Origin of the sequence: Microcoleus sp. T3_D1 (assembly GCF_036700405.1) — a bacterium.
Classification (GTDB): domain Bacteria; phylum Cyanobacteriota; class Cyanobacteriia; order Cyanobacteriales; family Microcoleaceae; genus Microcoleus.
This window is the reverse complement of sequence record NZ_JAUBOV010000056.1, coordinates 1-49,938: the sequence shown is the minus strand read 5'-3', so window position 1 is coordinate 49,938 and position 49,938 is coordinate 1. Positions and strand designations below refer to the sequence as shown.

The 49,938-nt window shown below is 45.9% G+C and carries 48 protein-coding genes, 1 rRNA gene and 3 pseudogenes; 23 read left to right on the top strand and 29 right to left on the bottom strand.

All coding sequences use genetic code 11. The features are described from left to right. Both QT992_RS22805 and QT992_RS22800 read right to left on the bottom strand, forming a co-directional pair. Positions 1-309: ribosomal RNA gene (locus QT992_RS22805) — 16S ribosomal RNA — on the bottom strand; the annotation flags it as partial. A gap of 785 nt (positions 310-1,094) precedes the next feature. After that, entirely contained in the window at positions 1,095-3,032 is a 1,938-nt protein-coding gene (locus QT992_RS22800; protein ID WP_333338438.1) for a serine/threonine-protein kinase, read from the bottom strand. A gap of 502 nt (positions 3,033-3,534) precedes the next feature. Between QT992_RS22800 and QT992_RS22795 the strand changes: the two genes are divergently transcribed. Then, positions 3,535-4,017: a 2Fe-2S iron-sulfur cluster-binding protein gene (locus QT992_RS22795; RefSeq protein WP_333057691.1), complete on the top strand. Its 483-nt coding sequence runs from the start codon at positions 3,535-3,537 to the stop codon at positions 4,015-4,017. Positions 4,018-4,055: 38 nt separating this feature from the next. Then, the gene (locus QT992_RS22790; protein ID WP_333319939.1) at positions 4,056-4,526 is read left to right on the top strand and encodes a phycobilisome protein; all 471 of its coding nucleotides are present in this window, start codon (positions 4,056-4,058) and stop codon (positions 4,524-4,526) included. A 17-nt stretch (positions 4,527-4,543) separates the two neighbouring features. Here QT992_RS22790 and QT992_RS22785 read toward each other — a convergent pair whose 3' ends face one another. The 5 genes from QT992_RS22785 to QT992_RS22765 all read right to left on the bottom strand — a co-directional run bounded on the left by QT992_RS22785 (position 4,544) and on the right by QT992_RS22765 (position 8,369). After that, the gene (locus QT992_RS22785; protein WP_333319937.1) at positions 4,544-5,710 is read right to left on the bottom strand and encodes a pentapeptide repeat-containing protein; all 1,167 of its coding nucleotides are present in this window, start codon (positions 5,708-5,710) and stop codon (positions 4,544-4,546) included. 245 nt (positions 5,711-5,955) lie between these two features. Beyond that, positions 5,956-6,618 carry a V4R domain-containing protein gene (locus tag QT992_RS22780; RefSeq protein WP_333319935.1) on the bottom strand — a complete coding sequence of 221 codons (663 nt, stop codon included), beginning with the start codon at positions 6,616-6,618 and terminating at the stop codon, positions 5,956-5,958. 50 nt (positions 6,619-6,668) lie between these two features. Continuing rightward, the gene (locus QT992_RS22775) at positions 6,669-7,136 is read right to left on the bottom strand and encodes a phycobilisome protein (RefSeq protein WP_333338442.1); all 468 of its coding nucleotides are present in this window, start codon (positions 7,134-7,136) and stop codon (positions 6,669-6,671) included. Positions 7,137-7,306: 170 nt separating this feature from the next. Continuing rightward, on the bottom strand, positions 7,307-7,573 hold the full coding sequence (locus QT992_RS22770) for a hypothetical protein (RefSeq protein ID WP_333319931.1): 267 nt from the start codon (positions 7,571-7,573) through the stop codon (positions 7,307-7,309). A 94-nt stretch (positions 7,574-7,667) separates the two neighbouring features. Beyond that, positions 7,668-8,369: a V4R domain-containing protein gene (locus QT992_RS22765; protein ID WP_333128737.1), complete on the bottom strand. Its 702-nt coding sequence runs from the start codon at positions 8,367-8,369 to the stop codon at positions 7,668-7,670. A gap of 284 nt (positions 8,370-8,653) precedes the next feature. Here QT992_RS22765 and QT992_RS22760 point away from each other — a divergent pair, with 284 nt between their 5' ends. The 4 genes from QT992_RS22760 to QT992_RS22745 all read left to right on the top strand — a co-directional run bounded on the left by QT992_RS22760 (position 8,654) and on the right by QT992_RS22745 (position 14,572). After that, on the top strand, positions 8,654-10,489 hold the full coding sequence (locus QT992_RS22760) for a caspase family protein (RefSeq protein WP_333338444.1): 1,836 nt from the start codon (positions 8,654-8,656) through the stop codon (positions 10,487-10,489). A 1,496-nt stretch (positions 10,490-11,985) separates the two neighbouring features. Continuing rightward, positions 11,986-12,210 (top strand): hypothetical protein, encoded by a 225-nt coding sequence (locus QT992_RS22755; protein WP_006635912.1) that lies wholly within the window; start codon positions 11,986-11,988, stop codon positions 12,208-12,210. 695 nt (positions 12,211-12,905) lie between these two features. Beyond that, entirely contained in the window at positions 12,906-14,039 is a 1,134-nt protein-coding gene (locus QT992_RS22750; RefSeq protein WP_333338447.1) for an RNA-guided endonuclease TnpB family protein, read from the top strand. 281 nt (positions 14,040-14,320) lie between these two features. Next, positions 14,321-14,572, top strand: a complete 252-nt coding sequence (locus QT992_RS22745) for a TIGR02450 family Trp-rich protein (protein ID WP_333322500.1) — start codon at positions 14,321-14,323, stop codon at positions 14,570-14,572. A 361-nt stretch (positions 14,573-14,933) separates the two neighbouring features. Here QT992_RS22745 and QT992_RS22740 read toward each other — a convergent pair whose 3' ends face one another. The 5 genes and pseudogenes from QT992_RS22740 to QT992_RS22720 form a co-directional block, all read right to left on the bottom strand. Next, positions 14,934-16,046 (bottom strand): M24 family metallopeptidase, encoded by a 1,113-nt coding sequence (locus QT992_RS22740; RefSeq protein ID WP_333338451.1) that lies wholly within the window; start codon positions 16,044-16,046, stop codon positions 14,934-14,936. 159 nt (positions 16,047-16,205) lie between these two features. Beyond that, a complete protein-coding gene (gene galT, locus QT992_RS22735; protein WP_333338454.1) occupies positions 16,206-17,294 on the bottom strand; it encodes a galactose-1-phosphate uridylyltransferase in 1,089 nt (362 codons plus the stop codon). Between the two features lie 536 nt (positions 17,295-17,830). Beyond that, positions 17,831-18,880, bottom strand: a complete 1,050-nt coding sequence (locus QT992_RS22730; protein ID WP_333338458.1) for a hypothetical protein — start codon at positions 18,878-18,880, stop codon at positions 17,831-17,833. A 141-nt stretch (positions 18,881-19,021) separates the two neighbouring features. Continuing rightward, positions 19,022-19,618: pseudogene (locus tag QT992_RS22725) on the bottom strand (C39 family peptidase). A 190-nt stretch (positions 19,619-19,808) separates the two neighbouring features. Beyond that, entirely contained in the window at positions 19,809-20,408 is a 600-nt protein-coding gene (locus QT992_RS22720; RefSeq protein ID WP_333338461.1) for an N-acetylmuramoyl-L-alanine amidase, read from the bottom strand. 200 nt (positions 20,409-20,608) lie between these two features. Between QT992_RS22720 and QT992_RS22715 the strand changes: the two genes are divergently transcribed. The 4 genes from QT992_RS22715 (at position 20,609) to QT992_RS22700 (ending at position 22,371) form a co-directional block, all read left to right on the top strand. After that, the gene (locus QT992_RS22715) at positions 20,609-21,124 is read left to right on the top strand and encodes a hypothetical protein (RefSeq protein WP_333338463.1); all 516 of its coding nucleotides are present in this window, start codon (positions 20,609-20,611) and stop codon (positions 21,122-21,124) included. Between the two features lie 273 nt (positions 21,125-21,397). Next, positions 21,398-21,685, top strand: coding sequence for a DUF433 domain-containing protein (locus QT992_RS22710; RefSeq protein ID WP_333338466.1), 288 nt, complete (start codon positions 21,398-21,400; stop codon positions 21,683-21,685). A 2-nt stretch (positions 21,686-21,687) separates the two neighbouring features. Continuing rightward, a complete protein-coding gene (locus tag QT992_RS22705) occupies positions 21,688-22,050 on the top strand; it encodes a DUF5615 family PIN-like protein (RefSeq protein ID WP_333338469.1) in 363 nt (120 codons plus the stop codon). Between the two features lie 21 nt (positions 22,051-22,071). Further along, complete coding sequence (locus QT992_RS22700; protein ID WP_333338471.1) at positions 22,072-22,371, top strand: DUF433 domain-containing protein; 300 nt, start codon at positions 22,072-22,074, stop codon at positions 22,369-22,371. Positions 22,372-22,443: 72 nt separating this feature from the next. Here the strand turns inward: QT992_RS22700 and QT992_RS22695 are convergent, their stop codons facing one another. The 4 genes from QT992_RS22695 to QT992_RS22680 all read right to left on the bottom strand — a co-directional run bounded on the left by QT992_RS22695 (position 22,444) and on the right by QT992_RS22680 (position 28,487). Further along, the gene (locus tag QT992_RS22695; protein WP_333338475.1) at positions 22,444-24,123 is read right to left on the bottom strand and encodes an AarF/ABC1/UbiB kinase family protein; all 1,680 of its coding nucleotides are present in this window, start codon (positions 24,121-24,123) and stop codon (positions 22,444-22,446) included. A 442-nt stretch (positions 24,124-24,565) separates the two neighbouring features. Next, positions 24,566-26,791: a GAF domain-containing sensor histidine kinase gene (locus tag QT992_RS22690; RefSeq protein ID WP_333338522.1), complete on the bottom strand. Its 2,226-nt coding sequence runs from the start codon at positions 26,789-26,791 to the stop codon at positions 24,566-24,568. Between the two features lie 18 nt (positions 26,792-26,809). Next, on the bottom strand, positions 26,810-27,004 hold the full coding sequence (locus QT992_RS22685) for a hypothetical protein (RefSeq protein ID WP_333320190.1): 195 nt from the start codon (positions 27,002-27,004) through the stop codon (positions 26,810-26,812). Between the two features lie 604 nt (positions 27,005-27,608). Continuing rightward, positions 27,609-28,487: a hypothetical protein gene (locus QT992_RS22680; protein WP_333338478.1), complete on the bottom strand. Its 879-nt coding sequence runs from the start codon at positions 28,485-28,487 to the stop codon at positions 27,609-27,611. Between the two features lie 178 nt (positions 28,488-28,665). Between QT992_RS22680 and QT992_RS22675 the strand changes: the two genes are divergently transcribed. Next, on the top strand, positions 28,666-29,214 hold the full coding sequence (locus tag QT992_RS22675; RefSeq protein ID WP_333320194.1) for a LeuD/DmdB family oxidoreductase small subunit: 549 nt from the start codon (positions 28,666-28,668) through the stop codon (positions 29,212-29,214). Positions 29,215-29,917: 703 nt separating this feature from the next. Here QT992_RS22675 and QT992_RS22670 read toward each other — a convergent pair. Beyond that, positions 29,918-30,340, bottom strand: a complete 423-nt coding sequence (locus QT992_RS22670) for an NUDIX hydrolase (protein WP_333338481.1) — start codon at positions 30,338-30,340, stop codon at positions 29,918-29,920. A gap of 192 nt (positions 30,341-30,532) precedes the next feature. After that, entirely contained in the window at positions 30,533-30,964 is a 432-nt protein-coding gene (locus QT992_RS22665; protein ID WP_333338484.1) for a DNA-binding protein, read from the bottom strand. Between the two features lie 144 nt (positions 30,965-31,108). Here QT992_RS22665 and folD point away from each other — a divergent pair, with 144 nt between their 5' ends. The 4 genes and pseudogenes from folD (at position 31,109) to QT992_RS22645 (ending at position 34,148) form a co-directional block, all read left to right on the top strand. Then, positions 31,109-31,987 carry a bifunctional methylenetetrahydrofolate dehydrogenase/methenyltetrahydrofolate cyclohydrolase FolD gene (folD, locus tag QT992_RS22660; protein WP_333338487.1) on the top strand — a complete coding sequence of 293 codons (879 nt, stop codon included), beginning with the start codon at positions 31,109-31,111 and terminating at the stop codon, positions 31,985-31,987. Between the two features lie 73 nt (positions 31,988-32,060). Next, positions 32,061-32,813, top strand: coding sequence for a calcium-binding protein (locus QT992_RS22655; protein ID WP_333338489.1), 753 nt, complete (start codon positions 32,061-32,063; stop codon positions 32,811-32,813). Between the two features lie 320 nt (positions 32,814-33,133). After that, positions 33,134-33,277 (top strand): annotated as a pseudogene (locus QT992_RS22650) (bifunctional 5,10-methylene-tetrahydrofolate dehydrogenase/5,10-methylene-tetrahydrofolate cyclohydrolase); the annotation flags it as partial. A gap of 73 nt (positions 33,278-33,350) precedes the next feature. Beyond that, positions 33,351-34,148: a calcium-binding protein gene (locus QT992_RS22645; protein WP_333338493.1), complete on the top strand. Its 798-nt coding sequence runs from the start codon at positions 33,351-33,353 to the stop codon at positions 34,146-34,148. A 333-nt stretch (positions 34,149-34,481) separates the two neighbouring features. Here QT992_RS22645 and QT992_RS22640 read toward each other — a convergent pair whose 3' ends face one another. From QT992_RS22640 to QT992_RS22625, 4 genes are all read right to left on the bottom strand, one after another. Next, positions 34,482-35,363 carry a TauD/TfdA family dioxygenase gene (locus QT992_RS22640; RefSeq protein ID WP_333320208.1) on the bottom strand — a complete coding sequence of 294 codons (882 nt, stop codon included), beginning with the start codon at positions 35,361-35,363 and terminating at the stop codon, positions 34,482-34,484. Between the two features lie 109 nt (positions 35,364-35,472). Beyond that, positions 35,473-36,246, bottom strand: coding sequence for a class II aldolase/adducin family protein (locus QT992_RS22635; protein WP_333320210.1), 774 nt, complete (start codon positions 36,244-36,246; stop codon positions 35,473-35,475). A 69-nt stretch (positions 36,247-36,315) separates the two neighbouring features. Next, a complete protein-coding gene (locus tag QT992_RS22630; protein ID WP_333377787.1) occupies positions 36,316-37,113 on the bottom strand; it encodes a methyltransferase domain-containing protein in 798 nt (265 codons plus the stop codon). A gap of 62 nt (positions 37,114-37,175) precedes the next feature. Continuing rightward, a complete protein-coding gene (locus QT992_RS22625; protein ID WP_333377784.1) occupies positions 37,176-37,664 on the bottom strand; it encodes a GNAT family N-acetyltransferase in 489 nt (162 codons plus the stop codon). Between the two features lie 110 nt (positions 37,665-37,774). Between QT992_RS22625 and QT992_RS33705 the strand changes: the two are divergent. The 4 genes and pseudogenes from QT992_RS33705 to QT992_RS22610 all read left to right on the top strand — a co-directional run. Beyond that, a pseudogene (locus QT992_RS33705) lies at positions 37,775-37,828 on the top strand (hypothetical protein); the annotation flags it as partial. A 25-nt stretch (positions 37,829-37,853) separates the two neighbouring features. Continuing rightward, positions 37,854-38,663, top strand: coding sequence for a LysR substrate-binding domain-containing protein (locus QT992_RS22620; protein ID WP_333377782.1), 810 nt, complete (start codon positions 37,854-37,856; stop codon positions 38,661-38,663). Positions 38,664-38,853: 190 nt separating this feature from the next. After that, the gene (crtE, locus tag QT992_RS22615) at positions 38,854-39,780 is read left to right on the top strand and encodes a geranylgeranyl diphosphate synthase CrtE (RefSeq protein WP_333179856.1); all 927 of its coding nucleotides are present in this window, start codon (positions 38,854-38,856) and stop codon (positions 39,778-39,780) included. Positions 39,781-39,794: 14 nt separating this feature from the next. After that, on the top strand, positions 39,795-40,253 hold the full coding sequence (locus QT992_RS22610) for a divergent PAP2 family protein (protein ID WP_242722198.1): 459 nt from the start codon (positions 39,795-39,797) through the stop codon (positions 40,251-40,253). A gap of 53 nt (positions 40,254-40,306) precedes the next feature. On the opposite strand, the gene QT992_RS22605 is transcribed toward QT992_RS22610, so the two are convergent. The 5 genes from QT992_RS22605 to QT992_RS22585 form a co-directional block, all read right to left on the bottom strand. Continuing rightward, positions 40,307-40,810 (bottom strand): YbjN domain-containing protein, encoded by a 504-nt coding sequence (locus tag QT992_RS22605; RefSeq protein ID WP_333206429.1) that lies wholly within the window; start codon positions 40,808-40,810, stop codon positions 40,307-40,309. Between the two features lie 176 nt (positions 40,811-40,986). Continuing rightward, entirely contained in the window at positions 40,987-41,892 is a 906-nt protein-coding gene (locus QT992_RS22600) for a ferritin-like domain-containing protein (RefSeq protein WP_333338505.1), read from the bottom strand. Positions 41,893-42,202: 310 nt separating this feature from the next. Continuing rightward, positions 42,203-42,334: a hypothetical protein gene (locus QT992_RS22595; RefSeq protein WP_333320225.1), complete on the bottom strand. Its 132-nt coding sequence runs from the start codon at positions 42,332-42,334 to the stop codon at positions 42,203-42,205. Between the two features lie 168 nt (positions 42,335-42,502). After that, positions 42,503-43,777: an RNA-guided endonuclease IscB gene (iscB, locus tag QT992_RS22590; protein ID WP_333320227.1), complete on the bottom strand. Its 1,275-nt coding sequence runs from the start codon at positions 43,775-43,777 to the stop codon at positions 42,503-42,505. A gap of 262 nt (positions 43,778-44,039) precedes the next feature. Continuing rightward, positions 44,040-44,369 carry a hypothetical protein gene (locus QT992_RS22585; protein WP_333140756.1) on the bottom strand — a complete coding sequence of 110 codons (330 nt, stop codon included), beginning with the start codon at positions 44,367-44,369 and terminating at the stop codon, positions 44,040-44,042. A 73-nt stretch (positions 44,370-44,442) separates the two neighbouring features. Between QT992_RS22585 and QT992_RS22580 the strand changes: the two genes are divergently transcribed. Continuing rightward, a complete protein-coding gene (locus QT992_RS22580; RefSeq protein WP_333338513.1) occupies positions 44,443-44,883 on the top strand; it encodes a hypothetical protein in 441 nt (146 codons plus the stop codon). A 108-nt stretch (positions 44,884-44,991) separates the two neighbouring features. Here the strand turns inward: QT992_RS22580 and glnA are convergent, their stop codons facing one another. After that, positions 44,992-46,413 carry a type I glutamate--ammonia ligase gene (gene glnA, locus QT992_RS22575; RefSeq protein WP_333057654.1) on the bottom strand — a complete coding sequence of 474 codons (1,422 nt, stop codon included), beginning with the start codon at positions 46,411-46,413 and terminating at the stop codon, positions 44,992-44,994. Positions 46,414-46,753: 340 nt separating this feature from the next. Here glnA and apcB point away from each other — a divergent pair, with 340 nt between their 5' ends. After that, entirely contained in the window at positions 46,754-47,263 is a 510-nt protein-coding gene (gene apcB / locus QT992_RS22570) for an allophycocyanin subunit beta (protein WP_333036060.1), read from the top strand. 253 nt (positions 47,264-47,516) lie between these two features. On the opposite strand, the gene QT992_RS22565 is transcribed toward apcB, so the two are convergent. Then, positions 47,517-47,714 carry a hypothetical protein gene (locus QT992_RS22565; protein ID WP_333338516.1) on the bottom strand — a complete coding sequence of 66 codons (198 nt, stop codon included), beginning with the start codon at positions 47,712-47,714 and terminating at the stop codon, positions 47,517-47,519. 264 nt (positions 47,715-47,978) lie between these two features. On the opposite strand from QT992_RS22565, the gene QT992_RS22560 reads away from it, so the two are divergent. Both QT992_RS22560 and QT992_RS22555 read left to right on the top strand, forming a co-directional pair. Then, a complete protein-coding gene (locus QT992_RS22560) occupies positions 47,979-48,842 on the top strand; it encodes a TlyA family RNA methyltransferase (protein WP_333338519.1) in 864 nt (287 codons plus the stop codon). A gap of 135 nt (positions 48,843-48,977) precedes the next feature. Beyond that, positions 48,978-49,667, top strand: a complete 690-nt coding sequence (locus tag QT992_RS22555; RefSeq protein ID WP_333320234.1) for a hypothetical protein — start codon at positions 48,978-48,980, stop codon at positions 49,665-49,667. Positions 49,668-49,938: the final 271 nt, after the last annotated feature.

The following is a 49,938-nucleotide window of genomic DNA, read 5'->3' as shown; positions in this document are numbered from 1 at the left end:
GGAGTCTGGGCCGTGTCTCAGTCCCAGTGTGGCTGATCGTCCTCTCAGACCAGCTACCGATCGTCGCCTTGGTGGGCTTTTACCCCCCCAACTAGCTAATCGGACGCGAGCTCATCTTCAGGCTATAAATATTTTCCCTTTCGGTACATCGGGGCTTAGCAGTCGTTTCCAACTGTTGTCTCCGTCCTGAAGGCAGATTCTCACGCGTTACTCACCCGTCCGCCACTAAGTATTTCTACTCCGTTCGACTTGCATGTGTTAAGCAGACCGCCAGCGTTCATCCTGAGCCAGGATCAAACTCTCCGTGTTGGATTGTTTTTTTGGCTTGAGTCAAGTTCTTTCCACTCAGCACAAAGGCTGGTTTTTTTCCCTTGACTTTTTTCTCGTTGTTTGCGATATTGAGTATTAGCTTTCGCCTTGACTCTCTATCTTGATTTTTTTGACGAGGTTAATAGTGCTTTAAGCTTTCAAACTATTCTTTTTTCTAGGTTCAGTTTTTTACCTTTCTTTTGACCTTTAGTTCGCGGTTGTTTGAACCGCTTCCCTTCTGGCGCTTTATTAATGTATCAACTCTCCCCAGAGTTGTCAAGCGTTTTGTGAAAATATTTTTGATTTTTTTTTGAACCTATACACAGTAAGGGTTTCGGCATTTATGACCTGCTCCGGTATCCCCTGGCTGACTCCTCTTTTAACTATGGGGTCTTTTTTTTGGGGCAAAATACGGCTTTGGGGCGGACTATTTCCCGCGCATGGGTAGAAGGACTCAGTGGTTCAACATGATGATGGGGCTTACTTGGAGTATAGGTAAGGCAAAGTTAGAGTGTAAGGTGTGAGCCTGCATCATGGGGTGAGGATGACGGAAGCAGGCTGGTGCATGAGTCTATATATATTAAGTGGTGTCTGCATTTCTTGGACTTTACTGATGGACGTTTGGGTCTCAGAGTGAGCCGATCGCCCTTAACAATTCCTGTGACTCAGAATGCAGAAGCTGACACGACACGGTACTCTAGCCCCGATCGAACTCCCAGGAATCGATAGCGCGCAAATACACTATCCTGAATTACACCCCCAAACTCCTTCAGTTACCCCAGTTATCAGCCTTTGATGAGCGAGCGCGAGTTGGTCTCCTCAACATCTACATCTAAAAAATGCAAGTGACTCTCTTCCTCAGTATTGACAGCAATCACCAAACCCCTATTCCCCCAAGGAGCGATCGCCCGGGGTGAGGCGGGGCTGCTAAAATTCCCTACTTGAATCCCTTGACTGTTTAACACTTCTATCTGCCCCCCAACATCTGCCAATACCCATCCCCAATTAGCCACACAAGCAGACACGGGCAAACTTTCCAGGGGAATTCGCGCTACCTTGAGCGGCCACAATTTCATCAACAGCACCGCCGCTTTACCACCTTGGGGAATTCCCAGCAAAGTATAAGGCTCAGGTGTTAATAGGATCTGTCCGACACTGGCAGACAACCGCACAGAACCCACGGGCGTGCCGCGGCGAGTGTAAACTCTAAAAATAGTTTGGGGATTTTTTGGTTCGTTGTCCGGCCAAACTGCTAAGACGTGTCGCCGATCCAAAAAAATTAATTCTGGTAAATAGTGTTCTGGTAACGGCACAGTAGCGATCGGCTTCAGGGCTTTTTCCCGATCGCCCGCAGTGCTGTTTCCCGCTAAAGAATAAAAACGCAGTTCGCCAGGAACCGCTACTGTCAACCAGTTGCCGTGAGAGTCAATAGCAGCTTTTAAAGCATCTGGGCCTTGCCTCAAACCCATATCCAGCAAACACTGAGGCTCCCAAGAGCGCTCATTGAGCCAGTAAAGTTTTTGCGGAGTGAGAACGCAGCAGCCGTGGGAAGTCGGTAAAATGCTACGCACGATTTCGGCCATGAATGAAATAGAAGTAGACATTTCTCCTGTAACTAGCTGTTTTTCCGGCTGACACCACACCTTCACCTCTGTACCTACAGCAGCATAGAGATACGTTTCAGTGGCAATTAAAGCGGTCAACGGTGCAGGAAGTATCAGTGGCTTTGCCTGCGAAAGCGAATAGCGCACAGTCCGAAGTAAATTAATAGCCGACTGTGAAGCTTTTTCCTCTTCAACTTCTAGCAAAGACTCAGTTTCCGACTTCAGACCTTTATCACCACTGGTTGTGGGATTTTCCCAGGGAATAATGCAGTCGCCCAATTGTCTGACTGCGGGGTCGTACATGATCAGCCGCAGAGCTTGAGCCATTTGGGAAGCACTGGCAAAACGGCGGGCTGGCAGCTTTTCTAAAGATTTTTTGACTATTGCTTGCAAAGGTTCGGGGATGGCGTCGGGAAATTGCAAGCGTTGATTCAGGTGCGCCCACCTCAAGTCTCCGGGGGTTCCCCCGAAAGGGCGGTAGCCCATTAGCAATTCAAACAGCAAAATTCCTACTGCATATATATCTGACATCGGGGAAAAAAGACCGTAAAACCGCTCTGGGGCCATGTAAGCGGGGGAACCTACGGTAGCGTCGGGAGAAATTTCTTGGTGGAGGCGAGTGGTACCAATTTCTGGCAGCCGACGCGCGATGCCAAAGTCAGACAGCCGGGGCGACCAGCCTTTGGCACCTAAAGTTAGGAGGATATTTTCGGGTTTGATGTCGCAGTGAACTACGCCTCGGCGGTGGGCGTAGTCTAAGCCTGCTAAAACTTCCATGACTAGCTGCAAACCTTCGAGTAGACGCAAGGGGCGCTCTTGTTTGAGCAGGTTGCGGAGGGTTCCTCCCTCGCAGTAGTCCATAACCAAGTACCTGCCTGTAGCTGTGTGTTCTAGAGCTCGGCAGGTAACAATGTTCGGGTGCTGCAAGGTGATCAGAAACCACAGCTCTCGCAAGAATTCGCTAGTTGGGGCTTTTTGATGACTCAGTTCTTTGAGAGCAACCAGTTGGCTGGTGAGGCGGGAGTCCTGGGCGGGAGCTTCTCGAACGCTGGCACAAAAGACTCGACCAAATTGTCCTTGTCCGACTAGCCCTAAAATGCGGTACTTAGAATGTTGCATCGGTCTAATTATAGAAAAAGCTTGAGCTAGTATTAAAATATGTAAATAATTCTGACAAAAATTCAAATTTTTGAATCGCTCGCCAGGTACAGCCTATGTTATCTCAGGTTCATTCTCAGCCTCCTTGAGAGCGCTCGCACAGTCGCACCTACTAAAATCCTTGAGCTTCGGAATCACTATCAATCTTGCCGGATTCGGGTACCCGATCTGGAACTACCTGTGGCTGCTATTTTAGTCGATCGCGACTATTACAGTTTTTTCAATGCCATCCAGAAAGTATCTAAGGTTTTAGCTTTTCAAGGCTAAGCTGGGGAATCGGGGCGAGGGAACAGCGATATGACCAAAACAGAAGTGCGGTTATGCCATAGGGGTTAGAGATCCAGAAGCCGATGCTCTCGTCAAGGCATCTTAACCTTTTGGAGTGTTAGCCAAATTTTTTTGCGCTTTGAATAAGTCGATCGTAACTTGCTAAATACTGAACTTGACAGGAGCAAACATCAATATGGTTAAAATTATTAAACTAGATCCAATTGCGGAGGAAATAGCAGTCGAAACCCGATCGAATATCCTGTCTGCCTTACTTTCCAAAGACTTAGACGTTCTCAAGGAATGCGGGGGGCGGGGAATGTGCGCTACCTGCCATGTTTACATTAAAGAAGGCATGGAAGGCTTGTCGGACATGAACCGCCGCGAGAAAAGGACGTTGGAAGTCATTACTACGGCTAAAGCCAATTCGCGACTTGCTTGTCAGGCTCAAATTATGGGCGAGGGTGTGGTTGTAGAGTTGCCTGCGGGGATGTACATTAATGCTATTGAAAATGTCGAAGCTCTGATCGGCCGCCGGGCCCAGCAAGATTTATTACACCCAATTACGGGTCAAGTAGTTGTAGAATCAGGAAAGTTAATTACTCGTTCTATCGTTACACAGCTTAATGAAACCCGCTTTCAAGTAGGACAGTATTTAGTTCGGACTAAAGAAGCTTAAAACTGATATGTTTGTATTTTAGTAGTAGAGAAAAATCTATGTTGAGCCAACTTGCGCGTTTGAGCATGGAAGCAGACGGACGCTACGCCAGTGCAGAAGAACTCCAATTTTTGAAAGACTACTTTCAGTCTTTGAATCACCGGATGAGTGCTTATAAAAAAATTCAAGCCTCTGAAACAGAAATTATGCGGCAAGTGGAAGCACAAATGCAGTCTCTAGACCCTAGTTTATTTCGGCGGGGGGGTAACGATGTCACTGAAAAGTGCCGTGGAGATATTGTGCGGGTGTTGAGGCATTCGGCGGCAGCACTGTTGATTAATGATACGGAACGATTGCGCGATCGGCTACTACTTTGGTTGCAAACTATTTTAGGCGCTGTTCAAGTTAGAAATAGTGCGACCGTGACCTATGATGTGATGAAAAAGGTTCTCAAACAATATCTCACAGTGGAAGAAAGGAACCTATTTTTTCCGATTCTGGACATCAACCGCACTTTACTAGGCAAATAATCAAGGGGGTTGACAAGTTAACGCCGATAAACTGTGCCGTTAGGAAGAGTGGCTCCAATCAACTTCGCTCCCGTCAAATCCGCCTCAGTGAGAATCGCTCCCCGGAGGTTGGCTCCTGTCAAGTCAGCTTTCTGCAAGTTGGCTTTACTCAGGTTAGCTTTGGTCAAGTTAATTTCATGCAGGCAAGAATTAGACAGGTCGGCATTGATCAGGTAGGCTAGACTCAGGTTGGCTTTGCTGAGGTTGGCTCCGCTCAAGTTAGCTTCCATCAGATAAGCACCGCTTAAGTTGGCTTCATTCAACAATGCCTCTGCCATATTAATTCCAGTTAAAAGTTTGCGGCTCAAGTCTACACCGCCCAGATCGGCCCCGCTGAGGTTAATACCGCTTAAGTGGCTACCATTCAAAGTAATGTTTCTCAGATAGGTTTTGCTGAGGTCTGCTTTGCACATATTGGCTCTATCCAAGCAAGCTTCGCTAAGGTCTGATCCGATCAAGCACGCGCCGTTTAAATAGGCTTGAGTGAGGTTAGCCCGCCTGAGATTAGCTTTCAACAGGTTGGCTTTACTGAGGTTAGCACGGGTTAAGTTGGCTCCGGCTAGGTTGGCTTTGGATAATTCGGCTCCGGTGAGCTGTGCTTCGGTCAAGTCTGCCTCTTTGAGACTCGCTAGACTTAAGTAAGCATCTTTGAAGTTGGCTCCGTTGAGATTGGATTTAATCAGATAGGCTTTACTGAGATTTGCCTGAGTCAGAACGGCTTTGGTGAGGTTAGCGGCGCTCATATCTGCACCTATGAGATTAGCATTGGGAAGAATTGCTCCGGTCAGGTTTGCCCAATTCAGATGAGATCCGGCTAGGTTGGCGCCGGTGAGATTGGCTCCGATGAGATTGGCTCCGCTCAGACTGGCTGCCATGAGGTTGGCGCCGGTGAGATTGGCTCCGCTGAGGTCAGCTTTGCTGAGATTGGCTCGGCTCAGATGGGCTTTGGTGAGGTCGGCCCCGCTGAGGTTAGCACCGATTAAGTAGGGCCGTTGCTGGTGTTGGTTGAGGTTAGCCAAAATTAGAGTTGGGGCATCGCTGGAACGGTATAAATCGATCGGACTCAACACAATGCCGCGCAGATTTGCCAGTCTAAAATCTCTTTCGCCGGCTGCATATCGATTTAGAAGTTCATTGGCGTCCATTAAGTTCTAGCAAAATGTTTTAGGTTTTGATTGGTTTTAAATTTTATGAATTTCTAGAGTAAGTTAGGAAGTTTCTAGCTGCTAGTTATGATCGGGTTTTATTTGAATTGCTAAAACCTGATTTTTAAAGTCAGGAGCTTTTTTATAATTTAACTCACAGTTTTGATGATGATACGGTTGATAATATGGATGCCCAAAAATCGATTTGACAGCTATTAGCAACAAAGTAATAGCTGTCAAATAAGTCAGTTTTTTTGGAAAAGTTGACTGAGAATAGCTTCATGGTCTTTTCCTTCTTCGACCATAGACTCGCCCGGTTGTAGGCGCTCGCGCAGCCCTAAAATAAAGCGGTTGCAGTCCGAACCCAATGATTCGCAGGATGTTTGCAGGCAGTGAAGTTCTCGACCCGTAAGCTGACTAAAGAACGAACTTAAAATACCTGCTTCTAAAAAACAGGCTGGTCGCTTAGACTTGGGGGCTGTTTTAGCAAAAAGAGAGTTAGCAATTTTTACTATTAAAAATCCATGTTCTGAATAGCTGGGGTCAAGCTCAAATGTTCCCCATCCATGAGTTTTCCAACACTGCTGCAAGGACTGAAGAAATTCTACCATTTCCATTTCAGAAACTGGCTGACCGTAGTATTCGCTGACTTCTTCGCAAAAACGCACGTAGAAGTTTTTACCCCACCAGCGACCGCAGTTGAAAAGCACGAGGCGGGAGGCTTGACCTGTTTCTTGTTCTAAGCCGATATAAATGGCTTGAATCAGTGTTTCTGGGAGTGCTAAGAGCCGATCGCCCCGGCGGTTTTCGAGGAGGCCGAGTTCGAGGTCGCCTCGGACGTAGGCATCGCTGGCAAAGTAGTTTCCAGGGAGTCGGGGCTGTTTGAGTAAGTCGGCAATATTAATCATCGGAAATTAGGAATTGGGAATCGGGAATTGGAAATTGGGAAGAAAGCTGATTATTTATTACCTTGGTCAATAATTGACTGCGCTTGGTCGAAAAATGGTTGCAATATAGCCCGGGCTTGCTCGGAAAGCAATTCTTTTAAACGAGTTTGCAGCAGATTGCAAACAGTTGCTTCGATCTTTTGAGTTTGGTGGGCTTCGACTATGCCGGAAAGCCAGTCTACAAGGCGCTGTTCTAAAAAATTTTGATCGTTTAGCAGCATAGCCATAGCGCAGTACCGCAAGACTAACACCCAATGTTTGAGCGATCGTTCTAAGGTTTCTTGTTTTTCGTCGGGGAACGTTTCTTGTAGCTTGTTGGCTACTGGTTGGAAGATGCTTGCTTCCTTCTCTCGCAAAAATTCGTAAATTTTTAAGCGCTGGACAAGGGTTACAGCTTGACGCTTAAAAGCTAGGAGTTCTTCGCCTTTTAAAAAGCGGTTTTCTGCCTGATCCAGCAGCGCCTCAATCTCAGGGTGCATGATTTTAATTAAGTGGTAATCGGTAATTGATAAAAGGAAGGAAGTTCGGCAACGAGCAATGTACGGGATTTAACGGATTTAACTAAGGGATTTTGAAGGATGAGGAAAGAGGGGTGAGGGAAGATGGATTAGGGATTGCCCTATTTTTCATTTTCCATTCCCTACATTGATTAAAACAGGTCGAATAGGTCATCAATGGTGACTTCTGCTTGTTCAGAAATAGAAATTACTGGCAAGGGTGGCGGTAGGGGTAGGGCACCTACTTCCGGAATTCCTTCCCAAGAAATAGCTTGAAAAAAGTCTGCTACTGGCTGGGTTAAACTCAGAAGTTGACCGGGGCTTGAGCCATTTGGGGTTTCTAAAGATTTTCCCAGCCAATTATAGTGACCAAAGAATTCTTGGACAGATTGGTCCAACCATGAAGTTTGACTTTTCATCTTTCTTCCTGCCTGGAGAAATCCACCATTGCACTTTCAATCGCGAAATTGGTGGGAGGAAAGGCAGGGCAGGGGATGTGCCTTTCCAGGTTGTTTACCGCAATATTTCACCGTGTTGCAGTCGATTTTGAATATCGCGGGCGTTGGCACCTTCGTTGAGCCAGAAGGCTGCTGCATCAATTTTATCTGGGTTGCCAAGCAGGAACTTGCAATAGGTTTCTCCCATGGAGTAACATTGGAGTTCTATGCAGCTCAGAGGCTTTTTGACTAAAGAGCCGAAGAAACCGGCGAACAAACCGGCGTATAGGTGACAAACCGGTTTGCCTACGTCGCCCAAAGTGCGAGCAACTGCTGAGTCAAAGAGGTTGATGAAGATGCAGCCGTGTTTGCGATCGCTCATGTCCACTTCCCAGCGACCCCAACCTTGAGCCGTGAAAGGCCACCACCAAGTTTCTAGCAGAAACATGAGATTTGACTGGCGAATGTTCTGGCTGTATTCGGCACTAAACCATTTTTGAAAAAATTCGGAATCTTGGAGTCCCCACTGGCAACCAATAGTATACATGATGACAGAGGACGCGGGGCCGACTTCTTCTTCGAGCCCCTCCACCAAACCGATAATGAAGTCTTCGCTGGTAAAAATGTTGCGCGACTCATTCCAGTCGTCAATTGTACCCATCTGGCGATCGAAGGCAAAAAAATCCTGAAACCTATAGTGGCTGTGAGTTTTAGGATGCTTTTGCTTCAGGAGCGATTCGCTGTGGGGGGAGATTTCTTTTTTGGCGGTAGAGACCATTGGCGGGTTATTCCTTTTTGGTGTAGTTTGGTGAAAATTAGAGTCAAATAGACTGGCCTGTGTATCCAATTTAACTTCATTTTTCTAAAGGCAGGCAGGGTATAAATTTTTACGAGCATATAAAAATTAAAAATTCTAGGATACTAAATTTGGGGGCTTGTTGGGAGTTCTGCTTTCGGACAACTGCTATGTGAGTGCTGGCGAAAGTGGGTATAACCTTACTTAAACGAGTATGTGTTATCGTTTTGTGCAAGCTGTCCACTATATATATAGGACATATGGGGATGAAAAATCACGCTTGTATTGCAATAGGCATCAATCAATATCAGTTACTCCAGCCTTTGAGTTATGCCCAAGAGGATGCAGAGGCTCTGTACGGTTTTTTGACTGAGGAGGCGGGTTTTGCGCCGGATGGATGTCTGCTGATGACCGATAGCTCGCCGTCGCTGTGGGGTCAATCTACATATCCAAATCGGGAAAATATTCTGAGATTGACCCAAAGCCTCTGCGCGCAACATGTGCAACAAGGAGATTTACTCTGGTGTTTTTTTAGCGGCTACGGTGTCAGCTATGAAGGTAAGGATTATTTGATGCCGATTGACGGCAATCCGGCTGACATTCAGGGTACGGGGATTCCGGTAGAGTGGCTGTTGAATACTCTGAAAAACGCTCCTACGGAAACGGTATTGGTGCTGGTTGATATGAACCGCAGCCAGATTGTGAAAGCGGGGGAAAAGATCGGCTCTCAAACGGTCGAGCTGGCGCGGGAACGGGAAATCCCGACGGTGCTTTCTTGCCGCCCGAATCAAGTTTCGCGGGAAACTTCGGCTTTGCGTCAGGGGTTTTTTACGACGGCGCTTTTGGAGGGGCTACGATCGGGACAGTGCATCACCATTAAGGGTTTAGACCGTTTTTTGAGCGATCGAGTGCCGGAGCTGTGTGACCACCATTTGCGTCCGAAACAAGAACCTTTGATGGTGGTGAATCCTCCGGGAAAGGCTAATTTGGTGATTTTGCCGGATACTTCAGGGGTACCAACTGCTGCGTTGGCCGGACGCAACGGCAATATGACGGTTGGTACGGCTGATGGGTTCGATCGCCCGCAAATGGCGACGGCTACGGCTCGAATGGATCTGCCTCCGGCAGTTCGCAATGCTGAGGATTCGCCGGTTGAGATGCCGCCTGTGTCGCAGCCGAATGCTGTGGCCCCTGCCGATCGGGGGGGCGATCGACCGAACTTGCAAAAGCCGGAGGATGAGCATAACGCGGGGTCAGATAAGTCATTTTTGCAGCAGCTAGTTTTATGGAGCTTAGCTACGGCTGTAGTGCTGCTGTCGGGCGTTTATGTGACGAACCCATCAATTTTTATTGGTCAGCAGGAAGGAGATCCTCGATCGCCTGGTGGAAATGCCCAAAACCCAGGCTCTCAAAAATTTACTGGTACTGGGGGGTCGCAGAACCAACCGCGGGCGGTGCAAGCAGGGAGTGGAACCAAGCAGCCACCATCGAGCCAGCAGGTGTGGGCTGAGGCAAAAACTTTCCTTAAGGATGGTTCGGCTTCTAGTTTTAATAAAGCGGTGGTTAAGGCTCGAACGATTCCGGCTAGCGATCCGCTCTACCCGCAGGCTCAGCAGGATATTGAGCGGTGGAGTTTGACAATTTTGGATATAGCTAACGGGCGGGCTGCTCGGGGCGATTTCCAGGGGGCGATCGGCGCGGCTAAATTGATGCCGGATGTCAATAAGCCTGTGTACAATCAGTCGAAAGAGGCGATCGCTCAGTGGGAGGAGCTATCCAAAGACCAGGATGTAAATGCTGCTTTGCTATCGGCTGCTAAGGGTCAAATTAAGCGGGGGGTTGCCTCTTCTTACAGTAAAGGCATCCAGCAAGCTAATAAAATTGAACCCGGTCAGCCGAAGTATGAAGAAGCTCAACAGTTAATTGGACAGTGGAGCGAAAGTATTCTCAAAATTGCTCAGTTGCGCGGCTCTCAAGGAAAGTTGAAAGAGGCAGTTGAAGCTGCTTCGCTGGTGCCGTCGGGTACTAAGAGTTATCAGCCGGCTCAGAAGGAGATCGCCAATTGGAAAACTAAGCTGCAACGCCAGCAGAAAAAAGGTTGATTTAGTTGATAATTTCTCGGTTTCCCACCGGGAAATTATCTTAGCGACTGACCGAAGTAGGTCGTTCGCTCGCTCGATACCTCTTGATACTGCAAAAAGAGACCTACATATCGATAATTTAAAACCAATAATTTTCTTCACCATTTCCCCTCCCCAGCTTCGGCGCGAGGGGATTTTCTATGCCCCCTGGTCGGTTCGTTTTTGTATAGTGAAAGATATCGTATGGGCTGGTTAATTGGGGTTGCATAATACTGGGATGATTTTGATGTTTTTTGTGGATGGGCCCATGAGCCTGAAGGCGTGTATTTTCACAGCAGGCGGGACGCCTAACCCTACTCCCCACAATAATCCTCAAATTGTGCAACGCGGGTTAATTAATATCTTTACTTCACATCCAGAGTTCTCTAAATCGGCGCCTACGCCGTCAAGACAGAGGTTTTTTAACAATAAGGAGGGTGGTAAATATATATTTATAAATACGAAAAAAGCGGTCAATTATTTAATTTTAATCGTGAATCCAAAAAGTTTAATTTTTGTATTTTATAACGTAGAAATATCAGCTTAATCTATAGTTTATTTTAACTGTATTTGCCCGCAACTTGGGCTATGTCGAATTGCTATACAAGGCAAATGGCTAACGCAAAGTCGCCTTAAAACATAGGGTATGCAGAGTTAATGTTTTTATCCCTTTTTGTGGGTTATTAGGAGCGATCGACGGATGGAAGACTGTTTAAACTTGTGCTGTTTTTAAATTATTAGCAGTGACATATCTGTTATGAATTATACAAAATGAGCCGTTACTGACAATTCTCGCCGACGAGCGATCGCCCCTCATGAATTCAGGAAACAGATTCACCGCCACACAGCACAAGATATCTGGATTCGCAAGCTGCGAGTCTTCGTTGGCCCGGAGCTCACAAAGCTGCCTTATTTAACACAAATAAGGGCTTTGCAAGAAAATCCAAAAAATATTTCCTTGAGAAACAAGAATAAAAACTTGCTCGCTTATTGTAGCCCCGGTAACAACACGTATGCCTAAAGTTATAGTCCACAGCCAAGTCTACAGGACGAGCTAAATCAATAGGGTGATCTGGCGGTGTCCGGGTGTTAAGAGGGGCTCTCGAAGAGGAATGTTCCCGGAGCGATCGCTTCCCAATCGGGGAGTGTAAAACCTAGGAAGGCAAGGAGTTGGAGACAATGCTGAACTTTTTGGGTTCAGGAAAGTAGCGTTAGCACTAAACTCTGCCGTATGGTGGAAATCGAGCCAACTTTGTAACAGTTCTTAACTATAAAGAATTCTGCCAAAACTGCTAGCATAGTGACACTTTTGCTAGCAAAAACAGATAAAGTAAATAAAGTTGGCTAGCTCTAGACGCCCCGATCCCCATCCTGGGGATGTTGAATCAATTTGATTCATACCAAGTGGTTTTAGAGTTACAATCGGAACCAAAGCATCGCTATTTAACTGAGTTCTTTACTTACTTTTACTTTCAGCTATGAACGTGGATTTTATCAAAGCCCAAGTCAGGTTGCTACAGGGTGCAAGTTCATCGGAGCGAGAAACCCTTATTAAAAACATCGGCGTCTGTGCTGGCGTGATCAGACCGGGAGAGTACGTGACTCCGCAACGGAAGCACGCTATCACTCTCTGGCTGCAAACAAATGCGGTTCGCCTCCGGCTTCCCCAACTTCCTCTGGACTTATCAGGCCAAAAGCCTTAACAGGGAAGTAATCAAGAGGTAGCGACAGAATCAAAGAAAGTAGTCAATCTTACCTAAAAGTGCGTTTTTATTGAGCTGTACAGGATCAATGAAACACGATTAAGATTGAAAAAATGTTTGTAGGGAAAGTTGGGCTCGAAAACACGCCTGTGGACAAGAAGCGGCCGACCGCTTTGATAGAAACAGGAAGTGAACGTCAAACCTGCTCTAAAAGTAGATTTGAGTAAGTTTCACAGAAAGGATTATTCTGCACAACTATAACCTGGGTTATTTGCTTTTAGATTTGAGATTCACGATTTAGCTCGTACTGGATAAATTTGCTATTTGTGGATCGCCTGAAAAATTATCCTATTCAATAGGTATAACTAATTACAGGGGCAGTCATTGAACTGCCCTTACTTTTGAGCCCCGATGCGAAACTGCTGCAAGTTACAATAAACGCATCTACTTGCAGATAGAGTTTAGGTGTACTCTCCTGTAAGCTGCAGCGGCTCTATATTATTTGTTATGTTCAAGAGAAGGGGAGAGGGGGAGAGGATTTGACGAGCTTTAACTAACGTGAATGGGAAGTCCTGCGCTCTACCTACGGTAGAGCGTCGGGATGAAAATGAACCAAAAAACAACTTGAGCGACAGCGAATCAGTATCGTTTGTGTGTGGTATCATTATTTTATCAGTATTTGGCATTCTCGATAAGTGTACAAAGCATACAAGTACAGAATCTATCCCACAGACGAGCAAGAAGTCTTGCTGGCAAAGTCTTTTGGCTGTGCGAGATGGTTTTGGAACTATGCTTTGAATCTGTGTCAAGAAACCTACAAAAATACTGGTAAAGGACTTTCTAGAGGGTGCATACAAGGCTTACTCCCTGCACTCAAAAAAGAATACGAATGGCTAAAAGAGCCTTATTCTCAATGTTTACAGGTAGTTGCGTTGAATTTGTCTACTGCCTATAAAAACTTCTTTGACAAGAGGGCGATGCCGCCCAAATTTAAAGCCAAGCACGGTAGGCAGTCAATCAGCTATCCTCAAAATGTCAAGTTCGACGGCGACTATATTAGTCTCCCGAAGATTGGCTTAGTTTTTTGTCGGCGACACCGTGGTTTTGAGGGCGACATCAAAACTGTTACCGTGTCTCGAAACCCGGATGGTAAACACTTTGTTTCTGTTTTGATTGATGACGGGAAAGAAAAACCTGAGCTAGTTTCAGCAGACAAGGCTATTGGTATTGATGTAGGATTGACTCATTTTGCGATTACCAGCGATGGTTCTAAATTTAGCAATCCCAAACATTTTGTCAAACGCCAGCGGAACTTAAAGCGAAAACAACAGAAGCTTTCTCGCAAAAAGAAAGGCAGTCAAAACCGAAAGAAGGCAAGGCTGGCAGTTGCGACAGTTCACTCCAAAATTGCTCGATGCCGGGAAGATTTTCTGCACAAGCTATCCCGCAAGATAGTGAACGAAAACCAAGTTGTTGCAGTAGAAAATCTCAATATCAAAGGTATGGTGAAGAATCATCATTTAGCTTCATCAATTAGTGATGTTGGTTGGGGTATGTTCTGTACCATGCTCAAATACAAGTCAGAGAGCGAAGGAAAGCAATATGTCGAAATTGACAGATGGTTCCCTAGCTCTAAGACGTGTCATGTATGTCTAAATCGAGTTGAGAGTCTAACCCTTGATGTTAGGAAATGGACTTGCCAGCATTGTGGTACTCATCACGATCGTGATGTAAACGCTTCGATAAATATTAGAAATGAAGCCTTGCGGATTTTGGCGTTAGGAACTAGCGCTTCTACCTGCGGAGGGGATGTAAGTCGCCAAGAGTAAAACTTCGGTTTTGTTGGACGCCCCGCCCCGTTGAACCAGGAAGCCAGAGCTGTACCACTTAAGTGGTCAGCGTCTGGTAGTTCACTATCATCAAACAGAACGAGTTATATAGCAATCCTTGCAGGAGTCGTACAAAGATGTAGGGATAGTACCTTTCTTTGCCTACCCGGCCTCATGGGGAAAACCACGGGGGGTTTGCCCCTACAAGAATTACACAAAGGATTTAGGATGGCTATATTACAATTCACTTGCTTTCTAATATATTTTTCCAGAAAAATACTGTGAGCAAAAAACAAAAATTTCCTTATTTAGTTGGTTCCCGATGGACTTCACACCAAAAAACTTGGGGGTGGCGACACTTTCAAGTTGTCAACCGAAAAAACGAAGGTAAATGGGTATTTGCAGAAATGGTGGCGGCTTGCGATCCAAATGTGCGTTTTTGGCTGAACGCCGCACAGCTCAAAGATCGATCGCTCTGGCAAGCTGGATGGCAGTCTACGCAAGAATTAGAGCAATTAGAAACTGCAGACTAAAAGACACGGCTGTGGGGTAGAGTTAGCGGAACTTCCGTCGCCTGCTGCTATCGTTCCGATTCAAACCAATACGGAGTGAGACTTTCCCGGTTTTGAAAAATCTTTTACATGACTACAAGTTCGGGAAACCCTTATGTAGGTATCAGCGTTTTTGCTTCAGTAAGTTGGTGGGAAAAATCTTTACTATGTAACAAAACATTAAGTAAGGCGTGCCGAACTTAATTTAATGCCTTTTGTAGGGTAATGTCCTTTTTTGCTCTAGGGGGTGTCCTAAATTAAGCCAAATGACAGAAGCCGCCAGATAAATTCCATCTAAAAGTTTGTAGCGCGTTTGTCATCGCTCGGTACTGCTTGAGATTGACTAAGGTCGATCGTGCCATATTTCCAGCGGTACTGGCCGCAACCTTCCCGCTACTTCAACACTCGGCCAATTCGGATCAAAAGTCAAATTTTCCAACGTTCCATCGCTGTGAATTAAAAACGTATCCTCAATTTTTGCTCCCGACAAACTCGGATTCCAAGCCACAGCCATATTTTCTGCCAAAATATCTGAAGTAGCCGGATTCGCCACAATTTCGCGCGCCAAATATCCCGTAGTTCCGCCTTGATGGTGTTCCGCAATTGCTTGAGGATATCCGTGCTCTTCGTAAGCAGTTTTAAGCGTATCATAAACCGCATTCAGCGTTACTCCCGGCAGGCAAAAATTTAGCGCCGCTGCTTCAATTTCTCTGACTTGTCTGTGCAACTCTGAATGCTTTTCCCCAAGAAAATCGAAACAGACAAATCTAGTTAAATTGGCATACAAACCCCCTCCCCTCGCGCAAAATACTAACATTGCTTGTCGCCCAATTTGTTCGGCGGTTGCTGTGGCGTGGCGGTACAGCGGCAAACGCCTTTCTCCAGCAACTAAGGTAAGTGCTGGATGCAAACCTCTCGCCCACAATGCCTCTGCACCGGCTCCCGCTAGCTGATATTCTGTCCATGTGGGTTTGGCGGCGGAAAGTACCTCTGTCATCGCTTCGCTGGCTAAACGCCCGACTCGCCGGTATCGCTCTAATTCGGTTGACATCATTGTCTGTTTGCGAGACTGTAAAGAAGCGATTATTGGTGTTTCTTGGGCATTTGGCCGATCGCTCATGACGTTACCGCCACCAGTAATTTCTTTGACGAAAGCTTCGCGCTGTACAACATCTGCCCAAGGATAGATGTGCATTTGAAAGTTGGCTGGCAATTCTTCATCTTGCAAGCGTTGAGCTTCGATTTCATCGGTGAGAACCCAAGCTGTTTCGGCGGTAATTAAAAGTTCTGCAACTCCGGTTTCTGCGGTTAGCAATACTGTATGGGAACCGCCGGCTGTGGCCCAGGCAAACCAGTCTGTACCGCGCAAACGAAGGGCGATCGCTTTTGTTTCGGTTAAGGCTTTGCGGATGAATTCGAGTTTGCTGTCAACTTCTGGGTTTAATGAGTTTATCATATATGAAATAAGGAAGAAGGAAGAAGGAAGAAGGAAGAAGTCAACTCCCCGCTGCCTCAGAAGGGGGGAAGGAAGAAGGAAGAAGGAAGAAAATCACTGATTTTAGTTAACATTTGCTAAATCTAAAATCTACAATCTCTAAAATCTAAAATCTAAAATCTAAAATCTAAAATCGATAGATACTGCTTGCAATTCTTTAGCTTTTTCTTCGGGTAAAGCGTCGTTGGCAAACATTCCGGCGGCGAGTTCGGTTCCTGCTAGGTATTTTAATCGATCGCTCGATCGATAGGGCGGATAAAATTGGGCGTGCAAATGCGCTTCTGGATGGGGCTTCCCGTCTGTGGGCCCTTGAAACCAAGCCATCAAATAAGGGAACGGGCGATGCCACAAACCGTCATATTTGAGGGTGACTGTTTTTAAGGCTTTAGCGAGTGATTGCCGCTGTTTTTCCGTCAAATCGACAAATGTAGCAGCGGGGGCGATCGGGGCAATCCACACTTCGTAAGGGTAGCGGGCACAAGCGGGGACAAAGGCGATCGCCTCTTCGTCTAAATAAATAATTCGCTGGTTGTCGGAAATCTCTTTTTGAATCAAATCTTGCAGCAAACCGCTACCGTTTTTTTGATAGTAAACCGATTGACATTCTAACATCCGTGCCGGCACCGGTGGCACGAACGGATAAGCGTAAATTTGACCGTGGGGATGGTGCAAAGTTACTCCGACTTCGACGCCGCGATTTTCAAAAGGCAAGACGTATTGAATTTCGGGATTGCTGCCAATAACTGAAGTGCGATCGGCCCATACTTCTAACAATAATTCCAAGTGAGATAACTCCAAAGAAGCCAAGGAAGCCTGCGGATCTTGAGTAAAAACAACGACTTCGCAAATGCCCTTGGCGGGCAAAGTTTCGACAATATTTGCAGGTGCGTTTTTTGCTTGCAAAGTCATCGAGGGAAAGCGGTTGTCAAACACGGCTACATCGTAATCTCCCGGCGGCAATTCTGTCGGAAACTTAGCGTTAATTGTAGCTGCCAGCGGGTTGTATTCCGGTGGCGGCATGAAAGTTCTTCCCTGACGGTGGCTGGCGTATGCTACCCATTCCCCCCGCAAAGGATGCCAGCGAAAGTGCGGGTTTGCCTGTACGGGTTCATTGCTGGGACTTACGGCCGCGATACCTTCTGGGATTGGGTAGCGGCTGTACAGTGTGAGTGGGCGGCCGTCTGGTTTTAGCAATGTTTGGGCGTACATTTTTTGTAGGGGCGGGCGATCGGGTTTAATATATGTTAGGAGTATAACTTCGTGCTTTGAGCATCCGCCCCTACCTAAAGTCGCAAATTATCTTAACAAGTTTACTTGGCAGTACCAACCTCAGCCGATCGTCCGCCAGTCCGCCAGGGGTTGAAACCCACGGGGTTTTTAGCTAAGGTGCTCGCTATGAGGACTAATGAGTTCTTGATTCGTATCTAAGAGGACTTTAGCTTTGACAGGACTTACGCAGGCCCCCTATATATAGTGTGCAAAATAAGGGATCTCCTTTTTCTCTCATCAAGAGTGAGCCTCACGAGATGAAAAACTCGATGGCTCAAAAAATCACCAACTCTCCTGTTTAACAAGATATAGCAGTAGGAAAGCATACTCGTCAGACTAACTATATAGAAATATTTAATAAGTTACGCATTTAAACCATTAACGATCCAGGTAAGGTGCGTCATTCGCGAACACTGACTATACATGGGAAACGCTTATTGACTGACGCACCCTACTATCTTTTCACAAAACCTTGCTCAACTAGGCTTATTATTAGATTTTGATTCAGGTACTTGACCAGCATTACGGACGTTAATAAATTTACCGAGCAGATCGAACCAAAAGGGCGCACCCATCGCTATAGCCCCAGCACTCAACAGCCAACCAAAGATAAGTTTGATGATTCCGAATACCCAATCCCAAGGTTGAGGTTTAGCGGGATATCGGGGATTTACTTGCTTGTTAAATTCTTCCATTGTAGACCAGCCAAGAGGCATAGTTAGCTTATCCAACCCTGTATTAATGTCCTCAAAGCATTGGTTTTGTTTCGTTAATTTTTCCCTGGGATCATTCAATTTATTTGCCTCTATCAAACAGTCGTCTATCTGCTTCTCGTTATTGCTAATAACATTACTGGCAACTTGATTGATACTAGAGCGCAAAGCCGCATCTTTGTTTAATCTTTCAAGGATGTGGAATGTATCAGCATTGATCGCCAGTGTAACTGCCAAGCCAATCAAAAAAGTAAACCCCTTAACATTCCGATTGTAGACACCAGATGCTCGCTCCATCGACTGATCGAACCAAATTCTTATCTCCTTTTCTAAAGACTTAATTCCCGTCTCACTAGCACTAGCTTTCCTTTGAGCTATTAAAGCGATAGAATAAATCCGCCGTTGTATTTCTGGGTCTAGTTTTTTATTGTCCTTGATTGATTCTACGATGTCATCAATTGTTCCTGAAGGGTTAAAATCGTAATCAGTTTGGATAATTTCCAGCAAGGTGGCCGCAAACATTTTTGAAGAAATATAGGAAGGGCCGACCGAACCTCGAATAATTTTTCTTTGATTCAGAGATCGAATCAGAGGATGATTCCACAGATCATTAGCAATTTTTTTTGCTTGGATAGCGGACGGATAATTTGCTTCATTGTCACCAAGTAGAATTTGGATGGCTTCTTTCAATTGTTTAGCTCTCCATTCTAGAACTGTAGCAATTAATTCTTGAATGCCGGAAACTAAAAGACTGAGAATTAAGTAAATGAAAAACAAGCCAATAGCCACATCCAACATCGCCGGGAAGTTCATAGTTGAAAACCTATTTAGAGAAGGATCAAATTAGTATTGACAATCAAGTTGGAGAGCGATCGCACCTTTCACTCTCATCTCCTGTTGTCTGGTGAAACGATGGAGAGGTGACGAGGTGCGATCGCTCTGCAAATTCACAGGCTATGCTTTATAGATGCGATGCAACCAAATTGTGTTAGCTTCTGTTTCGGCTTGAGAATTGCTAATCGAAGGGTAGCGAACCTGTGCTTCACCTATACTCCAACTATCACAGCAGGATGTAATTGCTCGTTTGGAATACTCTAGACCTTCTCCTTTTTTATTGTTACCTCTTGGCTCATTCTCGTCATACCTCCACGGATACCACTCTCCGAATGGATCGTTGACAATAAATCCACTGTCCGTATAACCATGGACGACCATAATATGACCTGGTGCAGTGAAAAAACCGTGTACTATACAAAGTTTTCCCTCATCAATTGCTTTGCGGATGTCCTTGAGAGTACCATTTTCAGTTAGATCGTCTTTGATGCCGTCAAAGCTTTCAGCTAGATCTTTTAACCCCCATGTAGTAAAACGATTCCAGCCCTTATCAACAGCACGTGTATAGAGTTCGTCTTCAAATTGACGCTAGCTGCCGCGACCTCGAAAACCCCAGTACCAAAGGCACATAGCTAGGGATGTCACGTTACAAGCTGTGTAGGGCTCAAACTTATTGTCTAGTTGAGAGAAGTATGGAACGTCCTTAATAACTTTCATGATTTGACCTCACAAGTTTTTGGATAATACTGAAACAATTGCGACCGAAAGAAATCCGGGTAGGAGGAAAAAGCGTAAGCCAGATATAGGCTCAAATTATCTGAGCCTATAAGCAGCAAATTGAATCACCTGCAATCAGACAAATATCATCAGCATTTCTATTTGCAGCGGTGAAACTAACAAAAGGTGCTTAATCGTCTGAAGATAAAACCAAATTCTTGAATTTATCCCAAGGAAACAGAGATCCGGGATCTTCGCGACGATCAGGATCTAGCTTTGCGTGCGATACTATATGGCGAAGATTGGGATACTTAGCCCAACAATAACGAATTATCTTTGCAGTAATAGCAACCTGCCAATCTGAAAAAGGATCAATAGGACTAGGTTTTTGTGTATTCACAAGTTCGATTCCCAAAGACCAATGATTGACTCTGACTCTGCCACCATTAATATCAGGGTGTGATGCTTTGTTTTGAACGTGCCATGCAGCAAGGGTTTCTGGCGCACAAGCCCAAATCTTTTGACCGTGTTCAGGCTCATTTTCATCCGGAACAAGCCAATGGAAACTAGCGTTGCCATCTCTCATTACCGAAATTGCACCTGCGGAGCTAGAGCCTGCTGTTGCGTGTATTACAACTGCTTTAATGCCATCAATGGGGTGTACATCTCGTTGACTCGTACATCCTGACCAATAATCCCGGATTCCCGGATACCAAGTTTCAGGAATTAAAACGTCGAGCGGACGATCGGTGCTGGGAAGATCAAATTGGTAAGTTTTTGGATCTGCCATTTCTTGATTCCTTGCTTTAGGATTAGTGGAGAAATCATTTCTGAAATCTATTCGACTTCAATCAAAACCGAAGCCCGATCGCCCTGTCGGTGAGAAAAAGTGAGTTCCTTTTGTAAAGTTTTTGTAAGGTTTCCTGAAACGCTACTGGTAAGGGGGTTAGAAGCCAGCAACACCTAAAATAATCAGTCAAGGTAGTGGCGATGAGACGAGAAGAAGCGCTTACCATAGTCGATCGGCTTTTACAAGCTGCTAACCACGGACAAAAACTTAACGATCTGCAATCTGCTGTATTTCTGGAAACTTGGGCGGAACATTCCTACTCGGAAATTGCCCAGCAGCTAGGTTACGAATACGACTACATCAAACAAGTGGGTTCGCATTTGTGGCGAAGTCTCTCTCAAATCTTGGGCGAACCAGTCTCCAAGCGCAATATTCAAGCTGTTTTGCGTCGCTACGAACAATCGCAACAAGCTCAGCAAGATTGGGGTGAAGCGATCGACTTTTCCCGGTTTTACGATCGTCAAGAGGAACTGCAAACGCTAGAAAGTTCGATGATTGAAGCTCCCTATCGTTTAATTGGTATTTTTGGACTCGGTGGCATCGGTAAAGCTTTTGGCTATATTACTTTTATAATTGTTGTCGGCAGCGATCGAGATAAATTGCAGCTACCCCATCCGCCGAATTTAAACGCACACAATCCTCAAACAGTTGTGTAGCCTCGCTGAACTTTTCCCGATTGTAGAGCATCGAGGCACTTTCAAAAACTGTTTTCGCGATCGACTTATACCAAATTCGGGTTCGTTACCCCTTGATGATTCGGATATTGAAATCGCGATCTGCACAAACTTTCGTCTCAGCAGAGGGGGACTAAGAAATAAACGGGTATTTAAGCCGTAATCTATAGCGATTTCATAAATTAAGCAGACAAAATTCAATGATAATAAATTTATGCTATAATTAAATTCTAATTTTTAAACCCAGATTCACCTATGCCAACTTTAACTGATATTGGCACCCTCATCATTTCCACACCAGAAACCTGTGGAAATCGCCCCCGCATCGCAGGGACTAGAATAACAGTTCAACGAATCGCCGTTTGGTACAAAATGGGGATGAAACCAGAAGAAATCATTGCCGAAATTCCCCACTTAAATTTAGCACAAGTTCATGCAGCATTAGCTTACTACTACGCCAATAAAGAGCAAATTGATGCTGATATTGCGACGGAAGAATCTGAGTGCGATCGCTTAGCTAATGAACACAAAGCGGGGAGTTAATCTTGAGCCAAATTCGTTTATATTTAGATGAGGATATTCTGGAACGCTCCTTAGTCAAAGCGCTCCGAAATGTAGGGATTGATGTAGCTACAACTGCTGAAGCTAATAATCTCAGTTGCACTGATGAAGAGCAATTAATATGGGCAACTGCCCAAGGGCGAGTTATCTATACTTTGAATGTGGGAGACTTTTGTCGCTTGCATAAAATTTATATGGAACAAGGCCAGGAACATTCAGGAATTGTGATGGGCAGACAAAGTTATTCGATTGGGGAACAATTGCGAGGATTTTTGAGGTTAATTTCTGCAAAGTCAGCAGAAGAGATGATCGATCGGCAAGAGTTTCTGGGAAATTATATGGACTAGCAATTTTAAGGAGAAACTACTTTGACAGCAAAAATTATAGAAATTGGCACTTTAATTATCCGCTATCCGCACCTTCGCGGTGGCATCCCGATCGTAGCAGGTACTGCCACATCAGTGCAGCGAATTGCAGCCTTATACAAACAAGGTAATAATGCTGAAGAAATAGCAGCCGATTTGGATCATCTCACCTTAGCGCAGGTTTATGCTGCACTGACTTATTATCACGCAAATCGAGCAGAAATAGAAGTATATTTAGCGACTGAACAAGCCGAATATGAACGGTTGGCAGCATTAAATAACTTACAAATGCAGGAGACATGAGCCAGCATTTAGTCCTTGAAATGAGGACTCTTCGTCGTGAGTACGATCGCAATTCCCCATTCCCCAGTATATTTATCGATCGACCATTCGATCGAGCTTTTCCTTAACCAACAAATCTAACAACGAGCGCAACACAAACAAGCCACCGAATCCCGAAACCGCAAAAGCTGCGATCGCCCCCGTTTGATATCCGCCCACTAGCAGCACAGCACCCGACAGCACCGCAAAACCAGTCACAGAAGCGAAAATTAGAGTTTTCAGGGCTAAATTAATGCGTTTCAAGGCTCTTTCGCTCTCGATATTTCGCACTCTAATTTGCAGTTCGCCCTCTTCAATTCGCTGCTCCAAACGCTTGAGAAAAACTTGCGATTTGCTCGGCTGCCGTAACTTATATGTAATAAAACTTCGCGCTTGTCTTGCCAATTCTCCGATCGCATTTCCCCGCCCCTTGCTCACCGCAATACTCTTGACAAAAGGCTGAGCCGATGCTAGGAAATTGTAGTCAGGGTCGAGAGTTCTAGCAATGCCGTCGAGAGTCGTCACGGACTTGACAATAAACATCATTTCTGCAGGCAAGCGAAACGGTTGCTGCTCGAACATGATGTAAAGTTCGTTCTTAATTTCATTAAAAGCTTGAAAGTCGATCGGCTTATCAATAAACTTATCCAACAGAAAAGCAATCAGCCTGCGTACCGGCATCATATCCGGCATCCGCTCAACTAAGCCGATCGTAATTAAAGTATTGAGTACCTCGTCCGTATCCTTTCTCATCACAGCAAAAAAAGTCTGGACCATTTGGTCTTTAGCCAGAGACTTCACCTCAGCCATCATCCCAAAATCGTAAAAAATCAAGCTACCATCTTCTGTCACCGCCAAATTTCCCGGATGCGGGTCAGCTTGAAAAAAACCGTCAATTAACAACTGTTTCAAATAACAGCAAATTCCGACTTGATTGAGTTTCACAATATCGACTCCAATCGCCTCTAAACTAATGCGATCGTCCACTTTAATGCCTGGTGCGTATTCTAGAGTTAGCACTTTTTTCGTAGTGTATTGCCAGTAGACTTTCGGCACAATAATCTGAGGATATTCTCGAAAATTATGGCTAAAGCGATCGGAATTTTTACCTTCTTGCACGTAGTCAATTTCTTGATATAAAATCTTAAAAAACTCGTGATAAATAGATTCCAGGTCGTACTTGCGCGTCGCAGGCAAATAGCGATGGCAAAAACGCATCACTTGGCGCACCGCCTTCACATCCAAATCAAATAAACTTTCCAAACCCGGACGCTGCACCTTTACAATCACATCTTCCCCGGTGTGCAGCCTCGCTTTGTGCACCTGTCCCAGACTCGCAGCCGCCAGAGGCGACGGGTCAAAATCGCGGTACAAAGCATAAATATCCTTGCCTAACTCTGATTCTACAAGAGCGATCGCCTCTTCGGAACTAAACTGAGGAACCCGATCTTGCAACTGTTCGAGTTCCTTCACATACTCAAGCGGCAGCAAATCCGCCCGAGTCGAGAGAGACTGCCCGATTTTAATAAAAGTCGGGCCTAAATTCAGCAAAGTATTGACCAACCAATGAGCGCGAATTCTTCTAGTTTGAGGCGACTTATTTTGCAGCAGTGCGTCCCACCACAAAAAAAACATAAACTTTCCCGCCGCTGCAAAAATATCTATTTGCCGTGCCAGTGGCGAATATTTAGAACGTTGCCAACGCAGGGTTTTAGGTGCAGCTTTTGTGAGCATAATATTGGCGATCGAATTCCATGCACCGTGACAATTTTTAGGGACTATCCAGGACGCAGAAACCGGCTTGTACGAAAAGACGGGTTGCAGGCCTTTGAAACAGTTAAAAAACTCAGTTTCTTTGGTCTATACTGCCTAATATCATCTCCGGCTATACAATTATAATTAAGTTCCTAGTAAGTAATGCAAGTCCTGATTAATTAATAAATAGAGGACAGTCGTACTCACTACAAACACGCGCTAATTACGGGAAAATAACCCGAAATAATATAAGTCCTGGGGAAAATCAGCAATAGAGAACCGGCAATTTAGACGGGCAACCAGACACACCATTCAAAACAGAGGACTTGGTAGCGTTTAGGACATTTCCAAATCTGCCTCTTCTGGCAAGTCTTCTAGTTTCGCCTGTTCGCTGCCAATTCCCAGCAGCTTCTCAACCGAACTATTCTTCTACATTACAGAGTTCCGCTGCTAATTGCGGCAGAGTCAGAGTAAAAGATGTGCGCCACAAATTGTCAGCTTCTGAACTTTCGGCCGGACAGCTAGACACATCAATAGTACCATTCAAGTGCTGCACTAAAGACTTTACCAGAGCCAGACCCAAACCCGTACCGGCGATAGCTTGGTCAGTAATGCCAGTGCCACGGCGGAACTTGTCAAAGATGTGGGGCAAATCAGCAGCCGAAATGCCACGCCCGAAATTAGAAATACTCAGGACAATATAGCCGGCTGCCTCAGACGCCTCCAAAACTACCGCCGTTCCAGAAGCAGAGTATTTTCCAGCATTCGTCAGCAATTCCAGCAGTATCCGATTGAGAATGTCCGGGTCAGTTTCCCAGCAAGGGGTCAACTTGGGCAAATCCACCTTCAGAGTCAATTGCTTATCCGCCCACTGTTTTTCAAAATCCCCAGCTAAATCTTGAAATAAACGGTTGAGATCGATTTTGATTAGAGAAATCGGGACTTGCTGAGGCTCAAACTGCTTGAGGGCTAGCAAATCGTTAACCAGAGCAGTTTCCTTAGAACACTGCTGTTCTAGAATGTCGAGATACTTAGTCCGACTCGCTGACGGCAGTTCAGCTTGTTTGAGCATCAGAATCGCCAGCTTCATGATTGTTAAAGGGGTACGCAACTCGTGACTCAGAGTGCTGAGAAACTCGTCTTTAATCAGCTTCAATTTCCGCATTTGCTCTAGCTGATTGGCAGATTGTTCGTACAGTTTCCCCTGCAGGTCGAGACTTTGCTGCAACTGAGCGGTTCTGTCGAAGACTACGCTTTGCAATTCCTTAAGCCTTTGAGTTTGGATAATCATCTTGCTCGCTTGAGCGCTGACTGATTCGAGAACTTCTAATTCTTCCGAGATCCAAGTGCGCGGCTCGGAGTGCTGCAAAACCAAGAAACCCAAAACTGTTTCCTGGCGGCTACCGCCCGTGAGGGGAACCAGCAGCAAGCCGCGAATGCCTTGGAGTTTCAAAATTTCTGTGGCTGCCTCTTGTTCTTTGGCGATTAATGCGCCTGCGTCAGCGAGGGCGAGGGGTTTGGGTGCGCTGTGGAATGCTTGGTGGCACAAATTAGATTCTGACAGCCAAAAAGCGGGAGAGTTATTTGGTTTTGAGTTAGGGATTTGGGATTGGGAATTAGCAGTTTTATCCTTGTTTTTTGTTTTGGATGTTGAGCTTTTTTTTCCGATCGCGCTTTGCGATCTTGCCTGTTTGTTTGGAGCTTTTTTTACAACGGATTCGCAAACTAATTCGACTTTCGCTTTGGGAGTTTGATTGGGGGAGCGAGTTGTAAATAGAGGATCTGTATATTTCAAGAGTAGGATTTGGCCTCTATCTACTTCCAGGGTAGCGACGGTATTTTCAATAACTTGCTGCAATATTCGATCGACTTCTGAATTTGTGTCGATCGATGCAGCAACTGACCTGAGTAGATTTTTGTATTTAGCTTGTCGCTGTAACTGTGCGTTTAAGCTGGCAATTTCTTGAGTTTTTTGAAGGTGAGAAATCGCGCTGCCGATCGCGTCTGATGCTGATTCAAGGCGCTGGCGATCGGCTACCGACCACTCGTGAGGTTGCAACTTACCAAGAATCATCATGCCATTTACAGCCCCTCCAAATCGCGCAGGCCCTGCCAAAATTGCCCGAAAAGGCAGTGGAGTCACAGGGGAATTGGGGGATGAAGCTGCCGGACTATCTTGATAGTCGGATATCGCCAGTATCTCGCCGTCTGCTAGGACGTTTGCCCAGACGGGATGTTCGAGTGATATGCTAGGCGATTTTAAGCTTGTGGTTTGGGGGTGTTCCGGTGTTTCAGTGGAATCGGCAACACCAGCCACATAGGGAAAATCACTGCTATTTTGCCAGTAAGCATTCGGATGTACTGCTTTGTGGTCAACCACAGCAGTAACCAAACAGAAATCTGCTCCCCATGCAACCCCCAAAGTATTGGCTATTTGCAGCAGCAGGATTTCTCGATCGAAGCTGGTCGCGAGAATTTGGGAAATTTGTCGCCCGATAAGGGCAGGATCGACCTGGAACTGCATAAGACGATCCAAAAAGTTTTGGACTGATACTGGTTCTGGGATTTGCGGTAAATGCAAAGTGCAAGACTCTGACGGCGATCGGTCGATCGAAGTAAACTCTTGACTTCCCTGGCGATCGATCATGGCAACCAAGCCTTTATTCTAAGATGTTTGAGCCGGCTCCCGCTGCCAATCTAGAACCTCTCCATAACTGTCGGCTTGACCGTTATGAGCCTGCTTTCTGTGTTTGTGCAGCCGATCGGCGGGTCGATCGATATGTGAAAATATACCCCGATCTGACCGAGTTCTATTTTCCTGTTTTTTACCCTTCGATCTGTACGGGATGAACTTTACCATCCTTTACCGGATGATTATCAATCCCATTCCCGCTAATTTTGGCGGTTATTAGTAGTATGAAGTTTTTCTAGAGACCGCTTAGTGACACCCATCTCCTCACCCTGTGATGTTTCCTCTTTAAGTTTGTGATCTTAACAAATTTTTATTTTGATACAAATGGGCCGATCGAGTAACGCCGATCGCAAAAATTCAAAATCCCCAAATTATCACTCATAACGCCGGCTGAGAGTTTCCGAGTTTTTACTCCACAACTCATTTTTCACAACACCTAGAGCAGCGCGGCGAACTCTCTTGTTAAATTTATCAGAAAAATGGGTCTAAAACCCCGTCGTTCTACGACGGCTTTGAGCTAGAATAGAGAAGTCTACAGGCTCAAGACGCGTTGAAATAGCTACGATAAGAGCGCACCTAGACAGTTTGGAGGGGCAATGCTTAACTGCAACCCTGAAGACACCAAGCTTTTTGCTTGAGTACAACGAAACATAGTCGCCTAGCGGGCATTGGGAGACTCTAAACGGACGTGGAGCGACGGTAAGACTACTTTGGTAGCGCGTTGCTGTGAAGCGTTAAGGAATCCTCGCTCATGAAAGGACGAGGAGGTATGTCAATTATTTTGTGCTTCCTGTTGGGCTTTATCGCTATTTTCGCGGTAAAGTGCCGTCCGGTTCTGAGCCGTTGTGTAGCGGGGATGCTTGGAAGGCACAGCGGCCATCAAATCGGAAGCTTGCTGCCACTTAGCAGCTACGACTAACCAATCCTGGCGAGATTGAGCGGTTTTGCCCTCGGTGGCTGCTTGTTCGGCTACTCGCACTGCTTGGGCAAAAGAGTCACCAGCAGAATTAACAGTCTCCTTAGAAATTTTCACAGCAGGTTTTGCCTCCGAGGGAGCGCCAGTGGCAACTGCTTGGGTGGTGGCTTGTGTGCTGTTTGGCACTTGGGAATTAAGTCCTTTGTGGATGGCGGCGGCAGCAGCTAGCAACAGCACACTCAAGCTGATGCCGCCGACGATACCGCGCTGAAATTGCCGCGGTTGCTGCATCGATCGAGGTATAGCCATTCTCGGCAAAGCCCGCTTGCCTCCTTGAGCGTGGCGTTGGTGATGGTTGCTCAGAGCTAAACGCTTGAACAAATTCGGCTTTCGGAGTTTAATTTCTTGAGACCACAACAGTTGATTTTCGGGATCGCGGCTAATTTCTTCGAGCCACAGCAGTTGGTGTTCTCGGACAAGCCGGCTGTTGATGTTGACTCGGCGAATATTGTGGGGCGAAATGCGTTCCAAAATTTCTCGGACTCGATCGACCAAACTAGACTCTTCGAGCAGTTGGGGCGTTGCAGCTTCGCACAGCAGTTGCAGCACCCCGTCTGCAAACACGGCTCTGGCCCTGACGCCTACCTGTGCCAGTTCGTCATTAAGGATTTGAATAATCGATGCAACCGAGCCCTCGCGAGCTTGTCGAGCAATGTCATCTATTGGATTTGCCATAAAACTATCTTGACGCTTAGCAATCTGTTAATTGTTAACCCAAAGTCTCGGATCTAATTTTTACTCATACAGGTTATCACTGACACTGCCAGGTTAAAATGAACAGATGCAAATTTTGCATACCGATCCACTTAAAATTATCACCACAGCATCGAGCGAGGCTAACAGGAAATAAACTATGGGTAAAGTAATTAGCGGTCAAATTTTTGTTGTAGACGACAACATCGACACAGATCAAATTATCCCGGCCGAATACCTGACCCTGGTTCCCTCGAAGCCGGACGAGTACGAGAAACTAGGCAGTTACGCTATGATTGGGTTGCCCGATCGCTACGGTAAGTTTATCGAAGCCGATGAACAGAAAACCCGGTATCCGATTATCATAGCTGGCGAAAATTTTGGCTGCGGTTCTTCGCGGGAGCACGCTCCGATCGCTCTGGGGGCCGCCGGCGTCACAGCGGTGGTGGCTTTGTCTTACGCCCGCATTTTCTTTCGCAATTGCTCGGCTACTGGCGAATTGTACCCGATCGAATCAGTCGATCGGCTCTGCGACTTGTTTGTAACGGGCCAAGAAGTGACGATCGACTTTACAGCAGAGGTAATTGTCAACCACACTCTCGATCGAACTTTCTCGCTCAAGCCGTTAGGAGAAGTAGGGCCGGTGATTGATGCCGGAGGGTTGTTTGAGTACGCGCGCCAAACGGGAATGATTGCGGCTCGCTCTTAAGTTTTAAAACCCCTGCAATGTCAGGGCTGTTTCGGGGCAACCACGGGGAGTAGGGGTCAGATTGCCCCTACGGAAAACGATGATTGTGTAGGGGTAGTGCTACCCCTACTCCCCGTGCCTACCCTCCCCATCCACGATTTGCTCGTGTTTCAGAGATTGGGGCAGCCACGGGGGGCTGCCCCTACAAGAGAATGAAACAGCCCTACCTGCAATGTAGGGTGCACGCCCGATCGCACCTTACGAGTATCTGATACTTTTAATCCAGACAATCTCCGACAACCTGAGAGAATCCGAATATAGCACGCTCATCACACTGGTCCCAGAGCATGGTGGTATCCCACAAAGCTTTAAGGAAAATCCCTAAAGCGCTACTCAAACTGGGTGTTTTCTAACCACAGTTGGGGCCTTTAAAAATTTTAGAGCCACCTAACTTTTATGGCTCTCACCGTATTTTGCACAAATTTTGGAGGTGTATTCTTCACTGGTTTTGACCAACCTCGAACCGCAAGGATTACAGAGATGCTCTCAAGCGAAAGCTTGAGAGAAGTGAGAGAAAGTCCAAGTCATCATTACTGATGGTTTTATGCAGGCTACTTCAGTCTACACCAATTGTCATGAGTATTACCTACAAGTCTAGGAAAATATCATCCTAGCAATTGCTCCCTGTTCAAACCCATCCAATGTAGGGTGCGTACCAATTTTCTCAAATCGAGTCAATAAAATTCAATAAAATACGCTGGTGAGCAATCCCAAAAGGTCGCACATCTCCTGACTGCTCAGAAAAGCATTTTCCCGCCCGAATCTGCTCCGGTGTCAACAACTTCATATCCCAACCCTCAAGCAAAACTAAATCCTTGACATCCGCACTAAGTTGTGCATGAAAAACGTGGCGAACCACATCTTGTTCGACATCGCAACAGAAAAAAGAAACACTTGCAGGAGCATAACTAATTTCTTCTTTCAATTCCCGCAATACAGCCACTTGGGCAGTTTCTCCCGGTTCCAAGTGTCCGCCAAACAAAGCCCAATGTCCGGGATATCTGATATGAGGAATATCGTCTCGCAACTGACAGAGAAACTTGCCGTCTTGGTATAAAATCGCGATCGCAACGTGAATTTTAGTCATTAGTCATTAGTCAGTAGTCAGTAGTCAGTAGTCATTAGTCATTAGTCAGTAGTCAGTAGTCATTAGTCATTAGTTATTTAACAGGAATACACGGATTAATTATCGAGTATTCCTCACATATTAAATAAATAAGGCAGAGGGAACCAAGAGCAATTATCAAATAACCAATAACAAATAACAAATAACCCATGCTTATTTCCCCTTGTCTGAACTGGGAGTGCGCTTTAATTGTTCCCTTTCCTCAACATAAACTTCACCTAAATCTTTTCCGGCCAATTCCTTCAGAGTAATACTCTTGTAGCGGACTTCTCCCTTCAGCAACACTTCATCGCCAAGCTGGGGCAACTCTTGCTTGGTTAAAATCCACATACTGCCAGTACCATCGTCAATTTGATAAGCCGCATTCCCTACAAACGGAGCGCGATTTTCTACCTTTCCCCGGAGATAAACTTCACCATCGACTTGTCGCTTTTGTTGAACGTCGCCAATGCTAGCAACATTAAAGCCAAGATTAAGTTGAGACATGGGTAAATTGCCACAACTGAAGAAACCGCTGGCGAGGATTAGCGACAAAGAGCTGGTACAGAATCTTTGAACCCAAACTTGCTTATTTGCAGTAGTCATTGGTCAACTGATTTGAGATTTGAGATACGACTTACTTTAACAGAATCCCCAGAATCGATCGCAAGTAAGAAATTTCTCTAGTGGAGTCCTTGGCGGGGATTAAGCTAAAATCTAAAATCGTCAGCCCCTAACCCAGAGTCTACAATGGATGCCAAAACTGCTCAAATACTAGATGGCAAAGCTTTAGCGACAAAGATTCAAAGCGAGCTGAGCGATCGAGTCCGCGCCCTACAACCCCAAAAGGGGCGTCCTCCGGGACTGGCGGTGCTGATGGTGGGGGACAACCCAGCCAGCGCAGCCTATGTTCGCAATAAAGAGCGAGCCTGCGCTAAAGTTGGCATAGCTTCCTTCGGCCAGCATTACCCCGCAAACGCTACTCAAGCCGAACTAGAACTTGCAATTCGTGCACTCAACGAGGACGATCGAGTAGATGGCATTTTAGTTCAATTACCGCTACCAGAACACTTAGATGCAATTTCGCTGCTGTACCAAATTGCCCCCGACAAAGATGCTGACGGACTTCACCCTGTAAATTTAGGCCGTCTCGTGCGCGGGGAGGAAGGTTTGCGGAGTTGTACTCCCGCCGGAGTGATGCGGTTATTGCAGGAATACCAGATTGATTTAAAAGGAAAAAATGCCGTTGTTTTGGGACGGAGTATTTTGGTAGGTAAACCGATGGCGCTGATGCTATTAGAAGCCGACTGCACTGTTACTGTAGCTCATTCGCGATCGCAAAACTTAGAATCGATTACCAATCAAGCCGATATTTTAATAGCTGCAGTCGGCCGCACAGAAATGATTACACCTAATATGGTCAAACCTGGATCAGTAGTAATTGATGTCGGTATTAACCGCGTCGTCAATCCAGACGGTACGAGTCGTTTGGCCGGAGATGTTAATTTTAATGCTGTTAAAACAGTAGCCGAATTTATCACGCCGGTGCCGGGAGGAATCGGGCCGATGACTGTTGCTATGCTTTTGGAAAATACCGTTTCGACTTATATTGAATACGGTTCTAATTGAATTATGACCCACTTGTGAGCCAGTATTGGTTCAATTAGGGTTAGTAATCTACCAACACACAGAGATTTTAGCTATGGCTTTAAAACCCGATCCATCAGGGATAGTGCGCTTAATTGGCGACAACACCTCGGAATTCATTCAACTTTCTCCTGGAGATGTAACCAACTTCCCTTTAGGAGCTTGGGCCCTCGATGGCGACGATACAGTAGATGGCTCAGGGGCTAGCGAGTTAATCCTGGGAAATGAAGGGGAAGATTTTCTCGCAGGTTTTGCAGGCAACGATTCTTTATTTGGGGGAAAAGGAAGAGATGCCCTGGATGGAGTTGAGGGAAATGACTGCCTCAGTGGTGGTCTAGATGCTGATTTCCTTAGTGGAGGGGGTGGCGATGATATTTTATTTGGGGGTAGAGGCAATGATGTTTTAGACGGCGGAGCGGGGGATAACACTCTGGTTGGCGGCTTGGGCAGAGACTACTTAATATGTGTTGACAATAATTTATGCGTTCTGGGAATAGATCCTGCCACTACAGATATCAATTCTAGTGATGCGATCACAAATTTTGATCCTGATGTGGCTCGCATTGGATTAGCGAGTGGCTTAACGGTGAATGATATAGTGTTGGAGCCGGTAGAGAATGTGACCTTCACATATAGGTTCGATCTGTCGCCAGCTTTACAACCAGTGATCCCAAATCTGGTCAGCATTAACGAACTTTCTTCAGGAACTCTAATCAGAGTCAGGAATTCTAACGTGATTTTAGGTTATGTAAAGTATGTCACCCCTAATGAACTAGAAAGCAGGATTGTTTCCGTTCAGGGTTTCTAATTTCAGGAGAATCACTGGTGGTCTGACAAACTTATCATATTGTTAGCCCTAAATTAACTGCTGATATTTACAGGACTTACGCAGAAACGCTAGTAGTAGGGTGCGAAATACGCACCCTACTACTATGGGTAGTGTAAAATTTGACTGTGCAGCGTAAGTCCTGTAAAATTCTTTACTCTTTGAGTCCGCCTCGGGGTACGAAAGTTGGTGTAGTAACGATTTCAAGCTCGGAGCGAAATCACTAATCACTAAGATTTACCGTGAGAAATTATTGATAGCAACAACGCGAATTCGGGCTTGTCAATCCAGACGGTACGAGTCGTTTGGCCCCAGATGTGGATTTTAATGCTGTTAAAACAGTAGCCGGATTTATCACGTCGGTGCCGGGAGAAATCGGGCCGATGACTGTTGCTAGGCTTTTGGAAAATACCGTTTCGAGTTATATTAAATACGGTTCTAATTGAATTATGACCCACTTGTGAGCCAGTATGGGCTCAAGTAGGGTTAGTAATCTACCAACACACAAAGATTTTAACTATGGCTTTAAAACCCGATCCATCAGGGATAGTGCGCTTAATTGGCGACAACACCTCGGAATTAATTCAACTTTTTCCTGGAGATGTAACCAACTTCCCTTTAGGAGCTTGGGCCCTCGATGGCGACGATACAGTAGATGGCTCAGGGGCTAGCGAGTTAATCCTGGGAAATGAAGGGGAAGATATTCTCAGAGGCTTTGCAGGCAACGATTCTTTATTTGGGGGAAAAGGAAGAGATGCCTTGTTTGGACAGGAGGGGAATAACTCCCTCAATGGTGGTCTAGATGCTGATTTTATTCTTGGAGAGGCTGGCAATGATATTTTATTTGGGGGTAGAGGCAATGATGTTTTAGACGGCGCAGGGGGGGATAACACTCTGGTTGGCGGCTTGGGCAGAGACTTGTTAACTTGTGGGTTGGGCAATAATTTATGCGTTCTGGGAATAGATCCTGCCACTACAGATATCAATTCTAGTGATATAATCGAAAATTTTGATCCTGATTTAGATCGCATTGGATTAGCGAGTGACTTAACGGTCAATGATATAGTGTTGGAGCCGGTACAGAATGTGGCATTAACATATACGATCGATTTCCCGCAAGCTTTACAACCATTACTCCCTCCAGGTCCGGCCGGCGCAAGTGGATCTGCTTCAGGAACTCAACCCAGAGGCGGAATTACCGGAGTTTATTCAGGAACTCTAATCAGAGTCAGAAATTCTAACACGATTTTAGGTTTTGTAGACAATGTAACGCCTAATGAACTACAAAGCAGGATTGTTTCCGTTCAGGGTTTCTAAGTTTAGGACAATCAGTAGTGAGCTGACAAACTGATCAGAAGTACGGTGCGTCGCTGTGAGATGGTATATCGGATTTGAATATTTAAGGGTGGCGACGCACCCTAATGCTTTTAATCAAGCTCAATGTCGCATTCGCTCGTTTAACAGCCCTCGGAAGTTGGCTGTATTCAGACGGATGGCTCTTAATGCTGTTATCAAGAAACCACTCTCAAGCGTAGCTTACGACAGAAAAGACTACGGGTTGCGATGAATGATGACTACAGGATGAAAATTCTCCAGCCCTTGTGCCAAGCCTGATTGAGATGCTCTTACCCTGATTGCGTGGATTTGCATTTAGAATGGAAACGCTGGAGAACATAAGCGCAAATAAATATCCCGTTGAGTATCAGAAAAAGCTCTTCTGCCATGCATGATTCTAGTATTGTCAACCATTAGAATATCCCCTGTTTTCCAGGATATTTCTGTAGTTATTCTCTCAGCCACTTCATTTAGCTCTGAAACAATATCATCAGTAATTTCGGAATTATCATCAAAAAAAACGGTGTTTTTAGATCTATGTTTTGCTGGTAATAAGCTGCTAATAAAGGTCGAATATTTTCCACATCTACTTGGATGTATTGCTGGACAAACATATTGAAGATCGATGGATTCATCTGCGTTTATTTGCAATAGTAAATTATTTCTTCTACAGGTCTGTTCTACTACTCTTAAGTCGGTAGTTTTGTATTGCTTTTGCCAAACATCCTTATCCAAATGACCACAATATTTTAATTTTTTATGAGCAAATAGCTCTTTGATTGGACTACTGAGTTCATTGAAAAATTGCCTTCCATCACATATTATTGTTTCACCGTTTTCTGATGCTGGATGAGCACAGAAGAACCAAAGCATCAACGGAATATCTCGCTGATAGTACATTTCTCCATGCAATTTAATCTCATCATTAAAATCATTGACGCTTAAAATAGTTGCATTCCCATTAATTACTCGGCGATTAAACACGCCTCCGGTGTAATCCCGAAAATCTTTACTAAGGGAGTTAGTGAATTCGGTAAAAGTAGCAACACTATTTTCAAACCCTCTAAAAAGCAAGACACCATAAGATTTAAACAGGTTAATAATTTCTTCCCTGTCCAGGTCTAAAATATTGATATTATCCGTATTGATGATTTGTTGACCAACATTTTCTGATAAAAGCTGTGTATTTACCTTCATATCTATCTCCTCGCTAGTTTCTATTTTGTACAGAGGGTGGTTGAAACAATCACTGCCGATTCCTTGAGATTTCTAAATATTCCTCAATTCAAAATTCATCAAACCTGCTTTACTCCAGCAGTTCAGGTTGTTGATGTACGATTAATTCGTAAAGCGGTTGAAAGCTAAACCAGCCTACCTGATGTGAGCCTACCTGGCGCTGCGCCAGACGAGCATTGTCGGAGTCGATGAGGATGGGAGTGCCAGCCGCCTCTGCCATCAACTGCGCCTGACAAGAACGTTCCATTGCGACAAACCACCAAGCAGCTTCATCAACTGAATGACCCACAGTGAGTAGACCGTGGTTGCGGAGGATAATGGCTTTCTTCTCCCCTAGTGCTGTTGCTATGCGCTTGCCTTCCTCAAGCTGGAGAACTACTCCGGTGTAGTCATCAAACAGGCTGTGGTCTTCGTAGAAGGAACAGGCATCTTGGGTGAGGGGGTCGAGGAGACGACCGAGGCTAGACCAGCTTTTGCCGAAAATTGAATGAGCGTGTGCTGCTGCCACCACATCAGGACGGGCTGCATGAATTTGAGAATGGATGGCGTAAGCTGCCGTGTTAATAGGCTTGTGCCCCTCTATAACTTCACCTTGATGGTTCACCAGCAGCAGGTCGCTGACCCGGATGAGACTGAAATGTTTACCCAACGGATTGACCCAAAAGCAATCCAGGTGTTCAGGGTCGCGGACGGTAATGTGTCCCGCGATGCCCTCACTAAACCCAAAGTGTCCAAACAGACGTAAGGCTGCAGCAAGGCGCTGCTTGCGATGACGGCGTTCTTCCTCAACCGTAGCAAAGGTCGGAGGCTGGAAGATGGATTGAAGTTCTTTTAAGGTAGGCATAGAATGCGTGTCAACTTAATTTGACAGGGCCCGGTTATTTTAACCTAATTTTGCTCTTCATATAAAATTTCAATAGGAATTCTTGACAGCAACAACGCGAATTCGGCGATAATCTGCAATCCAATTACCATCGCGGTACAGAGCCGATCGCAAACGCTCTTCAACGGAGTTAATTACCTGCGATCGCACATCATCAGACAACCCCGACAAAAACCCGCCAGCAAACATCTCAATCCAATTTACCATACCCGCGCTGCCACCTTCCAGGGGAGTCGGGCGATCGAACAAAACCGCATAACCCACATCAAATCCCTGCTTTTCCAAAAGCCCAGCATACTCGCCAATACTCGGAAAATACCAAGGATTAAGCGCTTCAGGCTCCTCACAGCCAATTTCTGACAAAACACTCAAAAGTGCGCGGACGATCGCCCCCACGTTCCCCTTACCGCCAAACTCAGCCACAAAACGCCCTCCCGGCTTCAGCGCTTTTTCCACACAATTAATCACAGCATCCGGCTGTTTAATCCAGTGCAAAACCGCATTAGAAAACACAGCATCTAACGGCTCTTCTACTTGAAAATTCCTCGCATCTGCGACAGAGAACTTAATGTGAGGATAGTTATCTTTTGCCGCAGAAATCATCGACAAAGAGGAATCAATACCTTGCACAAAAGCACCCGTTTGAGCAATCTTTTCAGTTAACTGTCCCGTACCGCAGCCCAAATCCAGAATTTGTTCGCCAGCCTTCGGAGCGAGTAACTCCAAAAGCGATTCGCCGTACTGCCAAACAAAAGCATGATTTTTCTCATAAAGAGCGGTATTCCAAGAATTTTGTGCCATGATAACTACCCTAAATCTGTCTTCTATTTCTCTGTGTTCTCTGTGTTCTCTGCGGTTAACAAAAAACCTTCTTCACAAAACCAATCCAATTATTTGTTAGCGAGTTGGGCTATCGCACTTCCCTCGATTCGGCAAACCCTAATATTTTCCAAAATCCGCGCTCCCTGCTTTTCATAAAAAGCAATTCCCCGCCCATTGCCAGTATTAACAGTCCATTCCATACGCCCGCAATTTGTGGACTCAGCAATTTTTGCCAAATACTTTAACAGCGCTGTCCCGACTCCGATACCGCGCATAGGAGCTTGCACAAATAAATCATCAACCCAAAGACACGGCTGCGTCAATAAACTTGAATAAGAAGCATAAAACATAGCAAATCCTACCGCTTTTCCCGCAACTTCCGCCAACAAAACCCGCACTAGCGGAGGCTGGCAAAACAACGTTTGCTGCAATTTATCTGCTGTTGCTGCTAACAAATTTTTAGAGCCATCAAACTCGCTTTTTTGGGAAATAAAATCCACGATTAATTCCAAATCTGCCAGCTCTGCTTCTCTAATTTTGATATCCAAATTAGCCATTGTTTAATTCTCCACTTCGCCTATTAATCACTGTATGAAATATCATCCTCAATGTCCAATATATGTTTAACTAACAACTTATACTTTTAAAATATCAATCATGGGGACTTATGGAACTTCGGCATTTGCGTTATTTCCTTGCAGTTGCAGAGGAACTGAATTTCACTCGCGCAGCCGAAAAACTGCATATTGCCCAACCTCCGCGCTCGCCAACAAATCCAGCATTTAGAGGCAGAGTTGGGGTTTCAACTGTTTCGCCGCACCAAGCGGACGGTGCATTTAACGGCAGCGGGACAGGTTTTTTTCGAGGAGGCCGGGAAAATTCTGCAGCAAGTCGATCGAGCAATTCAACTCGGCCGACAAACCAGTCGGGGCGAACTCGGCCAACTGACGATCGGCTTTGTGAGTTCTGCAGCACACAACGTGGTTCCAGCCATTTTGCAGGCGTTTCGCACTCGGTGTCCCGCCGTCAAGCTGGAACTGCACGAGCTGACGACCAACGAACAGTTGCAGCGACTGCGGTTCGGGCAAATTGATATCGGCTTCGTGCGCCCTCCGGTTGAGGAAGACGGGATAAATTCTGAAATCGTTTTTCGAGAACCGCTGATAGTGGCACTGCCAGAAACGCATCCGGCGGCCGATCGCACGCATCTTGAATTACGCGAACTTTCCACGGAACCGTTCATCCTCTTTCCCCGTTCCCTGGCTCCGGGATTGTACGATGCGATCGTCAGTCTTTGTCAACAAGCAGGTTTTAGCCCGATCGCGGCTCAAGAAGCAATTCAAATGCAAACCATTGTCAGTCTGGTAGCGGCCGAGATGGGAGTGGCGATCGTCCCTGAGTCGATGCAAAATTTCCAGCGCAGCGGGGTTGTTTACAAATCTTTGCCAGAATCAACCTGCATTGTGGCGATCGCTCTAATTTGGCGCAGCGATCCAACGGCGGCGGTGCAGCGGTTTTTGGAAGTCGCCAGACAAATCAGCGGATTTGAGATTTGAGATTGTAAATTTTAGATTGACTCGCAATTTGACAAACTTATCAAAACTCAAAGATTTTCTGTGCAACAACACCCGTAGAATGATTAATTGATGCTCGGAGTTCGAGCAACTACTGCCGTAAAAGTCGGCACGATGCGACCTGAACGGCTCACAATATCCCATATAAATATTAAGTACAAGAGAGCAAGGGATGGTATTGGCAACAGAAATGGGTTCGTCCCAACCGGAATCCTCTTTCGACCTATCTACTTATCTAGTCAATCGAAAAGAGGCGATCGAGGTAGCTCTCGACAGTGCACTGCCGGTCATCTACCCAGAGAAAATCTACGAAGCAATGCGCTACTCGCTGCTAGCGGGGGGCAAGCGCCTGCGTCCGATCCTGTGTCTCGCTAGCTGCGAACTGGCCGGCGGCACTACATCTATGGCAATTCCGACAGCTTGCGCTTTGGAAATGATCCACACGATGTCGCTGATTCACGACGATTTGCCGGCAATGGACAATGACGACTACCGGCGTGGCAAACTGACGAACCACAAAGTCTACGGCGAGGATATCGCCATTTTGGCTGGCGATGGTTTGTTGACCTATGCTTTTGAATTTATTGCCACTAAAACTGAGAACGTACCCCCCCAGCAGGTGTTGCAGACGATCGCCCATTTGGCGCGGGCATCGGGTGCTGCTGGACTCGTAGGCGGTCAGGTGGTTGACTTGGAATCCGAAGGAAAGACAGATGTTTCTCTGGAAACTTTGAATTACATTCATGCTCACAAAACAGGGGCGCTGTTAGAGGCCTGCGTAGTTTGTGGGGCGATTCTGGCTGGGGCCTCAGCAGCAGATTTGCAGCGGCTGTCTCGTTTCGCTCAAAATATTGGGCTGGCTTTCCAGATCATTGACGACATTCTGGATATTACTGCTACTCAAGAAGAACTGGGCAAAACTGCTGGCAAAGATGTTCAAGCAGGAAAAGTCACTTATCCGAGTTTGTGGGGAATTGAGGAGTCTCGGCGCCAAGCTTCGCAGCTTGTTGCTGATGCTAAGGCTCAATTGGCAGTGTTTGGGAGCAAAGCTCTACCGCTGCTGGCGATCGCCGATTTTATTACCAGCCGCAGTAACTAGAAATACTAAACACTATGCAGGAAATTTGCAGCGGCATCTTAAACAATCATGTACTCGTGGTTGCTTTGCTTGCTTGTCTGGCGGCTCAGATCATGAAGTTGCCGATCGAGTTGGTCAAAAATCGCAAGTTTAATCTTCGGTATTTGGTAACAACGGGGGGAATGCCCAGCGCTCACTCGTCTTTTGTGGGCGCTTTGGCTGCTGGAGTGGGACAAACGATGGGATGGGAAAGTCCAGACTTTGCGATCGCTGCGATCTTTGCAATTATTGTCATGTACGACGCTGCAGGCGTTCGCCAAGCAGCAGGCAAGCAAGCTCGCATCCTCAACCAAATTATTGATGAGTTTTTTGAGGAAGATCACAACCTTAATGAGGCTCGCCTGAAAGAGTTGCTAGGACACACTCCTTTTCAAGTGCTTGTAGGTTTGGGGCTGGGAATCACTATTGCTTGGATCGCAGGGCCTGCATATTAGTTAACTGTTAACTGTTGACTGTTGACTGTTGACTGTTAACTGTTAACTAATGACTACTGACCGAATTCTGCTTGCAGCAGGTCATCGTTGTCATCGGCGATCGTGGCGACAATAGTAATAACCCGAGAAATTTCCCCGGCCGAGATTTCGGCGATCGTCCGAGTAGATATTACCGCAACTTGATTGTCAACAATCGCAAAATGAGATTCCAAAGTAGACAGCCAATTCATTTCTAGAAGTTTCCGCATTAATTGAGCTTCATTCTTCGCCGGCAACTGCAGTACAAAAGCCCAAACAGTCAAAGTATCATCTTCGGTGTCGCCGGTGAGTTGCACGAACACTTCAACACTGCCGTACTTAAACTTCCAAAGATGTCCGCCAGCTTCATTTTGACCGACCATCACTTTTTGGTCTACAGCCATGCTGGCGATGACAGTTTCAATTTCTTCTGCATAGGTGACGGCTGTGGCTTTTTCGACCTGCTCGGAGGCGATCGCGCTTTCACTCGATAGGCTTTCTGCGGAAGCTGTTTGTATGTTCGGCTCGCTGGTAGTCATAATTATATTTAGATGGAAAACTATTCCAATAATCAGTTTACTGGCTAAAGCTTAAAATTATGATTTTAAATAACTGGTTCCGAGGCTATGCCAAGGAACCAGTATATCTCGCTTGTTTGCGGAGGCAGACGCAAGTTTGACTGGCAAAGCGGTTTCAAGCAGGTGCGCGATCGTTTTTAAGCCTTGGGCTTAGTCGCCGCCGCCTTCTTCTCAATGTTATTCAAGCCGTTGAGGAACATCGGCACCAATTTCTCCACAAATGCCTGGGGGTCGCGGTTCCAGGCGCGCTGAGCTACATCGACTCTGGTCATTTGCAGATCCGGGGCCAGGAGGGTTCTGGGCAAGCGTTCCATCAGGTATTGCGGGCGTTCCCACATCGGCATGGTGTTGGCAATATCCACGAGGCGGGTGACGCGACGGAGTTCGGCCCCCAGCATGATATCCATTCCCGATTCAAATGCTGCTTGTTCGATCGCCACATACTTGCGCTTTGCCTGTTCCACCTTCTGGCGGTGTTCCGGGCTTTTGTCGGCAATTTGGGCCAGCCAGCGGTTGCCCCAGCGGACGTGACCAGCTTCTTCGGGAAAAATCTTTTCGATGGTTTCGCGGATTTTGACGTTTTCTGCGGTTTGGGGAGCCTGTTTGAGGGCGTGGATGTGCGCTGAGAAATATTCGCATCCCCGCTTCTCGGTGACGTTAATCGCGGCGAGGGAAGAAATTACAAAGTCTTCGCGGTCTTTGGTGGGGTCTTTTTGCTCGCTGTCGAGCAACCTTTCAAATTCGTCAATATAGGAGACTCCTGGTGGCGTTCCCACATTTTGGCCGATGTCTACCAGCAAGTCGGTGAGCCACATGGCGTGCCGCGCTTCGTCGGAAATGTGCCGGGAAAGATCGCGCACGAGTTCTGGCGGATTGCCGTCGAGCTGTTCGATCAAGTCGGTGAGGTCTTTGCAACTGCGCTGTTCGCTGTAGCGATAGCGGTTGAGGGTGATCAGGTGAATTTCGCGATCGCGCACCACTTGAGCTAAAATTTCGCGCGCTCCCATAGCGTTCCGCAGCTTGCGGGGATAGGCAACAGTCATGCTTTTATGTTGTTTTGTAAAGATACCTATATAAGTGTAACGCAGTTTTTCGGCTTCCTAATTCACTCGCAAGGCAGAAAGTTATTGTTTTGCACGGAGATTGAATTTTTTACAGACAATTTTTTTACTAGCTCAACCAATGACAATAGTTTTGAGTTGCGAGTCATACCATTTTAGATTTTAGATTTGAGATTTTAGATTAAAAATGACTGATGACTATCAGGGTTTGGAGCTTTTCTACAGTTTGATTATTTTTTTAAACTGCTATCACGCAAGGATTGCGCGGATCGCACCAAGCAACCTCATACACTCAAAACTTTTCAGGTTCCGTCGAGTCTTTTGCCTCAACACTAGCAGACTCTTGTTGAAATTTTCGCGCCTCTTCTACTTCTAATCTAGCCAGAGTTGTCGCCACATCGGCTAACTGTAAAGCCAGATTCATCCGACAAATCGGGTTTTTTTCCCTCCAGAGGTCTTTTGCCAAGAAATGCACTCGCGGGGCGAAACATTTTAATTGAATTTGGCGGAGTAACTTTCACCAGAAAACGAGCGAGAAGCCCCTGGCTACCGACATGGGGAGGAAAGCGGCTGCGACTTCAGTCGCCTTGAATCAAAATCCATAGGAATAGCCATCTTTTTTGTGAATAGGTTGGCAATATTTATGACTAATTCCTGCTACTCTTCCCTTCATTGTAGCGATGTCGAACGAACCGGATGCACGGCAAAGAACTCGTCCCACGTAGGAACCGACTTTCTTGCCTGCGGTGACTGTCGCGCCAACAATATCGCCAGTTTGAAAACCCACATGGATCTGCTTTTTTGATCTATGTCGAATTGGGAAGCCAAACCGATCCGTGCCACACATTTGTCGAGTACCGTGTCCTGCTGCTTTTATTAGCAGCGGTTGAGAAGTCAGCACCTTTAATTCTTCGACTTTACCTACGCAAGCAGCATCTAACCAGTGAGATTTAGGTAGCTGCAAACGAGTGCGATTGAATTTTGTCAAGCCGCCACTACCAGTAGAAACTGGTAAACCAGTCATACGGAGTTGATTAAATAACGCCCAGCGAGTCGAATTAACGGCTGCTGCGTCTTTTAATGGACGTTTTGCTTGAGACAGGATCTTTTTCAAGACATCTGGCTTCTTAGAGAGGAATTGCTCAATGCCTTGAGTTCCTTTCTTGACATTGCATTTTTCACAGGCAAGACAAAGATTAGAAATGCGATTAGATCCGCCTTTGGCTTTGGGATGAATATGTTCGACTTGTAGTGGTGTATCTGTAGCTCCACAGTACGCGCACTTTCTATCCCACTTATTCAACAAATATTCGCGGATCTCGTAACCCCATAAAACGCCTTGCTGATACTCCAGTCCACTAATCTCTGGATTTTCTAGTTGTTGTAAGTCAAATCGCACAAGTTCTTGAGCAATAGAACCAATGGGAGCGACTTTCATCAATCTAGTTGCCCAGGTTAGGGTTGTTTCGACACGATGTTGTAGGCTTGGAGCCAGCCACCCTTTCGGGCGAGTTCTATTTAAAAATTTCGCTTTTCGATAGCGAGTATGGCGATTTCTTCTGCTCCTACGCAGTGAACGGCGAGATTCCAAGCTAGCTTTAATTGATTGACCTCGGTGAGCTAGTTCTGCACCAAAGATTACGTCCTCTCCTTGCACTAATGCGATTCCAGTAGTTTTGGAGCCAGGGTCTAATTTAAGAGTGATTGGTTTTTGGGGTGCTGTTACCTCTACTTTGAGAATGAGTGTGAATGGATACCTTTTAAAAACAGCAGCTTTGCCAGTGGTTAGCAATTTGCGAGCCAATCCTGGGCGGATTGGATTGAGCGGTCGTTTGTGACTATCAAGTACAAAAACGAAATTAGACATAAAGTCCTCCATTCCTGGGTAATGTTCGCTCCCTTGAATGTTTTATGAGCTTGTTATGCCAAAAGCACTGGTTTAACCCCGCCCGAGCCTGTTTAACTTTTAGCGATAGAGCGGAAAACTAGCGTCGCATTCTCCGGTATCATGACTCAAAAAACGTAGGTCTAATCCTGTCTCTGGTAAGGTTCGGGCTTTCTTCTTGCACCGCTCGGAACGAGCCGGACTTCCCAAAAGCCCCCGCTTTTAAGCGTGGGGTTCCTTACGGTCATAGTCTTTCTTCGGTTGAAGTTTGAATGCCCAGCAACACCCGTTCTAGCTCCAAGTAAACAAATGTCAGCATGATTACTTTATCTTCATCGGTGATTGTAACACTACAGGTTGCCGATCGAGGTTCAACGCCTTCGTGCCTGACAACTACAGTATATTTTCCCTGCTTCAGGTTATCAAAATTCACATCGGCCTCAAACAGGTCAACTGTCTCCTCGGCCACCACTCGTCCTTCTTGAGTCAGTAAAGTGACAAACGCAATGCCGTCAACTGAAGTCATGGCGACGTTACTCTGATTGCGGATCATCACAAAAATATCGGACATCATTGGGTCATTGGTAATTGCTAATTGCTAATTTAGAATGAGTGCATAATCTCACAAACAAAGGAGCATAAATACAGTGAATTATTTCAAGTTTTTGCTAATTTTGACTATTAGTGCAGCGGTTCTAGGTTTGGGAAAAAGTGGGGCCCTAGCTGCTGTCTGGAATATCTCTGAGAATGAGCCTGGTTTGCAGATTCACAGCGTGCGGGTTGCTCAAAGGGAAGAGCGCAATTTAAGCAACTCAAAAGGTACATTAAAAGAAGGCAGTGCCATCTCTATCGATCCAGATGAAGTTACGGGCATACCACAAGCTGAGGCGCGACAGCGTTTCATTTTGAATAAGATATATCGGGTTCAGGAAGGCACTACCGCTGACGATTTGTTTATTGTTGATGAGAAAGCAAATAAATGGGCTGTAGAGGATGTTTCTGAGGCTACAATGGGCCCTACTACTAACAGCGTTGCCCAGATAGTGTCGGGTAACGGGAGAGTTTGGGCGCTGATCCAGAAGTTCTAAATAAAAAAAAACGCCGCTTTTAAGGGCGGCGTTCTTATTAATTAAAAATCACAGGTTAAAAATGGTATAATTACCATTTTTAAGTTTTAATTTTCAATTATTAATTTTCTAACAGTCGTAGTAGAGAGCAAACTCGTAGGGGTGAGGACGCAGCCGCATTGGGTTGACTTCGTTGTCGAGTTTGTAGGAAATCCAGGTTTGGATGAAGTCTTCGGTAAATACACCAGTTTCAGTTAAGAAACTGTGGTCTTTTTCTAAAGCTTCTAAAGCGCCTTCCAAGGAACCGGGAGTCGAAGGAATCTTGCTCAATTCTTCAGGGGAAAGGTCGTAGATATCCACGTCCAAAGGTTCGCCCGGATCGATTTGATTCTTGATGCCGTCTATGCCGGCGCACAGCATGGCTGCAAATGCTAAATAGGGGTTGGATGTGGCATCGGGACAGCGGAATTCTAACCGCTTGGCTTTGGGGTTGGTTCCCGACAACGGAATCCGCACTGATGCCGATCGATTTCCTTGAGAGTAAGCTAAGTTTACAGGCGCTTCAAAGCCCGGAACTAAACGCTTGTAGGAATTGGTCGTGGGGTTGGTGATTGCCAAAAGTGCCGGTGCGTGCTTGAGAATGCCGCCGATGTAATGCAGTCCCATTTGACTGAAACCAGCATATTGATCGCCTGCAAATAGAGGCTGGCCGTCTTTCCAAATCGACTGGTGAACGTGCATCCCGGAACCGTTGTCGTTAAACAGCGGTTTGGGCATGAAGGTGATGGTTTTGCCGTATTTTTTGCCGACGTTTTTGATGACGTATTTGTAAGTCAGCAAGTAGTCGGCTGCTTGTACTAAAGTTGCAAAGCGGAAACCGAGTTCGCATTGACCGCCGGTGGCGACTTCGTGGTGGTGCTTTTCGATGGGTACGCCGCATTTTGCCATTGTCAGCAGCATTTCCGTTCTCATGTCTTGAGAGGTATCGGTTGGTGCTACTGGGAAATAACCTTCTTTGTAACGCGGTTTATAGCCGAGGTTGCCACCTGCTTCTTCTTTGCCGGAATTCCAACGACCTTCGATCGAATCTACGTAATAGTAGCCGGAATTTTGGGTTTGGTCGAAGCGAACGTCGTCAAAAATAAAGAATTCTGCTTCCGGGCCAAAGAATGCTGTATCGCCGAGACCGGTCGAAAGCAAGTAGTCTATGGCTTTTTGGGCAATGGTGCGGGGACAGCGACTGTACGGTTCGCCCGTGCGGGGTTCTTTGATGCTGCAAATGAAGCTGATGGTCGGTTCTGCCATGAACGGGTCCATCCAAGCGGTGGTCGGATCGATGACCATCGTCATGTCTGATTCGTTGATGGCTTTCCAGCCCCTAATGCTGGAACCGTCGAAGGGTACGCCGTCTGTGAATGCGGTTTCGTCGATTTGGTCGTGGTACAGGGAAAGGTGCTGCCAGATCCCCGGCATATCGATGAATTTGAGGTCAACGATCTGGATCTTATTTTCTTGTATGTAGTTTAAGGCTTCTTGGGGTGTCTGGAACATGACTTACTCCTGATATTGGTTGTGTCTTGGCGATCGGCCGATTTCAGACTGTTTGGGCGATCGTAGGCCTTCAGTATCCACTATTTTGTATCTATGGCTACAAAATTTTGAAATAGTGGCCCAGTGCGGCCGGGCAGTTTGAGATTCTTGCCCTGTGGATTATTTTTCGGCTGAACATATAAGGCAAACGGCTGAATTTTACGACAGTTTGCCGCGGATAGACTACCCTTCGTGAAAATCCTATCTCAAATCTTAATCAAACGCCGATTTGTAGTAGTCTACAATAGGCGGTCTGTCTCAGATAGCAAAGTATTGATAAAGATTTTTGGGAGAGAAACTTATGCGCGATGCAGTGACGAGCCTGATTGAAAATTATGATGTTGCTGGTAGGTATTTAGACCGAGATGGTATCGATCGGTTGAAATCTTATTTTGCAACGGGCACGGCACGGGTACAGGCGGCGGCTGCGATTAACAGCAATGCTGCGGCAATTGTCAAGCAAGCTGGTATCCAGCTATTTGCTGAACAGCCGGAACTGATCCGCCCCGGGGGAAATGCCTACACGACTCGTCGCTACGCGGCTTGTCTGCGGGATATGGACTACTACTTGCGCTATGCTACTTACGCCCTGGTGGCTGGAAGTACCGACGTGCTGGACGAGCGCGTGCTGCAAGGTTTGCGAGAAACTTACAATTCTCTAAGCGTTCCCATTGGCCCGACGGTGATGGGGATTAGCATTATGAAGGAGATGGTTAAGGCTCAAGTGCAAGCTGCTGGCTTGTCTGTGGGGCCTTTTTTGGATCAGCCTTTTGATTACATGATTCGCGAATTGAGCGAACAAGATATTTAAGTCAATTTGCTGGTTCTTTTAGCAGCAAATTGCACTTGTTGCTTGTACTTAGCAGCAGTTGGATCGATCGCTTTTTTTGGCCTCACAGCCTCCAAGCGATCTTTTTTTATGGGTTAGACAATTATAGATTAAAAATTATAGATTAAAAATTATAGATTAAAAATTATAGATTAAAAATTTTAATAATGGGGAATGACTAATGAATTAAGGCTTTGGAGCTTCCCTATAATTGCATGGTTGTTTGAAACTCGTGCTAAAAATCGCCAACACATCCCCAGACGAGGCATTTGTTGAGGGGATTTTTGGTTTGGCCCAGATTGATTTGTGCGACGGTTGTTGCTTCTACTTCGCCATTGGGGTAAAGAATGTGGATGATGTCACCGCTGACGAAGGCGAGGGGATTTTCTTGACAATTGCCCGGATTTCTGATAGGAAAGTTAATTGTTTTCATTGTCGATCGCCCGCATGGTATTTGTAGCGCTTTTAGCTGCATATAAATCATCCGCTAGTCGGAAAAATTATTGTGTGATTCTACGGATGTTTATCGGTGATAAAACTACACACTCAGAGCGATCTCAGTCACATAATGTAAGCTGGGGGCGATCGCCCCGCGACAATCGCAAAACCAAAATAATCGCCAAAAATTAGCAGTGGGGCTTGTGCGTAAGTGCTAATCTGGTACTGTTCTTAACCCTATCCGTACAGATTAAAAACCTTGGCTAAACAGCGACTAGACACTTTATTGGTCAGCCTAGATTTGTGCAGTTCCAGACAGCAAGCTCAGGCCTTGATTCGGACTGGGAAAGTCTCCATCAACCAACAGATAGTTGACAAACCGGGCACTGAGGTCGATATTGCCGCCAAAATTCAGATTAAAGAGCGATCGCGCTATGTTTCTAGAGGCGGCGACAAATTAGCCAAAGCTTTAGAAGTTTTTGCGATTCCCGTTGCAGGCAGAATTTGTCTCGACGGCGGCATTTCCACAGGCGGTTTTACCGACTGTTTGCTGCAAGCCGGCGCGGCCCTAGTGTACGGCGTAGATGTTGGCTACGGTCAAGCAGATTGGGGCTTGCGTAACGATCCGAGGGTAATTTTGAAAGAACGCACCAATTTGCGGTACATGACTGCTACTGAGCTTTACGGCGACTCTGCGCGAGCAGATTTGGCGGTAGTAGATGTGTCGTTTATTTCCCTGGATAAGATTTTACCGGCGCTGTGGGAATTGTTGGTACCACCGCGAGAAGCGGTGTTGCTGGTAAAGCCGCAGTTTGAGGTAGGGCGCGAGAGAGTCGGGAAAAAAGGGGTAGTGCGAGACTCAGCAACTCAAGCTGATGCGATTTTTCAAGTGTGGAAGGCAGCCACAGCTTTAGGATGGCAGCAACGCGGCTTAACGTGGTCGCCTTTACTTGGCCCGGCCGGTAATATCGAGTATCTTTTATGGTTGGGGATCGATCGCGAACAAGAAATAGATCCCAGGGCGATCCTCTTCGAGGGCTGCGCTAACGAAGAGGATGTTGTGAAGGAACGGATCGCACAAGTCACCAAAGCGGCGGCGCGGGAACTTGTCGATCGATTGTAGATTGTAGATTGTAGATTGATTTCAAGATGTCAAGGTAATCTATTTTAAAAGTCAAATTAGGAACTCCAGATTGCTCTAAAATTTCAATTTTTTTGTCAATCAGACTCCTAAACTTTCACAAGAGTGAATAATTCCATGCAATCATTCAAACAAGCCGGGTCGATTTTACTCTACGTTCTAGGTGCCATCGGGTATGTGGCGATTGTAGCTACTATTGTAGGCGTTTCACTTCTCATCAAGTGGGCAGCTCTGCTACTGGCAGACAAATTATTATATACAATTCTGATTATCGGCGATTTGTTGAGAGGCATCGAAATTATCGAACTGTTAAATATATTGGTATTTGCATTTATCGGTATGGGAGTGGGTGTGGCGACAAGGCTTCTACATCCTCAATACGGTCGCAAAATTAGTGCGGCTTTGTTGATAGTTATAGTTCCCTTAGTTTTCATGATTACGCCCGCCATCAGATATAATTCTTGGCTGGAAAAAGTAGGAGAATCCGATAAATTATCGCCTCCGGAAACTGCCACATTAACTAACTCATTTTTGAACAGAAAGGTAGGACTGCCTGGTTTTATCGGTTATTACGTATATAGTGGTCAGTTTCCGGTTATTCCGACGAAACAATCTGAGATGAAAGACCTTGACAGCTTTGAAAAAAAAGTTAATTCCAGATTTGTACAGTTCACAGGTATTGCTCCGACTATTGTTTCTTGGTCAATGCGGGTTTGTTTTTGGCTGATTAGAATATTTTATTTTTCTATAGCGGTAATTGCGACGATCGCCCATTTTAGGGAAGGTGTTAGAATTGCCAGACGGTAATACGATTTTGGATTTTGGATTTTGGATTTTCGATTTTAGAATTGGGAATTACTGATGAGTATGGTGGTTGGGAGTTTACCTACAGTTGCATACTTTTTTGACCATTGTGTAAGAATACAAGCAGTAGGGTGCGTCCGATCCTAGCTCTTCGATTATTCGCAAATAACCATCTGCTGACGTACCCTACTCAACTACTAGGGCGTCGGTTCAGTATTAGGAGTTGACAAAAAAAGGAATTTATGAAATTAGCCAGTGCATGAGTTCGACTCTA

Excerpts from the sequence above, each read along its gene's own strand:
- QT992_RS22800 (WP_333338438.1), bottom strand. The coding sequence starts at position 3,032 with ATGCAACATTCTAAGTACCGCATTTTAGGGCTAGTCGGACAAGGACAA.
- QT992_RS22795 (WP_333057691.1), top strand. The coding sequence starts at position 3,535 with ATGGTTAAAATTATTAAACTAGATCCAATTGCGGAGGAAATAGCAGTC.
- QT992_RS22790 (WP_333319939.1), top strand. The coding sequence starts at position 4,056 with ATGTTGAGCCAACTTGCGCGTTTGAGCATGGAAGCAGACGGACGCTAC.
- QT992_RS22785 (WP_333319937.1), bottom strand. The coding sequence starts at position 5,710 with ATGGACGCCAATGAACTTCTAAATCGATATGCAGCCGGCGAAAGAGAT.
- QT992_RS22780 (WP_333319935.1), bottom strand. The coding sequence starts at position 6,618 with ATGATTAATATTGCCGACTTACTCAAACAGCCCCGACTCCCTGGAAAC.
- QT992_RS22775 (WP_333338442.1), bottom strand. The coding sequence starts at position 7,136 with ATGCACCCTGAGATTGAGGCGCTGCTGGATCAGGCAGAAAACCGCTTT.
- QT992_RS22770 (WP_333319931.1), bottom strand. The coding sequence starts at position 7,573 with ATGAAAAGTCAAACTTCATGGTTGGACCAATCTGTCCAAGAATTCTTT.
- QT992_RS22765 (WP_333128737.1), bottom strand. The coding sequence starts at position 8,369 with ATGGTCTCTACCGCCAAAAAAGAAATCTCCCCCCACAGCGAATCGCTC.
- QT992_RS22760 (WP_333338444.1), top strand. The coding sequence starts at position 8,654 with ATGAAAAATCACGCTTGTATTGCAATAGGCATCAATCAATATCAGTTA.
- QT992_RS22755 (WP_006635912.1), top strand. The coding sequence starts at position 11,986 with ATGAACGTGGATTTTATCAAAGCCCAAGTCAGGTTGCTACAGGGTGCA.
- QT992_RS22740 (WP_333338451.1), bottom strand. The coding sequence starts at position 16,046 with ATGATAAACTCATTAAACCCAGAAGTTGACAGCAAACTCGAATTCATC.
- galT (WP_333338454.1), bottom strand. The coding sequence starts at position 17,294 with ATGTACGCCCAAACATTGCTAAAACCAGACGGCCGCCCACTCACACTG.
- QT992_RS22730 (WP_333338458.1), bottom strand. The coding sequence starts at position 18,880 with ATGAACTTCCCGGCGATGTTGGATGTGGCTATTGGCTTGTTTTTCATT.
- QT992_RS22720 (WP_333338461.1), bottom strand. The coding sequence starts at position 20,408 with ATGGCAGATCCAAAAACTTACCAATTTGATCTTCCCAGCACCGATCGT.
- QT992_RS22715 (WP_333338463.1), top strand. The coding sequence starts at position 20,609 with ATGAGACGAGAAGAAGCGCTTACCATAGTCGATCGGCTTTTACAAGCT.
- QT992_RS22710 (WP_333338466.1), top strand. The coding sequence starts at position 21,398 with ATGCCAACTTTAACTGATATTGGCACCCTCATCATTTCCACACCAGAA.
- QT992_RS22695 (WP_333338475.1), bottom strand. The coding sequence starts at position 24,123 with ATGCTCACAAAAGCTGCACCTAAAACCCTGCGTTGGCAACGTTCTAAA.
- QT992_RS22690 (WP_333338522.1), bottom strand. The coding sequence starts at position 26,791 with ATGATCGATCGCCAGGGAAGTCAAGAGTTTACTTCGATCGACCGATCG.
- QT992_RS22685 (WP_333320190.1), bottom strand. The coding sequence starts at position 27,004 with ATGGTAAAGTTCATCCCGTACAGATCGAAGGGTAAAAAACAGGAAAAT.
- QT992_RS22680 (WP_333338478.1), bottom strand. The coding sequence starts at position 28,487 with ATGGCAAATCCAATAGATGACATTGCTCGACAAGCTCGCGAGGGCTCG.
- QT992_RS22675 (WP_333320194.1), top strand. The coding sequence starts at position 28,666 with ATGGGTAAAGTAATTAGCGGTCAAATTTTTGTTGTAGACGACAACATC.
- QT992_RS22670 (WP_333338481.1), bottom strand. The coding sequence starts at position 30,340 with ATGACTAAAATTCACGTTGCGATCGCGATTTTATACCAAGACGGCAAG.
- QT992_RS22665 (WP_333338484.1), bottom strand. The coding sequence starts at position 30,964 with ATGACTACTGCAAATAAGCAAGTTTGGGTTCAAAGATTCTGTACCAGC.
- folD (WP_333338487.1), top strand. The coding sequence starts at position 31,109 with ATGGATGCCAAAACTGCTCAAATACTAGATGGCAAAGCTTTAGCGACA.
- QT992_RS22655 (WP_333338489.1), top strand. The coding sequence starts at position 32,061 with ATGGCTTTAAAACCCGATCCATCAGGGATAGTGCGCTTAATTGGCGAC.
- QT992_RS22645 (WP_333338493.1), top strand. The coding sequence starts at position 33,351 with ATGGCTTTAAAACCCGATCCATCAGGGATAGTGCGCTTAATTGGCGAC.
- QT992_RS22640 (WP_333320208.1), bottom strand. The coding sequence starts at position 35,363 with ATGAAGGTAAATACACAGCTTTTATCAGAAAATGTTGGTCAACAAATC.
- QT992_RS22635 (WP_333320210.1), bottom strand. The coding sequence starts at position 36,246 with ATGCCTACCTTAAAAGAACTTCAATCCATCTTCCAGCCTCCGACCTTT.
- QT992_RS22625 (WP_333377784.1), bottom strand. The coding sequence starts at position 37,664 with ATGGCTAATTTGGATATCAAAATTAGAGAAGCAGAGCTGGCAGATTTG.
- crtE (WP_333179856.1), top strand. The coding sequence starts at position 38,854 with ATGGTATTGGCAACAGAAATGGGTTCGTCCCAACCGGAATCCTCTTTC.
- QT992_RS22610 (WP_242722198.1), top strand. The coding sequence starts at position 39,795 with ATGCAGGAAATTTGCAGCGGCATCTTAAACAATCATGTACTCGTGGTT.
- QT992_RS22605 (WP_333206429.1), bottom strand. The coding sequence starts at position 40,810 with ATGACTACCAGCGAGCCGAACATACAAACAGCTTCCGCAGAAAGCCTA.
- QT992_RS22600 (WP_333338505.1), bottom strand. The coding sequence starts at position 41,892 with ATGACTGTTGCCTATCCCCGCAAGCTGCGGAACGCTATGGGAGCGCGC.
- QT992_RS22595 (WP_333320225.1), bottom strand. The coding sequence starts at position 42,334 with ATGAATCTGGCTTTACAGTTAGCCGATGTGGCGACAACTCTGGCTAGA.
- iscB (WP_333320227.1), bottom strand. The coding sequence starts at position 43,777 with ATGTCTAATTTCGTTTTTGTACTTGATAGTCACAAACGACCGCTCAAT.
- QT992_RS22585 (WP_333140756.1), bottom strand. The coding sequence starts at position 44,369 with ATGATGTCCGATATTTTTGTGATGATCCGCAATCAGAGTAACGTCGCC.
- glnA (WP_333057654.1), bottom strand. The coding sequence starts at position 46,413 with ATGTTCCAGACACCCCAAGAAGCCTTAAACTACATACAAGAAAATAAG.
- apcB (WP_333036060.1), top strand. The coding sequence starts at position 46,754 with ATGCGCGATGCAGTGACGAGCCTGATTGAAAATTATGATGTTGCTGGT.
- QT992_RS22565 (WP_333338516.1), bottom strand. The coding sequence starts at position 47,714 with ATGAAAACAATTAACTTTCCTATCAGAAATCCGGGCAATTGTCAAGAA.
- QT992_RS22555 (WP_333320234.1), top strand. The coding sequence starts at position 48,978 with ATGCAATCATTCAAACAAGCCGGGTCGATTTTACTCTACGTTCTAGGT.